Annotated in this window: 54 protein-coding genes and 1 pseudogene; 28 read left to right on the plus strand and 27 right to left on the minus strand. The window is 58.0% G+C overall.

What is annotated here, in order from left to right; genetic code table 11:
- From ACN0TA_RS11680 to ACN0TA_RS11715, 8 genes are all read left to right on the plus strand, one after another.
- On the plus strand, positions 1-290 hold a 290-nt coding region (locus ACN0TA_RS11680), incomplete at its 5' end, for a c-type cytochrome (protein WP_417583066.1).
- A 401-nt stretch (positions 291-691) separates the two neighbouring features.
- Positions 692-1,723 (plus strand): tyrosine-type recombinase/integrase, encoded by a 1,032-nt coding sequence (locus ACN0TA_RS11685; RefSeq protein ID WP_417583068.1) that lies wholly within the window; start codon positions 692-694, stop codon positions 1,721-1,723.
- An 11-nt stretch (positions 1,724-1,734) separates the two neighbouring features.
- On the plus strand, positions 1,735-2,127 hold the full coding sequence (locus ACN0TA_RS11690; protein WP_417583070.1) for a hypothetical protein: 393 nt from the start codon (positions 1,735-1,737) through the stop codon (positions 2,125-2,127).
- Between the two features lie 195 nt (positions 2,128-2,322).
- On the plus strand, positions 2,323-2,589 hold the full coding sequence (locus ACN0TA_RS11695) for a transposase (protein WP_417583072.1): 267 nt from the start codon (positions 2,323-2,325) through the stop codon (positions 2,587-2,589).
- Positions 2,590-2,661: 72 nt separating this feature from the next.
- Positions 2,662-3,423, plus strand: coding sequence for an IS3 family transposase (locus ACN0TA_RS11700; RefSeq protein ID WP_417583074.1), 762 nt, complete (start codon positions 2,662-2,664; stop codon positions 3,421-3,423).
- Between the two features lie 253 nt (positions 3,424-3,676).
- Positions 3,677-5,008 (plus strand): O-antigen polymerase, encoded by a 1,332-nt coding sequence (locus ACN0TA_RS11705; protein WP_417583076.1) that lies wholly within the window; start codon positions 3,677-3,679, stop codon positions 5,006-5,008.
- Between the two features lie 3 nt (positions 5,009-5,011).
- Entirely contained in the window at positions 5,012-6,319 is a 1,308-nt protein-coding gene (locus ACN0TA_RS11710; protein ID WP_417583078.1) for a hypothetical protein, read from the plus strand.
- 219 nt (positions 6,320-6,538) lie between these two features.
- On the plus strand, positions 6,539-7,198 hold the full coding sequence (locus ACN0TA_RS11715) for an acetyltransferase (RefSeq protein ID WP_417583080.1): 660 nt from the start codon (positions 6,539-6,541) through the stop codon (positions 7,196-7,198).
- On the opposite strand, the gene ACN0TA_RS11720 is transcribed toward ACN0TA_RS11715, so the two are convergent.
- The 14 genes from ACN0TA_RS11720 to ACN0TA_RS11785 form a co-directional block, all read right to left on the minus strand.
- On the minus strand, positions 7,199-7,801 hold the full coding sequence (locus ACN0TA_RS11720) for a sugar transferase (protein ID WP_417583082.1): 603 nt from the start codon (positions 7,799-7,801) through the stop codon (positions 7,199-7,201).
- Positions 7,798-9,015, minus strand: a complete 1,218-nt coding sequence (locus ACN0TA_RS11725) for a glycosyltransferase family 4 protein (protein ID WP_417583084.1) — start codon at positions 9,013-9,015, stop codon at positions 7,798-7,800. Before ACN0TA_RS11725 ends, ACN0TA_RS11720 begins: the two co-directional genes overlap by 4 nt.
- Positions 9,012-10,838 (minus strand): heparinase II/III family protein, encoded by a 1,827-nt coding sequence (locus ACN0TA_RS11730; RefSeq protein ID WP_417583086.1) that lies wholly within the window; start codon positions 10,836-10,838, stop codon positions 9,012-9,014. The genes ACN0TA_RS11725 and ACN0TA_RS11730 overlap by 4 nt, the downstream gene beginning before the upstream one ends.
- Complete coding sequence (locus tag ACN0TA_RS11735) at positions 10,835-12,967, minus strand: bi-domain-containing oxidoreductase (protein WP_417583088.1); 2,133 nt, start codon at positions 12,965-12,967, stop codon at positions 10,835-10,837. Before ACN0TA_RS11735 ends, ACN0TA_RS11730 begins: the two co-directional genes overlap by 4 nt.
- Positions 12,968-13,034: 67 nt before the next feature.
- A complete protein-coding gene (locus tag ACN0TA_RS11740) occupies positions 13,035-14,786 on the minus strand; it encodes an MGH1-like glycoside hydrolase domain-containing protein (RefSeq protein ID WP_417583090.1) in 1,752 nt (583 codons plus the stop codon).
- Positions 14,783-15,541 carry an AglZ/HisF2 family acetamidino modification protein gene (locus ACN0TA_RS11745; RefSeq protein ID WP_417583092.1) on the minus strand — a complete coding sequence of 253 codons (759 nt, stop codon included), beginning with the start codon at positions 15,539-15,541 and terminating at the stop codon, positions 14,783-14,785. The genes ACN0TA_RS11740 and ACN0TA_RS11745 overlap by 4 nt, the downstream gene beginning before the upstream one ends.
- Complete coding sequence (hisH, locus tag ACN0TA_RS11750) at positions 15,542-16,156, minus strand: imidazole glycerol phosphate synthase subunit HisH (RefSeq protein WP_417583094.1); 615 nt, start codon at positions 16,154-16,156, stop codon at positions 15,542-15,544.
- Positions 16,153-17,286 (minus strand): N-acetyl sugar amidotransferase, encoded by a 1,134-nt coding sequence (locus ACN0TA_RS11755; protein ID WP_417583096.1) that lies wholly within the window; start codon positions 17,284-17,286, stop codon positions 16,153-16,155. The genes hisH and ACN0TA_RS11755 overlap by 4 nt, the downstream gene beginning before the upstream one ends.
- 54 nt (positions 17,287-17,340) lie before the next feature.
- Positions 17,341-18,165: a glycosyltransferase family 2 protein gene (locus ACN0TA_RS11760; protein WP_417583098.1), complete on the minus strand. Its 825-nt coding sequence runs from the start codon at positions 18,163-18,165 to the stop codon at positions 17,341-17,343.
- A complete protein-coding gene (locus tag ACN0TA_RS11765) occupies positions 18,162-19,427 on the minus strand; it encodes an oligosaccharide flippase family protein (RefSeq protein ID WP_417583100.1) in 1,266 nt (421 codons plus the stop codon). Before ACN0TA_RS11765 ends, ACN0TA_RS11760 begins: the two co-directional genes overlap by 4 nt.
- Before the next feature lie 21 nt (positions 19,428-19,448).
- On the minus strand, positions 19,449-20,693 hold the full coding sequence (gene wecC / locus ACN0TA_RS11770; RefSeq protein WP_417583102.1) for a UDP-N-acetyl-D-mannosamine dehydrogenase: 1,245 nt from the start codon (positions 20,691-20,693) through the stop codon (positions 19,449-19,451).
- Complete coding sequence (gene wecB / locus ACN0TA_RS11775; RefSeq protein ID WP_417583104.1) at positions 20,693-21,820, minus strand: non-hydrolyzing UDP-N-acetylglucosamine 2-epimerase; 1,128 nt, start codon at positions 21,818-21,820, stop codon at positions 20,693-20,695. The genes wecC and wecB overlap by 1 nt, the downstream gene beginning before the upstream one ends.
- 85 nt (positions 21,821-21,905) lie before the next feature.
- Positions 21,906-23,081: a DegT/DnrJ/EryC1/StrS family aminotransferase gene (locus ACN0TA_RS11780; RefSeq protein ID WP_417583106.1), complete on the minus strand. Its 1,176-nt coding sequence runs from the start codon at positions 23,079-23,081 to the stop codon at positions 21,906-21,908.
- Positions 23,082-23,135: 54 nt separating this feature from the next.
- Positions 23,136-25,004, minus strand: a complete 1,869-nt coding sequence (locus ACN0TA_RS11785) for a polysaccharide biosynthesis protein (protein WP_417583108.1) — start codon at positions 25,002-25,004, stop codon at positions 23,136-23,138.
- Positions 25,005-25,227: 223 nt separating this feature from the next.
- Between ACN0TA_RS11785 and rfbC the strand changes: the two genes are divergently transcribed.
- The 4 genes from rfbC to rfbA are packed head-to-tail and all read left to right on the plus strand — an operon-like array spanning position 25,228 to position 28,658.
- Entirely contained in the window at positions 25,228-25,797 is a 570-nt protein-coding gene (rfbC, locus tag ACN0TA_RS11790) for a dTDP-4-dehydrorhamnose 3,5-epimerase (protein WP_417583110.1), read from the plus strand.
- Position 25,798: 1 nt separating this feature from the next.
- Positions 25,799-26,863, plus strand: coding sequence for a dTDP-glucose 4,6-dehydratase (gene rfbB, locus ACN0TA_RS11795; RefSeq protein WP_417583112.1), 1,065 nt, complete (start codon positions 25,799-25,801; stop codon positions 26,861-26,863).
- Positions 26,860-27,777 carry a dTDP-4-dehydrorhamnose reductase gene (gene rfbD, locus ACN0TA_RS11800; protein ID WP_417583114.1) on the plus strand — a complete coding sequence of 306 codons (918 nt, stop codon included), beginning with the start codon at positions 26,860-26,862 and terminating at the stop codon, positions 27,775-27,777. Before rfbB ends, rfbD begins: the two co-directional genes overlap by 4 nt.
- Entirely contained in the window at positions 27,774-28,658 is an 885-nt protein-coding gene (gene rfbA / locus ACN0TA_RS11805; RefSeq protein ID WP_417583116.1) for a glucose-1-phosphate thymidylyltransferase RfbA, read from the plus strand. Before rfbD ends, rfbA begins: the two co-directional genes overlap by 4 nt.
- On the opposite strand, the gene ACN0TA_RS11810 is transcribed toward rfbA, so the two are convergent.
- Positions 28,651-29,166, minus strand: a complete 516-nt coding sequence (locus ACN0TA_RS11810; protein ID WP_417583118.1) for a hypothetical protein — start codon at positions 29,164-29,166, stop codon at positions 28,651-28,653. The two genes, rfbA and ACN0TA_RS11810, sit on opposite strands and share 8 nt — an antisense overlap.
- Positions 29,167-29,363: 197 nt before the next feature.
- Between ACN0TA_RS11810 and ACN0TA_RS11815 the strand changes: the two are divergent.
- Positions 29,364-30,016: pseudogene (locus ACN0TA_RS11815) on the plus strand (IS3 family transposase); the annotation flags it as partial.
- Positions 30,017-30,128: 112 nt separating this feature from the next.
- Here the strand turns inward: ACN0TA_RS11815 and ACN0TA_RS11820 are convergent.
- A complete protein-coding gene (locus ACN0TA_RS11820) occupies positions 30,129-31,502 on the minus strand; it encodes a DPP IV N-terminal domain-containing protein (RefSeq protein WP_417583120.1) in 1,374 nt (457 codons plus the stop codon).
- Here ACN0TA_RS11820 and ACN0TA_RS11825 point away from each other — a divergent pair.
- Together ACN0TA_RS11825 and ACN0TA_RS11830 are read left to right on the plus strand one after the other, a co-directional pair.
- The gene (locus ACN0TA_RS11825) at positions 31,477-31,668 is read left to right on the plus strand and encodes a hypothetical protein (RefSeq protein ID WP_417583122.1); all 192 of its coding nucleotides are present in this window, start codon (positions 31,477-31,479) and stop codon (positions 31,666-31,668) included. The two genes, ACN0TA_RS11820 and ACN0TA_RS11825, sit on opposite strands and share 26 nt — an antisense overlap.
- Before the next feature lie 121 nt (positions 31,669-31,789).
- On the plus strand, positions 31,790-32,188 hold the full coding sequence (locus ACN0TA_RS11830) for a RidA family protein (protein ID WP_417583124.1): 399 nt from the start codon (positions 31,790-31,792) through the stop codon (positions 32,186-32,188).
- A gap of 224 nt (positions 32,189-32,412) precedes the next feature.
- Here the strand turns inward: ACN0TA_RS11830 and ACN0TA_RS11835 are convergent, their stop codons facing one another.
- The 4 genes from ACN0TA_RS11835 to ACN0TA_RS11850 are packed head-to-tail and all read right to left on the minus strand — an operon-like array spanning position 32,413 to position 35,175.
- On the minus strand, positions 32,413-33,282 hold the full coding sequence (locus ACN0TA_RS11835; RefSeq protein WP_417583126.1) for a fumarylacetoacetate hydrolase family protein: 870 nt from the start codon (positions 33,280-33,282) through the stop codon (positions 32,413-32,415).
- 37 nt (positions 33,283-33,319) lie between these two features.
- A complete protein-coding gene (locus ACN0TA_RS11840) occupies positions 33,320-33,634 on the minus strand; it encodes an NIPSNAP family protein (protein WP_417583128.1) in 315 nt (104 codons plus the stop codon).
- Positions 33,631-34,425: an SDR family NAD(P)-dependent oxidoreductase gene (locus tag ACN0TA_RS11845; protein ID WP_417583130.1), complete on the minus strand. Its 795-nt coding sequence runs from the start codon at positions 34,423-34,425 to the stop codon at positions 33,631-33,633. The genes ACN0TA_RS11840 and ACN0TA_RS11845 overlap by 4 nt, the downstream gene beginning before the upstream one ends.
- Positions 34,426-34,437: 12 nt before the next feature.
- Complete coding sequence (locus ACN0TA_RS11850; RefSeq protein ID WP_417583132.1) at positions 34,438-35,175, minus strand: SDR family NAD(P)-dependent oxidoreductase; 738 nt, start codon at positions 35,173-35,175, stop codon at positions 34,438-34,440.
- Between the two features lie 292 nt (positions 35,176-35,467).
- Between ACN0TA_RS11850 and ACN0TA_RS11855 the strand changes: the two genes are divergently transcribed.
- The 6 genes from ACN0TA_RS11855 to ACN0TA_RS11880 are packed head-to-tail and all read left to right on the plus strand — an operon-like array spanning position 35,468 to position 40,451.
- On the plus strand, positions 35,468-36,463 hold the full coding sequence (locus ACN0TA_RS11855) for a DctP family TRAP transporter solute-binding subunit (protein WP_417583134.1): 996 nt from the start codon (positions 35,468-35,470) through the stop codon (positions 36,461-36,463).
- On the plus strand, positions 36,435-37,298 hold the full coding sequence (locus ACN0TA_RS11860) for an SDR family NAD(P)-dependent oxidoreductase (RefSeq protein WP_417583136.1): 864 nt from the start codon (positions 36,435-36,437) through the stop codon (positions 37,296-37,298). The genes ACN0TA_RS11855 and ACN0TA_RS11860 overlap by 29 nt, the downstream gene beginning before the upstream one ends.
- 27 nt (positions 37,299-37,325) lie before the next feature.
- A complete protein-coding gene (locus tag ACN0TA_RS11865; protein WP_417583138.1) occupies positions 37,326-37,751 on the plus strand; it encodes a cupin domain-containing protein in 426 nt (141 codons plus the stop codon).
- Between the two features lie 43 nt (positions 37,752-37,794).
- Positions 37,795-38,319, plus strand: coding sequence for a TRAP transporter small permease (locus ACN0TA_RS11870; protein ID WP_417583140.1), 525 nt, complete (start codon positions 37,795-37,797; stop codon positions 38,317-38,319).
- Between the two features lies 1 nt (position 38,320).
- On the plus strand, positions 38,321-39,604 hold the full coding sequence (locus ACN0TA_RS11875) for a TRAP transporter large permease (protein ID WP_417583142.1): 1,284 nt from the start codon (positions 38,321-38,323) through the stop codon (positions 39,602-39,604).
- A gap of 37 nt (positions 39,605-39,641) precedes the next feature.
- On the plus strand, positions 39,642-40,451 hold the full coding sequence (locus ACN0TA_RS11880) for an IclR family transcriptional regulator (RefSeq protein WP_417583144.1): 810 nt from the start codon (positions 39,642-39,644) through the stop codon (positions 40,449-40,451).
- Between the two features lie 432 nt (positions 40,452-40,883).
- On the opposite strand, the gene ACN0TA_RS11885 is transcribed toward ACN0TA_RS11880, so the two are convergent.
- Both ACN0TA_RS11885 and ACN0TA_RS11890 read right to left on the minus strand, forming a co-directional pair.
- Positions 40,884-41,264 carry a YybH family protein gene (locus tag ACN0TA_RS11885; RefSeq protein WP_417583146.1) on the minus strand — a complete coding sequence of 127 codons (381 nt, stop codon included), beginning with the start codon at positions 41,262-41,264 and terminating at the stop codon, positions 40,884-40,886.
- Positions 41,257-41,931 carry a GntR family transcriptional regulator gene (locus ACN0TA_RS11890; protein WP_417583148.1) on the minus strand — a complete coding sequence of 225 codons (675 nt, stop codon included), beginning with the start codon at positions 41,929-41,931 and terminating at the stop codon, positions 41,257-41,259. The genes ACN0TA_RS11885 and ACN0TA_RS11890 overlap by 8 nt, the downstream gene beginning before the upstream one ends.
- A 227-nt stretch (positions 41,932-42,158) precedes the next feature.
- On the opposite strand from ACN0TA_RS11890, the gene ACN0TA_RS11895 reads away from it, so the two are divergent.
- From ACN0TA_RS11895 to ACN0TA_RS11925, 7 genes are read left to right on the plus strand one after another with little or no spacing between them, the layout of a single operon-like run.
- Positions 42,159-43,991 (plus strand): gamma-glutamyltransferase family protein, encoded by a 1,833-nt coding sequence (locus ACN0TA_RS11895; protein WP_417583150.1) that lies wholly within the window; start codon positions 42,159-42,161, stop codon positions 43,989-43,991.
- Positions 43,992-44,017: 26 nt separating this feature from the next.
- Positions 44,018-45,544 carry an ABC transporter substrate-binding protein gene (locus ACN0TA_RS11900; protein ID WP_417583152.1) on the plus strand — a complete coding sequence of 509 codons (1,527 nt, stop codon included), beginning with the start codon at positions 44,018-44,020 and terminating at the stop codon, positions 45,542-45,544.
- 14 nt (positions 45,545-45,558) lie between these two features.
- Complete coding sequence (locus ACN0TA_RS11905; protein WP_417583154.1) at positions 45,559-46,605, plus strand: ABC transporter ATP-binding protein; 1,047 nt, start codon at positions 45,559-45,561, stop codon at positions 46,603-46,605.
- Positions 46,598-47,710, plus strand: a complete 1,113-nt coding sequence (locus ACN0TA_RS11910) for an ABC transporter ATP-binding protein (protein WP_417583156.1) — start codon at positions 46,598-46,600, stop codon at positions 47,708-47,710. Before ACN0TA_RS11905 ends, ACN0TA_RS11910 begins: the two co-directional genes overlap by 8 nt.
- Positions 47,707-48,648, plus strand: coding sequence for an ABC transporter permease (locus ACN0TA_RS11915; RefSeq protein ID WP_417583158.1), 942 nt, complete (start codon positions 47,707-47,709; stop codon positions 48,646-48,648). Before ACN0TA_RS11910 ends, ACN0TA_RS11915 begins: the two co-directional genes overlap by 4 nt.
- 3 nt (positions 48,649-48,651) lie before the next feature.
- Positions 48,652-49,530, plus strand: coding sequence for an ABC transporter permease (locus tag ACN0TA_RS11920; RefSeq protein ID WP_417583160.1), 879 nt, complete (start codon positions 48,652-48,654; stop codon positions 49,528-49,530).
- A 28-nt stretch (positions 49,531-49,558) separates the two neighbouring features.
- Positions 49,559-50,380 carry a sulfite exporter TauE/SafE family protein gene (locus tag ACN0TA_RS11925; RefSeq protein WP_417583162.1) on the plus strand — a complete coding sequence of 274 codons (822 nt, stop codon included), beginning with the start codon at positions 49,559-49,561 and terminating at the stop codon, positions 50,378-50,380.
- Positions 50,381-50,420: 40 nt separating this feature from the next.
- Here the strand turns inward: ACN0TA_RS11925 and ACN0TA_RS11930 are convergent, their stop codons facing one another.
- Genes ACN0TA_RS11930 through ACN0TA_RS11950 form a run of 5 tightly spaced genes read right to left on the minus strand, consistent with a single transcriptional unit; the run spans position 50,421 to position 56,368 of the window.
- Complete coding sequence (locus tag ACN0TA_RS11930; RefSeq protein ID WP_417583164.1) at positions 50,421-51,704, minus strand: glycerate kinase type-2 family protein; 1,284 nt, start codon at positions 51,702-51,704, stop codon at positions 50,421-50,423.
- Positions 51,705-51,720: 16 nt separating this feature from the next.
- Positions 51,721-52,554: a sugar phosphate isomerase/epimerase family protein gene (locus ACN0TA_RS11935; protein WP_417583166.1), complete on the minus strand. Its 834-nt coding sequence runs from the start codon at positions 52,552-52,554 to the stop codon at positions 51,721-51,723.
- Positions 52,551-53,987 (minus strand): mandelate racemase, encoded by a 1,437-nt coding sequence (locus ACN0TA_RS11940; protein WP_417583168.1) that lies wholly within the window; start codon positions 53,985-53,987, stop codon positions 52,551-52,553. Before ACN0TA_RS11940 ends, ACN0TA_RS11935 begins: the two co-directional genes overlap by 4 nt.
- A gap of 2 nt (positions 53,988-53,989) precedes the next feature.
- On the minus strand, positions 53,990-55,162 hold the full coding sequence (locus ACN0TA_RS11945) for a dihydrodipicolinate synthase family protein (RefSeq protein ID WP_417583170.1): 1,173 nt from the start codon (positions 55,160-55,162) through the stop codon (positions 53,990-53,992).
- 54 nt (positions 55,163-55,216) lie between these two features.
- Positions 55,217-56,368: a Gfo/Idh/MocA family protein gene (locus tag ACN0TA_RS11950; RefSeq protein ID WP_417583172.1), complete on the minus strand. Its 1,152-nt coding sequence runs from the start codon at positions 56,366-56,368 to the stop codon at positions 55,217-55,219.
- Positions 56,369-56,428 lie beyond the last annotated feature (60 nt).

Raw genomic sequence — 56,428 nt, forward strand, 5'->3', positions numbered from 1 at the left:
ATGAACTTGAAGGTCAGCCGAACTGGCGAGATCGACTGCCCAATGGGCGCATGCCCGCTCCACCCCATGACGAAACCGGACATACCTGGCACCATAGCGATGACCAACTCTTCCGCATCACGCGCGACGGCGTTGCAGCGATCGTCGGTGGGAATTACGAAAGCGACATGCCAGGCTTTGGAGCTGCACTTACGGACGACGAGATCTGGGCCATCCTGGATTTCATCAAAAGCACTTGGCCGGCACGTGAGCGAGAATTTCAGGCACAGCGATCAGAACAAGATCGGTGATTTGCGCAGAATGATCCCATCAGATGCAGAATGATCCCATCAGATCATGAGACCGGCCGGCTCTTGTTGCAGCCTGTCTACCGAAAAATGTAGCGCAGGGCCTACCATGCGTTCCGGCACCTCACCTCGACGTCTTCGTGAGCGCTGCCGTGCGGTTCGCTCAGAGTCCGCTTCCGGTGTGCCGACAGAATGCATGTAACGTCCGATTTTGGGGCGCAAAGCCGCCGTTCATGTCGCTGCAGGAACCGAAATCTCCCAATGTTTACAGTGCCCATCTATATCGCTTCGGGCGCGCCATTTTAGCCCTGTTTATACAGGGACTTAGAGCTGCTACATGTCTCCCTTGAATACGTCTTTCGTGCACCGGTCACAAACTGGTCACACCGAAAGGCTTTTGCCACATGGCATCCCTACGTAAACGAAACGACAAGTGGCAGGCACAGGTCCGCCGCACTGGTCACTCCCCACGCACAAAGAGCTTCCAGAACCGTGCTGACGCACAACGCTGGGTTCGACAGACCGAGCTTGAGCTGGACAGGCTGGCACTCGCCTATGATCCATCCCGACTTGAGCGCATCACCGTTGGTGAGCTGCTAGTCCGCTACAGCACCGAAGTGACCCCACACAAGCGGGGCCATGACAGTGAAGCCAAGCGCATTGAAGTGTTTCTTCGACAGGAGTGGGCCGGACTAACGTTAGCCCGATTAAGCCCCCAGTCTTTTACACAGCACAGGGATGCAAGACTTCGCCAAGTCAAAGCGGGCACGGTGATTCGAGAGCTGGGCCTGTTGCATGCGGTGTTCGAAGTTGCCCGGCGCGAATGGGGCATACCGTTACATGAAAATCCTATCGCCAACGTGCGCAAACCCAAGGCTGCGCAGGGGCGTGAGCGGCGACTTCAAGCCAACGAGTTAGACGCACTCTTGAGCGCAAGCACGGCAGGTCGCAGGGATTGGCTAGAGGTGGGCATTGTCTTTGCTATAGAGAGCGGCATGCGACGAGGCGAAATCCTCAATGTGCGAACACGTGACATAGACTTTGAACGTGGCCTTCTGCACGTACCCGAAACAAAGACCGCCACCCCTCGCATTATACCACTTACGGATACGGCCAAGCTGTTGCTTAAACAAATGGCCGGCAAAAGCAGTGACCCAGACGGGCGACTTTTTGCAACAACTGCAAATGCGTTCAGATTGGCGTGGGAACGGTGTAGACGACGGGCAGCCAAGGAGCTGCCTAGCCTAGCCGATCTACGGTTCCACGACCTGCGACATGAAGCAGTTAGCCGGTTCTTTGAGCTCGGTCTGAATGTACCTGAAGTGGCTGCCATTAGCGGCCACAAAGACCCGCGTATGCTCTTCCGCTATACCCACCTAAAGCCGGAGGACATCGGAGCCAAAATCAGGCGAATGCAAGCAGGGGTCGCGTCATGAGGTGCCGCCGGATGACAATGCCGAACAGTACGGCCCGTCTGATCTGGAGTTCGCTTGAGCGTCTAGAGCTACGGCCACGAAGGCTTGATGGCGAAACGATCGTTTTCGCAACGCGCTATCAGGACGGTACCGAGGTTGCGTTGATGATCCGATCCATTGTGCAGACAAGTCTATTCCGCAGGTCGCCAGCGATAGCAGTCGTTGCGGCGTCTGCAAACCAAGACTGGTCCATGCGAGAGGTCTACCTAAAGACGTGCATCTCAGCCCCTAGGAATCCAGACGATCTTCTTTTTACTGCTAAGCTGGCAATCGAAATCAAATCGACTGCCTGGGCGATTGCTGCAACCGGAGACATGGGTGACTGTCTCCAATTTCCAGGCAGTCCCAACCCCCAAGTGACTTAGCTCCCATGTCCCAAGGGGGTGAAGATAGTTGCCCCTCCATATATGGAATAAAGCAAGAAACCATAAGATCTGCTCGGTTGGACCTTCTGGCCTTCATATATGGAATATCAAACCTAGCGAACCCGCTGGCGGTGACCTGAGCCCTCAAACTTCCTCCATTTTTTGGTAGAGTCCGCCCACGTTTGGAGACGGACAATGAAGCGCAGCAGGTTCACCGAGGAACAGATTATCGCGATGATCAAGGAGCAGGAGGCGGGGATGGCGACTGCGGAGGTCTGTCGCAAGCACGGCGTCAGCAGTGCCAGCTTTTACAAATACAAGGCGAAGTATGGCGGCATGGACGTCTCTGATGCTCGGAAGCTGAAGGCTCTGGAGGACGAGAATGCCAAACTCAAGAAGCTGTTGGCCGAGCAGATGCTGGATAATGCCATCTTGAAAGATGTCGCCGCAAAAAAATGGTAACGCTCGACGCGAAGCGGGATGCTGTGGCTCATGCCTGCAAAGCGCATGGTGTGAGCCAGCGGCGGGCGTGTGATGTGCTTGGGGTGGATCGGACGAGTGTCCGCTACCGAAGCATACGACCTGAATGATCAACCTCTGAGGGACGCGATGAAGGCGGTAGCGGCTGAACGGCGTCGTTTTGGCTATCGGCGCATCCACGTCATGCTGCGGCGTCAGGGTATTGCGATGAATCTGAAGAAGCTCAGGCGGCTCTATCGTGAGGAGAAGCTTCAGGTCCGCAAGCGTGGCGGACGTAAGCGGGCTTTGGGCACCAGACGCCCCATAGGCGTGCCCAATGGTGCCAATGAACGTTGGAGCCTGGACTTTGTCAGCGATGCCTTCACCGATGGTCGCCGGTTCCGCGTTCTGGCCGTGGTCGACGACTACACGCGGGAATGCCTGGTCCTTGTGGCTGACACGTCGCTTTCAGGCCTGCGGGTTGCGCGAGAACTCGATGCTTTGATCGTGAGGCGCGGGAGGCCGATGACAATCGTCTCCGACAACGGCACCGAATTGACCTCGATGGCAATCCTGAAGTGGTGCCAGGACACCCGCGTCGACTGGCATTACATCGCCCCGGGAAAGCCTATGCAAAACGGCTTCGTGGAAAGCTTCAATGGCAGCTTCAGGGACGAGTGCCTCAACGAGACGTTGTTCTCATCACTGGCAGAAGCCAGAACCTCGATCACGCTTTGGAAGGAGGACTACAACCGGCAAAGACCACATTTATCGCTTGGCAATAGCTCTCCCGAAGAATTTGCCATGAAAATGGCACTGGTAAAACAGGCCGCATGAGGCCACAAATCAGCCCCGCGACTCTCCAATAGACCGGAGGAAACACGGGGCTCAGGTCAGACTCGAAGACGAGCACAGAAAGAATCTATCACACCTGTGCACCGGTGGTTGCCAGACAAGTCCGAGGAGATCGGCGATATTCCGTCCCCTGTGGTGTTAAGGCGAATGGACAACTTTGCTATTTGTTGGACGTGTGCTGTCGTATCGCGTAAGCGCCTCATGACTTTTCGAATCCTCATAATATGGTATCAGATTGAGCGGTTTTTTTGGGCCGAAGTTTACGGCGATCCTTATCAGTATCACCATCTTGGCATTCACGTTCGGAGTAAGGCATGTGACGAGAAGTTGGACCAACCCTGCGGTCCTCTACGGGTTGTTCTGGTTCTCGATGACGTTTTTGCCGCTTGTTGCCCTTATTGATGTTCCCATTTATCCGGGAGGCGTCGCATTTATAGCATTGACGGTTATTGCCTTTTCAGTTCCCGCTTTGCTGATGGCGCGGCTTTGGCCCGCTAGTGTCGCGCTGTCTCAGGCTCGCCGCGATAGCTCCAGCTTGTCAGGTTCGCGTAGTCTGGCGGTTGCCTTCATTGTGATGCAGGCCTTAACCTTGTGCTTCGTGGTCATAAATCTTCAGTTGCAAGGGTTCACCATAGCTGAATTTGCCGCCAACCCAATTGCGGCCGCCAATCGCTACTTGATGGCGCGATATGATGGACTTGTCTCGCCGAATATTTTCAGTCAGGCTAGCGTGGTTCTGAACTACATTGCTGTAGCTGTTGGCGGCATTCTGATCGTGCGAGTGCGGGGTCTTGTAGCTCAAGCCGCCATTCTGGTGGCCGCCTTCTTGCCGTCGTTGGTCTACATGCAGGTCTACGCCGATAAGGGTACGCTGTTCTTGGCTGCTGCCTACTTTTTTGGGGCGCTGGTAGCGTCGCGAGTGGCGGCTGGGGACCTCCGCCTTATGACGCGCGGCACACTAATTTCAATCTTCACGTGCTTGGTGATCTTGGTGCCAGCGCTTGTTCTGACGATGGCTGCACGGAACGGAAGCCCCAATGGTCCAACTGATGCCATTGGGAAGATAATGTTCTACCTACGGTCCTATGCATTTGGCCACATTTATGCGTTTTCGGACTGGTTCAATCACTATCTAGTTGGTTCATCGGTTATGGAATACACGGATCCGGCAGGGAATACGTGGGGATACTGGTCTGTTATGGCCGTCGGTGAAATACTGTGGCCCGAATATGAGTTGCCCGATGGATACTTTACAGAATATTTCTTTGTTTCCGGAGTTATCCAGACCAATGTCTATACTATGTTTCGTGGCGCCATTTATGATTTTGGGGTATCTGGTATATTGATTGTGATGAGTTTGATAGGCTGGGCTGGCGCAGCGTCCTACCAGCGTATGTTAGCGACACGTCATCCGGTCATCAGCCAATCCTTCTTTATCTTTTTGATCGGTTTTCTCTATACGAGCTTTATTTTCAGCCTGCTGACTTGGACGAGCATCTATGCTGCGGCCATTGGTGTAACAGTTGTGCTCTTCGCAGATCGTGCTCTTTCAGAGGGCAACAGCTAAACAATGATGCAAAAAAATTCACTGTCGAGAACTGCGGCATCAGCCGCAATCCACACGCTTTCTGACGGAAACTGGCGTGCAAAGCTGGCACTAATTCTGATCTTTGCCGCCGCTCTGCCGGTTCAGGTGTTCGCGGTTCCTGGCTTTGAAGTGACGCCGTCCCTGATCCTCGCTCCGGTGGCTCTGATCCTTTTTCGCCTAAAGGAGCCAATTCACCTGGCGGTGGTCGCGTTCATGGCTTTCTGCCTCGCACTGGCGATGATTGGCCCTGTTGGGGGCGAGGGCAGAATTAGAAACATACTCGGGTCTGCGAGTTATTCAAGCGGCGCTCCCTATATTATAGTTGGGATGGAGCTTGCGCGGCGTGGGTATAGTATTTCAAAGGTATTTTTTCCTGTATTGATTGTTTCATTTATTACAGTTGCAATTTTTTCGGTAGACTTGTTAATTACTGGTGGGAACATAGTTGATTCATCGAACTATGAATCTATCGCATATCAAGCTGTTGAGACGACTTTTGTTCAGTCGATATTTCCGTTCTATGGGAAATATGCTGTAATCACGCTATCCACTGTGGTCGCGGTAATAGCTGGTTTTTCTCTCGCTACTTTCTCGCCGGAAGGAAGGAAGTCGACGCAGATATTCACATTGGTGATTTCTGGCGCGCTTCTGTTTTTTGCGTTTTCGATGTTGTCTCGACAGGTAATGGTAGGAGTTGTCGTATTCTTTGGAACTTTGCTTGTGTTGTCGTTCCGCCGAAAAGAAGCTTGGATTACTCTTGCCGTCTTCCTCGGACTGCTGGTGCCTTGGGCGGCCTTTGTCGGTGGCTCTTCCGGACAGAACGTTACTGGCGAAATTGGTATCAGTAAGATTGTTCGTGGCGTTGAGAATGCCGAGAACGGAAATTTCGACGACCTGTCAACTGGCAGGCTGCCCTTGTACCGAGACGCTGTTGCACGCCTAAGTCCCTCAATCTTGTTGGGAGGCTGCGGGTTTTGCAATTTGGTTGATGTAATGGACTTCCCATTTTCCAGCTTGCATAACGTACTTCTGACTGCGGTCTACAAAGGCGGGGTGTTGTATGCCGCGACTTATATCGGAGCGGCGTTTCTGGGGTTAATCCTTATTCGGTCTTGCAAAGCATCATTCTCGCGAGATGTTCTGACTAGCGTTCTTGTTTCAATTGCAGTGCAATCACTTATCAATGACGTTTTGTATTTTCAGGTGGTTCCAGCATTGATGTTTGTATTGGCAGGATATGTTGTGTCCAGGAACACTTTTTTCCAAACGAATATGTCTTGGACCAGATGACAAGCACCATGTGCAAATTTTTCTAATATCGACTGAGGTTCTTCTGTTTTCCCCAAATAGCCAAGATTTTGGTGCGGGTTGTCGTGCCCATGCAGCTGAACACTGTCGAAGCTGAGATGTGTTTTCGCTCAGCCTCTGGTGCCAAGTTCTTGCGCCGCACACAATCCATGCTGCAATTGCCTATATTCTGACATTGAGCCGCATTCAAAGGATTATCGCATGACTTCACTTCGGTCCGGGGGCGGCGTCATGCGTCGATTAGCGGTTATCGGTGCTGGTGGCCATGGTCGTGTCGTCGCAGAGGCGGCTGACATGGCGGGTTGGACCGTCCTGTTCTTTGATGACCATGCCGCAGGTCATCGTTTTGGATGGCCGGTGTGCGGGCCGGTGGCGGCTTTGCTAGCCGACCCGGAAGTGGTCGATGGTGCGATCGTAGCGATCGGCAACAACCGACTTCGCCTCGAACTGACGCACCGGCTGATGGCCGCCGGAATGCCGATGCCCGCTATTGTTCATCCGGCCACCTGCGCAAGTTTGCGCGCGAACTTGGGCGCGGGCACCTTCCTTGCTGCTGGCGCTGTAGTCAGTATTGGCGCCACCCTAGGCATTGCCACCATCATAAATACCGGAGCCAGCGTTGATCACGACTGCACGATTGCCGATGGAGTGCATTTGTCTCCGGGTGTCCGGCTCTCCGGCTTAGTCACGATCGGGGAATGCACTTGGCTCGGCACTGGCAGTAACGTGCGCAATGACATAGTCATCGGCCGCGACAGCATCATAGGTGTCGGTGCTGCCGTTGTTGCAGACATTGGCGATGGCGTCGTGGCGCAGGGCGTGCCGGCGCGTGTGGTGCGCGCAAACCCAGCCGCATCCTGATTAGGGTTTGCGGCCGCTACCTTCGAACTTGGACACGGTGGCTTCGCCCGCGGCGCTAATTCCTTCGCGCGCGACGACCTTCTGCACGGTGAGGAACAGGATCCTGAGGTCGAGCCAGAAGGAGCGGTTGTCGACATACCAGGTGTCGAGGCGAAACTTTTCTTCCCAACTGACGGCGTTGCGGCCATTCACCTGCGCCCAACCGGTAACGCCGGGGCGCACGTGGTGGCGGCGGGCCTGCTCTGGGGAATAGAGCGGCAGATATTCCATCAGCAGGGGGCGCGGCCCGACAAGGCTCATGTCGCCGACGAGGACGTTCCACAGTTCAGGCAGTTCATCCAGGCTCAGGGCGCGCAGGCGTCGGCCGAAGGGGGTGAGGCGCTCGGAATCAGGCAGAGGCTGGCCTTGTGCATCCGTGGCATCGCGCATGGTACGAAACTTGACCATCTCGAATGGCTTGCCGTCGAGGCCCGGCCGCTGCTGCCGGAAAAGTACCGGACTGCCCAGTTTGCGGCGGATCTGCCAGGCGAGCACGGCGATCACCGGTGAAAGCAGCAAGAGGGCTAAGCCGCCCACCAGGATGTCGAAGGTGCGCTTGATCATTTGAGGGTGCCTTCGAGCCAATCCACCCAGAGGCCGGCCAGCGCCTGCCGGTCGAAACGGGTACGGGCGAGTTCCAGGGCCCTCTCACCCATGGCCTTCAGAGCCGGACGGTCCGCAGCGGCCGTTTCGAGGGCGTCGGCAAAGGCCATGGGGTCGCGGGGCGCTACGGCAAAGCCGCAGCGGGCGTCGGTGATCATCTCGGCCAGCCAGCCCGGGTAATTGTTGAGGACCGGCTTGCCGGCGGCAATGTAGTCGAAGAACTTGTTGGGTGAGGTTCCATAGTAGAAGGCCGGCACATCGGCGAGAACCTGCAACCCCAGATCGCCCCGCGCCATCAACTGCGCCAGCCGCGCCTTGTCCACTGGATCGAGGAACAGCACATTGTCCAGCCCCTCGCGTTCGGCGCGGGCGACTAGGCTCGGCTTGAGCTTGCCATTGCCGATCAGGACGAAGCGGATATCGTTGCGTCCGCGTGTCTTGATTTCGGCAGCGGCATCCAGCACGGCATCGAGGCCGTTGGCCTGGCCGTGAGTGCCGGCAAACAGCGCGACGAGGTCGCCGGGCGCGATACCCTCGGGCGCCCATGGCTCAACCCCGGAGGCAAAAATATCGAGATCGCAGCCATTGGGCACCATGGTGATGCGCTCATGCGGGATGCCGCGATGGGCAATGCCTTCGACGATGCCGGGCGAGAGACCGATCAGGCGATGGGCGGAATGATAGCTCATCCATTCGAGCGCACCGAGCGCCCATAGCGCCAGGGGATTGCGGATGACGCCCATGGCTTTGGGCAATTCGGGCCACAGGTCGCGCACCTCGAAGGTAAAGGGCTTGCCACGTAGCCAGCGGGCGAAAATGCCAGGAATGCCGGCGGTGAGCGGCGTCGTCGTCGCGAAGATCAGATCATATTTTTCGGACAGCGCGATGCAGATACTGCGCAGAGCGAACCTGGCAAAGGTTCCGGTTCGCTTGAGGAGGCCGTCGCTATTGGCATAGCTGAGATCGAGCTCGATGACATCGATACCATCCACGGTGCCGCGGCGCATGCCGCGGACAAAGGGGTCGGCCAGGCCGGTCTTGCCGGCGCTGTAGGAGCCGCAAACCATGGTCACCTGATGGCCGCGCGCCGTCAGATGCCGCGCCATCTCGTAGGAACGGATGCCGGCGCTGCCGGCAGGCGTTGAAAAATGCTGGTGGAAATAGAGAACCTTCACAGCGTCCAACTCACCTCTGTCACGACTGTGCCGGCCCGGGAGAAGCGGGCTTCCAGCACCGGTAGCGGGCTATGGGCAAGGTAGTGGCGGGATTCCGTACCGGCGGCGAGGCTCAGCGTCACTGGCATGTCGCCGGCGATGTGGATCGTGCCTAATGCCGAGCTCGCGCCGTCGGCGGTCAACTCCCAGGCGCCCGGTGCCAGGCGCCAGCGTAGGCAGCCAGCAGAGAACGGGCCTGAAACGCTGTCAGTGACGGCGAGTCGGTTGGCTTTGGCCAAGTCGACGCGCCGGGCATGGCGGGCCCCGTGCGCGTCGCGATAAGCGGCCGTCATGCTCTGGGCGGGCGCATCAAACGCCACGTCTTCGGCCGAGAGCCAGTCTGCGAAGAGGAAGCGGCCGATACGGGGCATTTGATTGCGACCATCGAACTGGATCGTGTTGTGGCCTTGGGTGCCGGAATAGCGGTCGAGCACGTCGTTGGGGGCGTTGTAAGTATAGGTGCCGCCGTCGCGCAAAAGGTTCAGCCCACCGATCCAGAAATCGAGGTGCAGCGCATCGGCATGGCCGGGACGATAGCGAAAGCGCGGATAGCGCAGGATCGCCTTTGCCGTGCCGGCAACCAGCACGCCATAGCCTCCCTTGTCAAGCAATTGGCTGGCAACGGGGACGGCCAGGGCTGCCGAAGGGGGTATGCCCAGCCAATCGGCGTATTGGTTGGCTTCGCCGGAACCGGCATAGGCCTGCTGGTCGGCGAACAGGATATGGGCCAGTTGCACCGAGGGGCGGAAATCGCGGTAGGGCGTGGTGCCAAGCGGCAGCAGGCGCGCGCCGTCATTGGCACCGATATTGGCCGCATCGCCATTCTCGGCGGAGACCATCAGGCGCAGCCAGGCTGCGGCGGCCGCGGCCCGCTCGCAGAAAGCCGAAGTGAATTCGGTTAAATCGAGCCGCCGTCGCCAGACTTCGGCAAATGACAGCGTGTCGAGCAACAGCCGATGATAATTGGTGGAATACTGGCTGAACGAGCCGTCCGTCTCGACGAGCGCGAGCACGCGTTCCTCGAGCATGCGGCGGCCGGTCCTGGCGTAACCGGCACCGGCGCCATCGCCTAGACGTGTGATCCAGGTGCCGCCGATAAGGAGGGCGGCAGCTTCCGAGGTGCCGTGATTGTTATCCTGGGCCCTGGCATAGCCCGTGGTTGGCGCGATGCGCTCGAGATGCAGCCTGAGCAGCGGCGCCAGGCTCGGCCCAACAGACTTGGGCCCGCCCAGCAGCAATGCGGTCAAAGCAAGGTGAATGACCCGGATCGACGCTTCCTGGCCGCATTTCCAGTTGGGACCGGTATAGGGGCGATTGGACGCGATCCAATCGGCAAGCCAGGCTTCGAGCCGCGCGAGCGCCGTGGCATCGCCGGCGCGGGCACGCTGCGCGAAGATCGGCGCCCAATCCAGGCGTGACGCCTCCCAGACGGCCTTGATGTCACCCAGCCTGCCGTCAAAATCGGAAATGGTCCACCACGGGCGCTGCGGCTCGGCGACGCGCGCACCGTTGAAGGGATTGGTGAACCAATCTGGCGGGCTGGCGCCGAGGTCGACCTGTTGGTGCCCGAAATAAGTGGCCTTGTCGTGCCAGTCGGTCGAAGCGGGCGCGGGTGCGCCCGCCGGTGCCGAGGGGGCGAAGAACGGCCCCTGCGGCACGGGCGCGACAAGGCGCCGGATCGCGCTTCCTGGATTGCGCAGGGCCAGCCGGTATAGGACGACCGCGAGCACATTGGTCGGCCCCAGCGCCAGAACCGTCCTTATCTTGCTCAGGCGGCTCGTCACTTCTGCTGGCGCAACTGCTGGGCGGCTTCGATGGTGACTCGGGCCACCTCGAAGATTTCGTCGGCCGGGATGGGCGCGGCGCCGCCTTCGGTCACTGCCCGCAGGAAACCTGCGGCGCAACCGTTCTGGCCCTTGTCCTGCGTCCAGCCGCCGAGCTTGGAAAAGCCTGGAACGCCATAGCCCTTGAGCGAGCGGAAATTGTCCAGCGCCAGGATGCGCCCACCGGCAAAGGCCTCGATACGCTCCTTGGGGAAGCTGGCAGCGCCATTGGCGAGATAGTGCACGGTGCCAAAGGAGCCGTCGGCAAAGCCGAGCGTGATCGCCGCCTTGTCCTCAATCTGGGGGGCGCCAGATGGGCTGCCCATGCCGCGCGCCGATACCGAGATGATCGGGGAGCCCGCCAGGAAGCGCATGAGATCGATGTGGTGGCACGCTTCGCCGATGATGCGACCGCCGCCGACCTGCAGGTCCTGTGTCCAGTGGGTCGCGGGAATGGCGCCGGCATTCATGGTGAAGATGAAGGATTTCGGCTCCTGTACGCCGGCAAGCAGCTGCTTCATCTTGACCACGTGTGGGGCGAAGCGGCGGTTGAAACCCACCATGAGAAGGCAATCGGGGGCCTGGTCATAGGCGGCCCTGACTGCCTCGAGCTCGTCCAGCGTCAGGGCCAGCGGCTTTTCGACGAAGACATGCTTCCCCGCCGCCAGCGCCTGCTGCACCAGGCCGGCGTGCGAATCGTGTCGGGTGACGATCGCCACGGCGCCAGTCGCGGCATCGTCGAGTACGGCGTTGACATCGGTCGAGGCCTTGTCAAACCCGGCCGGACGGCCGTGGATGACGCTGCTGGTGCCCGAATTGGTGACGACAGTCGACAATTGGGCACCGGCCTTGCGGAAGGCCGGGATCAGCATGCGCGAGGCGTAATTGCCCGCGCCGATAAAGCCGATCTGCGTCTTGCCGGCAGCCGTCAACCGCTGGTGCGGAGAGAGTGCCAGGGTGCGTTCGAACGAGGCCTTCTGGCCCGTGCTATAGGTCAGTAGCAAGCCGAGGGCACCCTTGTCGCTGGCCAGCGTGTCATAAGCGGATGGCGCTTCCTCGAAGGCGACGCGATGGCTGATCAGCGGCTGCACGTCGAGCGAGCCTTGGCTCATCATGTCAAGTACGGCCTCGAAATTGCGCTGTGCCGTCCAACGCACGAAGCCGATGGGATAGTCGTTGCCGCCCTGTTCGTAAGACGGGTCATAGCGTCCCGGGCCGTAGGAACAGGACACGGAGAACGACAGTTCCTTTTCGTAGAAGTCGGCGCGGCTGAGCTCGAGCCCGGTCGCCCCGACGAGGACGATGCGGCCGCGCTTGCGGCTCATCTTGGCCGCCTGCGTCACCGGGTCGCTCGAGGAGGTCGAGGCGGTGATGATTACCGCATCGGCGCCATGGCCACGGCTGAAGGTGATGCCGGCGACGATCGGATCCTGACCCTGGGCCGGATTGCAGATCTCGGCGCCAAAGCTTCTGGCGAGGTCCAGTTTGGCCTGGTCGAAATCCACCGCCAGCACGCGGCAGCCTTGGGCGCGCAACAATTGCACGGTCAGCAGACCGATGAGGCCCGCACCGATGACGACGACGGTTTCACCCAGCGTCGGGGCGGCGAGCCGTGTGCCTTGCAGGCCAATCGAGGCAACCACGGTAAAGGCAGCGGCCTCGTCGGCAACATTGTCGGGGATGCGGGCGCAGAGGTTTTCCGGCACATTGACGATATCGGCATGGGGGCCATTGGAGACGACGCGATCGCCGGGTTCGAATTCGACCACGCGCGGTCCCACGGTGCGCACCACGCCAACATTGCAGTAGCCCAGCGCGATGGGCTGGGCGAGCTTGGAGCGTACGGCGTCGATAGTGTTGAGGACACCGTCGGTGCGCGCCTTGTCGAGCATCTGCTTGACGCGTTCGGGCTGCTTGCGGGCCTTTTGCAGCAGCGACGAGCGGCCGAAATCGACCAGCATGCGTTCTGTGCCGGCGGAGATCAGGGTCGTCGTGGTCTCGATCAGCACCCCACCCGAGCTGGCCACTGGTGCCGGCGCATCGGCGATATAGGTCGTTCCCGAGCCCATGTCCTGCATGATCTGACGCATGACTACCTCTTCAGCCAGAACGCGAAATTACTGCCGCACGACAGTGTGCCGGGCGGCGCCGCCCGGCTCAAGGAGCGGTTATCAGATTATAGTGCCAAGCGCCATCCTCGGGCGCGACAAAGTCGGGGAGGCTGTTGCCGCCCGAAATGGTCACGAGGCGCAGGTCGGGATCGATAGTGACCTCGATCGGCCCGTTGGGACTGGCGAGCACTGCCGAAATAGGGAGGTCGAGGCCGGCGGCAGGCTCGAGGGTCCAGCGGCTCCAGCCAGGCTCAAGGATTTTGAGACCCACCATCTTGCGGAACATCACGTTGAAGAAGGCGGTGCCCCAGGCGTGGTTCCAGTCGAGATTATCTTTGTACTCGAGGTCCCAGGTCTCGTGCGTGATGGTGGCGTCATAGCCATCGAGCATATGCATCCAGCCGCGGTCGGTGCGGTTGAGCATCAGCTCCAGGGCAATGTCGCCGGCACCGGCATCGAAGAGGCCATCGAGCAGGAACTGGGCGTCGTAAACCGATGCCGGCATGCCGCCGTCATAGGCGGCGATGCGACCGCGCAGCGCCGCGATCGTCGCCGGCACGCGATCCTGCGGCACGAGCCCGAAAGCCAGCGGTACGAAAAGGGCATGGGCTGCGGTATGGGTCGAACCCTTGCCATCGACATAGAGCCCCGTGGCGGGGTCAGTCAGTTGCGCGAGCATGGCGGCGGCGAGGCCATCCGCCCGTGCCCGGTAACGCTCGGCATCGCCTTCCTTGCCGAGAACCTCAGCCATGTCCGCCAGGCGGGCAAAGGCGGCATGAGCGAAGGCGTTGACCACGGTATTGTGTGTTACCATCTCGTAGCCATCGCGTTCGACCGGAGGCCAGTCGACGATATCCTCGAGGTAATCGGCATTTGTGGCGGTGACGAACCGGGTGGCTTTTTCCTCGTCATAAGTATTGACGAGGCCGGTATCGTCAATGAATTCGGCGAGGGCGAAGATGTCCAGCCGGTCATAGATGCTGGCGAGATATTGGGTATCGCCATCGGCCTCGTACATGTCCCAGGCGAGCAGGATGGTCTGGCTCATCCATTCGCTCGGCCAGGTCGGCTCACGGAAGAGCTCCGCCAGCGTGCGGCGTGCCAGCTGCGTGTCGCCGGTGATGGCGTACCAGCCGCGCTGGTTGATGAGGGCATCCGCCTGGTAGGCGAGGCGCTCGCGATCACCATCCACGAACAGGTCCATGAAGCTGGTGGCGACCATGGTGTGGCGGCCCAGCTCGAACAACCGGTTGAGATCGGCGCTCCGCTGGTCGGCGCCTTCGAAGCGGATGGAGCCGACCGGGGCATAGTGTTCGGAGATATAGGCGGTGGTCTGGACGGCAGCGGGATCGAGCCCCGCCGGCCAGCCCGCGATCTCGATATAGCGCACCGGCATCACCGACACGCCTTCGGGCATACCGCGGGCATCGAGTTCGCGCAGGGGAACAGGGGTCGCATCGTCGCCGAGCGTCACCGGCGTTTCGTGGAAGCGCACCGAGCCGTAGGGGACTGGGTCGAGCAGGCCATCGGCGCCGAGGCGCTCGCCCATGCGCACGTTCAAGGTCGTGCCAGCGGTCTCGGCCGTGCCGGCAATGTTCACCACCGCGAACCACGTCTTGCCCAGGTCGATCTGGAGGGTATCCCCCTCCATCCGGCTCGACGCTGCCAGCACGGCAATTGTGCTGACATCAGGTCCACTGGCAGCGGGACGGCTCAGCCAGATGGCGGCGCCGCTGGCGGCAAGGACGAGAACAACAACCGTCGCGACGGCAGCGAGCCACCAGCGCGCGCGGATCAATGGGCGGCTCCGAAGAGGTTGGCGGGTTTCTGGTAGTTGATCAGCACGGCGCGGTACTGCCCCTTAAAGACAAACATGCTGCCGGCAGCAGCACCGACAACGCCGACGGCATCGATGAGGGCCTGCATATGGTCCACAGTGCCGGCACCCCCGACGAAGGAGAGCGGACACTCGACGAGGCGGCGCACCTGCCGGGCGAGGTCGAGGTCATAGCCCGTCATCATGCCATCGCGATCGATATTGTTGATGACAATCTCGCCAGCACCCAGTTCGGCCGCCTGCTGGCATAAATCGGCCAGCGATTGCTTCTGCTTGGTCTTCCCATTGTTTGTGTGCAGGCCGTAGCCGAACAGCATCTTCCTGACATCGAGAGTCACCACGACGCTTTGCCGGCCTACCGCATCTGCCATCTCGCGGATCAGTTGCGGTCGCGCAAGGGCGGCCGAACTCACGGAGACCTTCTCGAAGCCAAGCCCGATCAGTCGTGTGGCCTGGGCGGCGCTGGTGACTCCACCACCATAACAGAGGGGCATGCGCGATTCGACGGCGATGCTCCGCAGGCGCGCGAAGTCGGGCTCGCGGCCCTGCGCGCTGGCGTCAATATCGAGGAAGGTCAGCTCGTCGACCTGCTTCTCGTTGAAGATCTTGACCGCATTCAACGGGTCGCCGACATATTTGGCGTCCTTGAACTTCTGGGTCTTGACGAGACCGCCATCGCTCATGAGCAGAACGGGAGTGATACGTGACCGCAGCATTCAGGCCTCGGCGAAGTTGCGGAACAGGTTGATCCCGTTGCCATGGCTTTTCTCGGGATGGAACTGCATGCCGAAGACATTGTCCCGATTTACGGCGCAGGCCATGTCGCGGCCATAGTTCACGGTGGCGAGTATGTGCTCGGGATGCAGGGCGTCGAAATAGTAGCTGTGGAGGAAATAAAATCCGCGTTCGATGTCGACGTCGGCAAAGATCGGCGCAGGTTTCCGGAGGGACAGCGAGTTCCAGCCCATATGGGGCAGCTTGGGCAACGCGTTGATCGCGGCCGCATCGATGCGGCGGACGCGGCCCGGAATCCAGCCCAGTCCCGGCAGTTCGCCTTCCTCACTCGATTCGGCGAGGATCTGCATGCCCACACAGATGCCCATGGCTTTCTTGCCCTTGCCCAGCACCTGCTCGTTAAGCACGTCGCGGAGGCCAAGCCTGATGAGATCGCTCATGACCTGGTCGAAGGCACCGACACCCGGCAGGATATAGCGATCGGCGGCGGCCAACTCTTCATGGTCGCCAGTCACTAAATGCGGCACCTTGAGCTGCTTGAATATGGTGGCGATGGCCGAGACGTTCCCCGAGCCATAGTCGACGATGCCGATCACCGTTTGATTGCCCTTTCGATGCCGAGTGTCTTCATCACCTGCGCTCCGGCCTCGAACATCCATTGCTGGTTGGCATAGTCCTCGTAGGTCTTGAGCGGCATCTGGTGATAGTGGCGCAGTTCATCGACGGTGATGCCAAGCTTGGTGGCGATATATTCGAACTCCTCGTCGATCGTCTCGGGGTCGTAGGCAGGCTTTTCAAGCCTCGCCATGGCGTCTGCCCGGGTCATCTGCCCGGTGAGGATAAGGCTCGAATACTGCACGCGCCGCGTGTCATAGCCAAAGCGCGTCGGTAGCCAATAGGCCTCGTAAAAGCGCGTGAAGCGTGATTCGAAGTGCTTTTGCGGATAGGGGCGCCAGCCATAGGTCTCCGACAGCACTTTGCTTGCATGCTCCTTGGTATAGGGCAGGTAGTTGAGCGGCTTGACCACGCGCACGCCGCGCAGATAGCGCAGGTAGACTTTGTGGAACAGGACGCTCGAGAACGGGTAGGTCCCGAGTGGGCGCGTGCCGAAGCGGCGATGGATATCGCGCAGCTGCGCCATGTCGGTGCCGTAATACAGCCATTCTTTAGGATTGCGCACGCATTCAGTGGCGTAATTGCCGCCGTTGAGGATGTACTTGATATTGTTCTTGTTGGCGAAGTGATAGAGCGTGGCGATGAAGGCATGGTCCTGGGGAATGTCCAGGTGCGGCACTCCAGCCTTGAAAAAGGCCAGCTGGAAGTCGCGCATCTCTTCCCAGTTGATCACTTCGGTATAAAGATCGAGCCCCAGCCCCTCGACGAGAACCTGTATATTGTTGACCGCCAGGTCGGTGTTCCAGCCGCCATCGACGTGGAACACCAGCGGGCGCAGGTTGAACTCGGAGACAGCCAGGTGCAGCAGGTACGAGCTGTCGAGCCCGCCGCTCATACCCATGATGCAGTCGAACGCATGGCCCTTGCCGGCTTCCTTGATCTTTTCGACCTGAGCGCGGAACATGGCTTTGCCATCGTCGTTGGGATGCCAGTTGGGCAAGACGTCGCCCTTGAACCCCCGGCAATGGTCGCACACGCCATGCTCATCGAACTCGATCTTGGAATCGCTGGTGTCCATGACGCAATTGGTACAGATCTGATAGGGTCTCATCCTGCCTCTCGAGCTTGCCGGCCATGCGGTCGCGGCGGCGTCCAGCTGGGTCGTTCAGCCGAACACTTTGACGTATTTCCGATATTCGAGATGGGCGTCGCGCGCAAGTTCCCATCGCCGCCTGCTCGGCAGCGTGGCGAGTGAGGCATGCCAGTGGTGGATAACCTGCACGGCCGGGTCATAGTAGACCTGCTCGCCGACATCATTAAGCTGCTTGGCCAGAAAATACTCTTCCGACATCATGAAGGTCGGCGCCCACAGACGCTCGAACTGGGCAAAAAAGCGTGGGCCGAGCAGGTAGCACGAGCCATGGCCCTGATAGATTGGCTGCGCCGTCTGCCACTGTGTCTCATCGTCCCGGTCGCTGAACCGGCGAAAGCGCATGGCCAGCTTCTGGATTAGCATGCCCAGCTCGTAATTGGCATAATAAAGGTCATAAAAGATTTCGCGCACCCTGCTGATGCCCGAAATCACATGCGGGTTCTGGTGCTCGCCATCCACCGTCACGACATCGGGCGAAATCACCGAATGGCCGACCCAGCGCGGTGCGCCGGCCGCCAGCCGATCGATGAAATCGGAAGCGAATTCGAGGTCGTTATTGCCCACGACCATCCATTCGATGTCGGGGCGGGTCTGCCGTAAACGGTCGATGCCCAGGTTGAGGCCGCTGAAATAGCCCACATTGTCGGGGCTGAAGATGACCTGGACCTGGGCGAGGCACTGTTCGAGATCGGCGAGAATCTGCCGTTCGGCCGGCGCTGAGGCATTGTCGACCACCACGATCGCCACGTCGTGCCCGCCATTGGCCACCAGCGAGCGGGCGGCGGTCACGGTGAAATGGCTGTTGTTGTAATTGGTGCATACATAGCCGAGTTTCATACTGACGGGGCCTCCTGGGGCTGGCGCTTCAGATAGCCCGCCAGCAGCAGGCCGAGCAAGATCGCTTCTCCTAGCACGAAACTGATCGCCGCGCCGATATCGGCCCAGAGCGCGATCAGCAGCGAGCCGCAGAGCAGGCTGGCGAGGCTGGTGGCGACCAGCGCCACCAGCACGTAGCGCTTGCGTCCCATGGCATTGAGCCCGGCGGTTCCGAGCATGAAATTGGCGACCCCGAACAGGGTGGCGATGCTCATGAGGAAGAACAGGCCGATGGCCGGAGCGAAAGCACTTCCACCGATCGCGGCGAGGATCTTTCCGCCAAACAGCATATAGGCTACGCCCGCTGCCACAATCATGGCCGCCAGCACGGACTGCTGGATGACCGATAGTCGGATCATGCCGGCAAGGATGGCGCGCGGCGGCTGATGCGTGCCGGCTAGCCTGATGGCCTGGGGAAAGTAGTGCTGGTTGAGCGGACGGATCGCCGCCTGCAGCGCCTTGGAAAGTTTTTCGGCCATCGAGTAGGTGGCAATTGCCCCGCTCGATGCGCCGAGCATGCCCAGAAGCAAGGTGTTGATGTCCTTGTAAATAAGGGTGCTGAGATTGCCGAGGAAGACGTGGCCCCCGGCCTTATATTGCCCGATCAGTGTGCCAGGCTGAGGCCAGGCCAGGTGCAACCCATGCTTGTTCATGGCAACCGCGAGCGACGCCAGCGCCCCGGCGAGGTAGCACCCGCCGATAATGACCGGCACCAGGATGACGGTATCTGGGCCCTGAACGATTGCCAGCACCAGCGCCATGGCGAGTCCCCGGCTGGTGACGTTGCTAATGGCTAGCGCACCATTGTCTTGAAGGCCCTGAAATAGCCAATTCGGGGAGAGCGCGAAACTCAACGGCACCAGACACCAGGCTGCCGCGATTGGCACGAGGGCTGGATTGATGGCAAGGGCTGCAAGACATAGCAGGGGCATGCCGATGCACAGCAGCACGAGGCGGGCAATCAGCACCTGGCTGAGCAGCGCCGACAGGCGGCCCCGGTCCTTGTCGCCATCGAGCTTGACGACGGCGGCGACGCCGGTGACCTCGAAGCTGTAAAGGACCAGGGTCAAAACGAACAGCGACAGCGCCTCGGCCTGCACCAGTAGGCCATAGGCATCGGCACCGATCCGCGCCAGTGTGATCGGATAGATCACCAACGGCAGCAGCGCATTGGCGCCCTGCACGGCCGCCAATGACCCGATATTGCTGATTGCCTTGCGCATCTGTGCTCCGCTGCCGGGGGCCTAACGCGCGAGCATGCCGCGCGTGTCGATCACAAGCGGATGTCTGGTCAGGGGAACCTTAAGGTCATTGAATTGGGCATGGTCGACCAGCAGCACGATCACATTGGCGCGCTTCAGCGCTTCGTCGGCGCTCACAAGGCTGGCATTGGCATGGTCATCGAACGTGCCCGGCAGGTGTTCGATAAAGGGCTCAACCAATAGCACTTCGCTCCAATTCTTGCCGCAGACAGCAAGGGCAATCTCCAGCGCCGGGCTTTCGCGCAGGTCATCGATGTTGGGCTTGAAACTGAGGCCGAGGCAGGCGACCACCGGCTCTTCGACCGAGGCAACGGCATCTCTGATTTTGTGAATGACCCAGTCGGTTTTGCCGTCATTAACCTCACGGGCAGTGCGGATGAGACGCGCTTGTTCGGGGCTCTTACTCACAATGAACCAAGGGTCGACAGCGATACAGTGGCCGCCTACGCCCGGGCCGGGCTGCAGTATGTTAACGCGTGGATGGCGGTTCGCGAGCCGGATCAGTTCCCAAACGTCGATGTCCAGGTTGTCGCAAATGATCGAAAGCTCGTTGGCAAAAGCAATGTTGACGTCGCGGAAGCTGTTCTCGGTCAGCTTGCACATTTCCGCGGTACGCGCGTTGGTCAAAACACACTCCCCTTCGACGAAGGATTTGTAAAGCTCGGCCGCCTCTTTCGAACAGCGTGCAGAAAGGCCCCCGATCACACGATCGTTCTGCACTAGTTCGCGAACAACGTGGCCGGGCAATACGCGTTCCGGGCAGTATGCGATGCGTACGTCGGAGGCATCGCCATGTGTCTGCGGGAAGGTTAGATCGGTGCGCGCTGCGGCTAGCCAGTTGGCCAGTTGTTCGGTGGTGCCCACCGGCGAGGTCGATTCAAGGATCACGAGGTCGCCCGATTTCAACACCGGGGCCAAACTTTGACTTACCTCCTCAATGTATCTCAAATCAGGTTCGTGGTCGCCCTTAAACGGTGTGGGTACGGCAATTAGAAATGCGTCCGCTGGCTCGGGTGCAGTTACCGCCTTGAGATGACCAGCCGCCACGGCGGCCTGCACCAGCATGTCGAGGTCGGGCTCTATGATATGCACCTTGCCCTGATTAATGGTATCAACGGCACCTTTGTTTACGTCTACGCCGATGACCTTGAACCGGCGCGACGCGAAGATTGCTGCCGTGGGAAGCCCAATATATCCGAGACCAACGACCGAAATCGTTTTAATCATTATCGATGTCCTGAACTTGAGAGAATATCTGCAATCCGTTCACAGGCACGGCCGTCGCCATAGGGATTGGTGGCGCGCTTCATTTTGTCATAGGCAGCTGCGTCGGTCAAAAGCTTGTGCGCCTCAGCATAGATGACGTCTTCGCTGGTGCCGACAAGACGTACCGTGCCAGCCTCTACGGCTTCCGGGCGCTCGGTGGTGTCGCGCATTACCAGAACTGGCCGTCCGAGCGATGGTGCCTCTTCCTGTATGCCACCAGAATCCGTGAGAATCAGGTGCGAACGCGTCATCAAATAGACGAATGGCAGGTAGTCCAGGGGCTCGATCAGATTGATGTTGCCGACGTTGCCCAGTATCCGCCCCACCGGCTCTCTTACATTAGGATTGAGGTGGACTGGATAGACGATGTCGAGGTCTGGGATATCGGCGGCAAGTCGAGCCAGCGCACGGCAGATGCGCTCGAAGCCGTCGCCGAAATTTTCGCGTCGATGGCCGGTGACCAAGACCATACGCCGAGTGGGCGAAAGAAAAGAAAATTGCGATTCAAATTGTTGGCGCAACTCAAAATCCAGTTTGAGCTTTTCCTTCACTTGCAGCAATGCGTCGATGACCGTGTTTCCCGTAACATGTACAAGGGCGGGGGCAACTCCCTCGCGCAGGAGGTTATCGCGCGCCGAGTTGGTTGGTGAGAAGTTCCAGCGGGTTAAGGCGCCGGTGAGCCTGCGATTGCCCTCTTCAGGCCATGGCGAATAAAGATTGCCGGTACGCAGCCCTGCTTCCACATGGCCGATGGATATACGTTCGTAGTAAGCAGCAAGAGCAGTTGCGAAAGTTGTGGAAGTGTCGCCGTGCACCAAAACTACATCGGGTTTCCATTGGGCAAACACGTCGCGCATGCCGGAGAGGATGCGTGCTGTGAGGTCGGTCAAATCTTGAGCCGCCCGCATGACGTCGAGATCCCAATCTGGTACTATCTGGAACAGGGAGAGGACTTGGTCCAGCATTTGGCGATGTTGGGCCGTAACGCATACCTTAACGTCAAGCTTTGATTTGCTCTTCAGCGCGGCGACCAGCGGCGCCATCTTGATGGCCTCCGGACGGGTGCCAAAAACCACCATAACTTTCATAGAATCCACTTCTCAACGTCAATGCGCCTTAGCGTCGCCTGATTAACCGCCCAGCCAGATCTGCACAAGCTGATGTCCGTAATGGCTATCGGCTCGCCTCCCGTAGTACTTGGCTGACCACCGCACGGGTTTTGTCGACCTCAGAATCGGTCAGTGTAGGGTGGACCAGAAGGGCAACGCTGGTCTCCCCTAGTTCTCTGGCGACAGGCAATCGCTCCTGCGGCCGCCAGCCAGTGCCTTCAAAGGCCTTCTCGAGATAGACCTCTGCGGCTGAACCGTGCAAACACGGGACGCCAGCAGTATTGATCTCAGCGACTATCCGGTCCCTCGTCCAGCCTTCGGCAAGGTTTTCAGGTCTTACGAAACCATAGAAACGATACCATGCGTGAGTGGCCCACTCGGGTACTTTTGGCACTCGGATGACTGAATGATTGGCGCAAGCTTCGGCAAAGCTGCTGGCGATCTCGCTGCGCCTCTGCGTCCATCCTGGCATGCGCTCTATCTGGATGAGGCCGATGGCTGCCTGCATCTCGAGCATGCGCCAATTAGTCCCGAAGCTCTCGTGCAGGAAACGGTAACCAGGAGGATGTTCGCGTTCATACACCGCCTCCCAGCTCTTGCCATGGTCCTTATAGGACCACATGGTCGACCAAAGTGCACGATCATCGGTCGTAACCATGCCGCCTTCACCGCCGGTGGTCATAATTTTATCTTGGCAAAAAGACCACGCGCCGACATGACCGATTGTGCCGACGCTGCGACCTTTATAAAGCGCACCGTGGGCCTGCGCACAGTCTTCGATTACCTTGAGGCCGTGTTTTCGGGCTAGGTCCATTATAGGATCCATGTCGCAAGGCATGCCGCCCAAGTGTACGCAGATAATAGCCCTGGTACGTTCAGTCATTACGGCCGCAATGGTTTCTGCGGTAATGTTCTGAGTTTCCGTATCGACATCGGCAAACACTGGAACGGCGCCGGCAGTCACGATGGTTGAGGCCGAGGCCAGAAATGTACGAGGCGTCGTTATCACCTCGTCATTGGCGCCGACGCCAAGCGCCTTGAGCGCCACATCTAAAGCCAATGTGCCGTTTGCCAGCGCGACGGCGTGCTCTGCTCCGGTCCAATCGGCGAAGGCTTCTTCAAAATTTCGAGTGATGTTACCGGTCCAGTAGTTCACGCGATTGGAACGCAGAACGTCAGAAACCGCTTGAATCTCTGCTTCAGAATAGTTTGGCCAAGGCGAAAAGCCAGTTCCCAACATTGATTACCTCGATATCGGCGTTACTTTCTGGTCGCCCCGTTGCAACCAGAAAGTTCAAGAACTCTTATCGACAATCTCGAATAGAAATCGGCGAGATTGCTGTTCATTTCTTGCTTGCAGCAGGCTGCGTATTTCGTCAACGGCTTCTGCTATGCCGTCATTATGGCCCTGCGTCGCCGCTCTCATGATCTTGGCATGAGAGGTGCGTTCAGCCGATCCTGCATCATAGAATAGCTCCTCGTAGAGCTTCTCACCCGGACGTTTTCCAGTGACGACGATCTCAATATCTCCATCTGGATTGGACGTGTCACGAACGGTCAGGCCCGCAAGTCGGATCATGTTTTCGGCCAGGTCCGAAATCAGGATTGGGCTCCCCATGTCTAGGAGAAAAACATCCCCGCCCTCGGATAAGGCGCCAGCTTGCACGATCAGCTCAGCTGCCTCCTCGATGGACATAAAATAGCGTGTCATGGCCATATCCGTCAGAGTGACAGGTCCGCCATGCTCAATCTGTTTCCTGAACAACGGAACCACCGATCCATTCGAACCCAAGACATTGCCAAAACGTACGGCGCAAAACCGTTGACGGCTGCCTTCCGCTTTGGCACGCGCCGCAGCTCGGCCGACGATCAGCTCGGCCCAGCGCTTGGTGGCCCCCATAACATTGGTCGGCCGCACGGCCTTGTCAGTGGATATTAGGACGAAATGCTCGACACCATGGTCATACGCTGCGTCGACCAGTGTGGAGGTGCCGATCACATTGTTTCTCATCCCTTCTAGAGCGTTTGCTTCGACCAGTGGCACATGTTTGTGCGCTGCCGCATGAAAAACGACGTTGATGTCATGTTCTGTTAAGGTTTCACGTACCCGCACCTCATCCGTAACCGAAGCGAGAACAGGAACGATCACCAACTCCGAATTCCGACCCAGTTCTTGTTCGATCTGATAAAGGGCAAACTCATTCGCCTCAAATAGCACGAGCCTTCTTGGAGCCCACTGCGCGATCTTCCGGCAAAGTTCCGACCCGATTGATCCTCCGGCACCGGTCACCAGAATTGAACGCCCGACGATCATCTCTCCAATCAGGGATGAGTCAGGGGGGATGGACGATCTGCCCAAAAGGTCAACAATATCGATTTCTTTGATCTGACTTACGAGATACTTTCCAGTCACTAGATCGGCTATAGGGGGCAGTGACATAATCTTGACGCCACGGGCGTTGATAGATGCAACGATTTCTCGTCGCCTTTGCGCTGGGAGCGACGGAATTGAGAGGATCACATCTAAGACGTCGTATTCATCCACCAGCGTATTCAGTTGATCAGGATTGTAGATTTTTATCCCGGCCAGCTCTCGGCGGTGCAGTGCTGGGTTGTCGTCAAGGAAGCCTACTATATGATGTGTGTTCCGAAGCGCTTGCGATAGCTGACCGCCAGCTTCTCCGGCGCCGTAAATTACTACTGATCTTCTGTCGGCCTGCAGTCGGCCCGGTTTCGTAAGGAAAATCTTTTTCGCGGTAAAGCGGCTTCCCGCAATAATAAAGGTACCCAAAGCGAAATAGATAACCGGTACCGACCGTGGTATCGCACCGCGCCCTACGAGCTCGGTTAGATACATTGCCAACACCCATAGCATCGTGGCAACGAGCACTGCCCTTAGTATAGCCCAAAGAGCCCTCTCAGGCATATACCTCACAATTGCCCTGTACAGTCCCATGCGTATGAAGACTGGAATGGCCACCAACGGCGCGGATACGATGGCAATTAACTGATCTGTGTTTACAGGTATAAGCCAGCTATCGTAACGAAGGCAAAGACTGACCCACAACGCGAACGACAAAGCAAGAAAGTCGAAAGCGACAATTACTGCTTGCTTGGTCCGCCGCGGGAAAGCCAGCACGCTAGTTCTAATTCTGGCAATCATTCTCTCTCCGAGTAATTGCAAAGCGATAAGTCATTTGTCGTCGTGGAGACTTTCTTGCGACTCGAAGGGCGCTGGGGCCACTTATCATGGCCCAAACGTTGGTGTCACCGAAAAAGCCCCGTTGGTTGCGAAAGGTTCATCACAAGCAACGAGGCGGTTTCGCGAATCGGTGGAATCGGACATTGAACTTAGAAGTGGTTATTGACTCAGTGGGCGTGACATTATGAAAGTGGCAGCTACGGACCTTGATAAGGTGGTTGGTATTACACCAGCCAAGCACGCCGACCCCCGTGGCTATTTTTCCGAGACCTTTCGCGATGATTGGTTCAAGGCCAACGTTGCCGATGTCACTTTCGTGCAGGAGAATCAGTCGCTGAGCCGGAATATCGGCGTAGTGCGCGGCTTGCATTTCCAGGCCCAGCCCTATGCCCAGGGCAAGCTGGTACGGTGCTTGGCCGGCGCAATCTTTGACGTCGCCGTGGATATCCGCAAGGGTTCGCCGAGCTTTGGTCAATGGGCGGCCGTGACGCTGACCGCTGAAGAAGGCAATCAGCTCTGGGTGCCGCCAGGGTTCCTCCATGGCTTCTGCACGCTCTTGCCCGATTGTCTCGTCAGCTACAAGGTCACAGCCTATTACAATAAGGAGGCCGACAAGGGCGTGCGCTGGGACGATCCGGCGATAGGTATCACCTGGCCCGATGTCGCCGACGCCACGCTGCTCTCACCCAAGGATACGACCCAGCCTTTGCTCAGCGAATTGCCCGACTATTTCCACTTCGGCGTGGGGGCCTGAGATGCGGGTTCTGGTTACTGGCGGCGCAGGCTTTATCGGTTCGGCTCTGGTGCGCCATCTCGTGCTCGACAAAGGCTATGAAGTTCTGACGCTCGACAAGCTGACCTATGCCGGCAATCTGGCTTCACTGCGCGCTGTTGAAGGCAGGAACAATCACAGCTTCCTAAAGGCGGACATTTGCGACGCGCGGGCCATCCACGAGGCTTTTGCGACCTTCCGTCCGGCTCGTGTGATGCATCTGGCGGCCGAGAGCCATGTCGATCGCTCGATCACCGGCGCGGCCGACTTCGTCCAGACTAATGTTATCGGCAGCTTTACCATGCTGGAGGCCGCCCGTACCTATTATGCGGGCCTCTCCGGCGAGGAGAAGCAGCGCTTCCGTTTCCTCCACGTCTCGACCGACGAGGTCTATGGTTCGCTGGGTGATGCCGGTCTCTTTACCGAAAAGTCGCCCTACGATCCGAGCTCGCCTTATTCGGCCTCGAAAGCCGCCTCCGATCATTTGGCCAAGGCCTGGGCGCGGACCTATGGAATGCCGGTGGTGGTCTCCAATTGCTCCAACAATTACGGCCCTTATCACTTCCCCGAAAAGCTGATTCCGCTGACCATCCTCAATGCTATGGACGGAAAGGCGCTGCCGGTCTATGGTCGGGGCACCAATATCCGCGACTGGCTCTATGTCGAAGATCACGCGCGGGCGCTTGATCTAATCATCGAGCGGGGCAGGGTGGGCGAGACCTATAATGTCGGCGGCCGCAACGAGGTTAAAAACATCGACGTTGTGCGCCGCATATGCAGTCTGCTCGATCAGCGCCTGCCCACTGGCACCCCCCGTGAAGAGTTGATCCAGTTCGTGACGGACCGTCCCGGCCACGATGCGCGCTATGCCATCGACGCGACCCGGCTCGAAACCGAACTGGGCTGGAAGGCGCAGGAGAATTTCGAAACCGGCATTGCCCGCACGGTCGACTGGTATATGGACAATGAGTGGTGGTGGCAGCCGATGCGCAAGAACTATGCCGGCGAGCGGCTCGGCCTGACGTCCGGCAATAAGGGCACGGGATGAAACTGCTCGTAACGGGAAAGGCCGGGCAGGTGGTCACCGCTCTGATAGAGCGCGGTGCGACTCAGGGCGTGGAGATCGTGGCCATGGGTCGGCCGGAGCTGGACCTCGCCAATCCGCAGGAGGGCCTGTTTCGCATTGCCGTGGTAAAGCCGGATGCAATTGTGTCTGCTGCAGCTTACACCTCCGTCGACAAGGCCGAGGCGGAAGCAGATCTGGCAGAGCGGATCAATGCACATGGTCCGGCAGCATTGGCCCAGCTGGCCGGCGAACTCGACATTCCCATCATCCATCTCTCCACCGACTATGTCTTCGACGGGAGCAAGCTTTCGCCCTATGTCGAGACTGATCAGACCAATCCGCTCGGTGTCTACGGCGCGACCAAACTGGCCGGCGAGAGAGCCGTTGCCTCTGCCACCGATAACCATGCCATTCTGCGTACGGCCTGGGTCTATTCGCCCTTCGGCAACAATTTCCTCAAGACCATGCTTAAGCTCGCAAGCACGCGGCCGGAACTGCGTGTGGTCGATGACCAGCACGGCAATCCGACCTCGGCGCTCGATATCGCCGATGCGGTGATCAAGGTGGCCGGCAATCTACTCGCCCGCCCCGATCACCAGAGCCTGCGCGGGACCTTCCACTTAACCGGCACGGGCGAAGTTAGCTGGGCAGATTTCGCCCTTGAGATTTTCGCCCAGTCCGCGCGCCTCGGCGGCCCTTCGGCCAATGTCAGACGCATTAGCACGGTTGACTATCCGACGCCGGCGAAGCGCCCGGCCAATTCGCAGCTCGACACGACAAAACTGCACAGCGTCCATGGCATCACCATGCCGGACTGGCAGTCCTCCACCCACAACACAATCGCCCGCCTGCTGGCAGGCGCAGAAGACCAAAAGATGGAGGAGTGTCACGCATGAAGGGCATTATTCTGGCCGGCGGCGCCGGCACGCGGTTGCATCCGATGACCTTGGCCGTGTCCAAGCAGCTGGTGCCGGTCTATGACAAGCCGATGATCTATTATCCACTGACGACGCTGATGCTGGCGGGGATCAGGGAAATCCTCATCATCACCACGCCCCACGAGGCAGATGGGTTCAAGCGCCTATTGGGTGACGGGTCGCAATGGGGCCTGTCGCTGACTTATGCCGTTCAGCCGCAGCCCAATGGTCTGGCTGAGGCCTTCATTATTGGCGCCGACTTTGTCGCTGGTGGGTCCTCGGCGCTCGTGCTGGGGGACAATATCTTCTATGGCCACGGTCTGCCCGAAATAATGCGGCGCGGCGTCGAGCGCAAGAGTGGCGGGACAGTCTTCGCCTATCACGTCGCCGATCCCGAACGCTACGGCGTGGTCGATTTTGATGACCAAATGCGTGCGCTCAGCATCGAGGAAAAGCCCGAAAAGCCGCGCTCTAACTGGGCCGTCACCGGGCTCTATTTTTACGACGAACAGGTTGTAGACATTGCCGCCAACCTGAAACCCTCACGACGTGGCGAGCTGGAAATCACCGACGTCAACCGCGCCTATCTCGACCGCGGCCAGCTTTCGGTTGAACTGATGGGGCGCGGCTATGCCTGGCTCGATACCGGCACGCCCGACAGCCTGCTCGACGCGGCGCAGTTCGTCGCGACGCTGGAAAAGCGCCAAGGCTTCAAGATCGCCTGCCCGGAAGAAATCGCCTTCCGAATGGGCTATATAGATAGTGCCCAGCTTGAAAAACTGGGGGAGACCATGAAGAAAAATGCTTACGGTAAATATCTGACGGCGATCCAATTCGATTCTAGCCAGAAGATTAGTTGAGCGATAGTGATCTTTGGGAATTACGTAGCGCTGAATAATGATGTTTCGGTGTTAGCGTTGTCTTGGTTCTAAGTTTGAATTGAAGTAATTGGGGCGTCGAAGTGCGCATTCCAAAGTTCATATCCCGGACATTGGTGAGCAGGTCTGGAACCGGGCTGAAAACCAACATCACAATCAACGAGATAATCACCGACAGACGACGTACACTGGATTCATCTTCCAATAGCGAAATATAGCCGCTCTCGACCAAGCAGCCAGAAGAGCTTGACGGTGCATGTTCAACCATATTCCTGACATTGGCGATGCTCTCGTCGGCAAGCTTGATACCATAAGTATCGCGCAACTCCTTGAGCTCAACGGGCAGCGCGCCTAAAACGATGACGACGCCCCCCATGGCAAGCGGGTGGGACAGGGGGTGCGAGTACGGTGAGCGATGCAAATGGCCGCGAAGGCCGAATATCGATCGAACGCCGACCCCAGGGCGAAAGTTCCGTTGGCTACCATTCATTGCAGCAGTAATCAAAATCGGCAAAACTGATGGAGAAGGGCAAAGCGGCATTGTCCAGCCACATGTCGCGCCCATTGGCCGAGGTGAAGTGGTTTACATTAGCTCCGGCTGGATCTTGGAACTCCACACGCACCGAAATGATCTTGCATAGTGGTAAGCCTCGCCGACGAATAGACTTAGTCTCTTCGTTGGGCGGCGGCTATCGGCGCGTCCACGTCATGCTGCGGCGTCAGGGTATTGAGATGAACCTGAAAAAGCCCTGGCGGTTCTATCGTGAGGAGAAGCTTCGGGTCCGCAAGCGTGGCGGGCGGAAGCGGGCTTTGGGCACCAGGCGCCCCATAGGTGTGCCAATGGCGCCAATGAACGTTGGAGCCTGAACTTTGTCAGCGATGCCTTCATCGAGGGTCGCCGGTTCCGCGTCCTGGCCGTGGTCGACGACTACACGCGGGAATGCCTGGTCCTTGTGGCTGACACGTCGCTTTCAGGCCTTCGGGTCGCGCGAGAACTCGATGCTTTGATCGTGAGGCGCGGCAGGCCGATGACAATCGTCTCCGACAACGGCACCGAATTGACCTCGATGGCAATCCTGAAATGGTGCCAGGACACTGGCCTCGACTGGAACTACATCGCGCCGGGAAAGCCCATGTAAAACGGCTTTATTGAAAGCTTCAATGGCAGCTTCAGAGACGAGTGTCTCAACGAGACGTTGTTCTCATCACTGGCAGAAGCCAGAACCTCGATCACGCTTTGGAAGGAGGACTACAACCTGCAAAGACCACATTTATCGCTTGGCAATATCTCGCCCGAAGAATTTGCCATGAAAATGGCACTGGCAAAACAGGCCGCATGAGGCCACAAATTAACCCCCGGATTCTCCAATAAGCCGGAGGAACAAAGGGCTCAGGGCACAGGTGAAGGATCATCAGATGATCCCGGAGGTTTTTGCTGTGAAACAGTGCCGACTAGGCGCTGTAGCGGTCGATGAAGTCCTCTCCCTTGGCCAGCCCCATGATCCAGCCTTGCTCGGGATATGCGTGCCAGACATTGGTGGCGGGCGCGCCAGCAAAACCTGCTGCATAAAAGCCGGGCTTCTTGAACAGGGACATCAGTGTCATCAGCCCGCCATAGCTAGATCCCCAAAGACCGACGCGCTTGCGGTGTGCATAGCCGAGGTCGACGAGTGTGGTGACGCAATCTGCAATGTCTTCGATGTCCTGGCTGCCGTAGCTATTGAGCATAGGCCGGTTCCAATCCCGCCCGCGCCCGAAGCTCCCTCTGATTTCCGGGCTGACAACCACGAAACCGCGCGAGGCGAGATACTGGTCGATGCCCCAACTCGGATGGGCAGCCCGTCCGCCCCATTGGTTAAGAAGTCCGTCGGAATAGATCGATCCGACCACCATTGGGTAGCTGCCATTGAGTTTGAATCCGGGGGGCAGCATGACGCGGGCCGTCAGTTCGGCGCCATCGACATGGCTGACGAACGGAACATAGCGCACATGGGCCCAATCACGCTGGGAAAATTCGGGGCGGGGCGAATGGGTGATCCGTGTCGCCTCGGCGGAATCCGGCAGGGGCTGCACGAAAAGTTCGGGCGGCGTCATGTCATCGCTGAACAGATCGGCAAGGGCCTGAAAATCGGGGGCGTAGACCGGAACGTGAATGCCAGCGGCATGCGTCAGTCGCCTAACTTCTCCGCCGGCCGGTGGCACGCAATAAACGTGGCGCTCGGCGGGGTGTGCAGCATTTGAGACGAAATAGACGGTGCCATTTGCAGGATCGACAGCAAATTCGGCTATTTCCCAAGCACCTGAGGTCAGCGGCTCCAGGGCAGCGCTCGCGGCGGCGAGCCTGTGGAGATGGTTGAAGCCGTCGCGGTCGGTCATAACGATCAGGCTCTGGCCGTCGGGCGCGAATTCGACCTGCCAGTCGGGTCGGATCTTGAGGGGGTCATGAGCCGTGTACTGCACGGTGCGTGCGCCTGAGCGCGTGTCGAACATGAAGATCGTATGGGTCTTGATCGAAAGATCGCTGCTGCTGATGAACAGGGTGCTGCCGTCCGGCGAGAGACCGTAACCCCAGACGGCGTCCTCGGCGTCGGGGCGATCGAACCATGCCGGTCCGCCACCCGATAGCGCAATGCAGCCGATCCTGCGGCGCGTCAACAAATCTCCGGGAAAGGCGCGGGTGAACCGGTCCTTGCGGGCTTCCCCCCGCGCGTCATAAGCGATTTCGATCTTGCGGGTGTTGGTGTCGTCGGCTTCCACTAAGACGATCGACTTGCCGTCTGACGACCATTTGAAGGATACGATGCCGGCAAAACCGTTTCCGGCCACGAGCGATGGCTTCACCGATCAGCACGCCGCCATGCTGGCAGCGATCAAAACTGGAGAATGGGAAGCTCTCGGTGTTGCCTGCGAAGCAGATATCCGGGCATCTCGTGATCTTCTTTTCGATATCCTGAAAACCGAAGAGCAGGAAGCGCCGCAGACAGAAAGCTGATCGTGCAATCTAGACGCCGGAGCGCCACCCGGATGTTCCCTCCGTTCGCCTTAAGGGGCAAGTGGCTGACGTGTTTTCTTTATTATCCATGAGCATGGATGCAAATTAATAAGGGTGTGCAATGACTTCTAACCGATGGGCAATCTCATCAGGCTCAAAATTAGAGAAGCTCGCAGGATATTCGCGCGCCGTTGTGGACGGTGAATGGGTTTTCGTGTCGGGTACGGCGGGACACAATCCCGACGGCACCATCTCGCCTGATCCCGAAGAGCAAACCCGGCAGTCTCTGCGGACCATCGGAGAGGCACTGAGCAAGGCTGCCGCCGACTTGTCCGACATCGTCAAACTCAATGTCTATGTGGCTGACCGTAAGGATGTAATGACTGTCTCAAAAGTATTGGGGGAGCATTTTTCCGACCCGCGCCCCACCAATACGACAATCATCTGTGGGTTTCCTGTCGAGGAAATCAAAGTAGAGATCGAGGCGACAGCATTGTGCCGCACCAAGTCAGCACGCTGAGGCAACTTTAGGTGTTGGCCGCGGCGTGACGTCGTTTGGGTTGGCTGGAATCTGTTCATATGGCCAACGGCGATAGTCGGCTATTAGCTCAGCCAAGATTGTTGTATGGGGTATTGGGGCATCAGCAATTCGGCTTGTTTGAGCCAAAAAAGTTACGCACCCTGGAAGCATATAGCTGCAATGGAGTAGTGCTGCTGGCTCTTGAGGATTTAAACTGCGCCTGTTTATCTGGCAGTTGCAACGCAGCGGTTGCTTAATTCTCCCAATCCTTTTGCAACAACCCGGATATGATCTCCTGCAGCCAGAAATCGTGGCGGTGTCATTGCCATTCCGATCCCGCTCGGCGTTCCGGTCAGGATTACATCGCCTGGGTATAGTGTCATGCCGAAAGAGAGCTCGGCAATCAGTTCGGGCAACGCAAAAGCCATTTGTCGAGTCGATGCGGACTGGCGTTGCTCGTCATTAACGAAGGTCTGGATTTCGATGTCGTCGAACGTGATTTCGTCGGCTGTAACGATATAGGGTCCGGTGGGGCTTGACCTGTCGATACTCTTTCCTTTTAGCCATTGCCCCCCATGTCGTCGTTGCAAGTCGCGTTGGGAAACATCGTTGGCCAACATGTAGCCGAAGATGTGTTCGTGCGCGCATTCTGGTGATATCGAGCGGCCCTGACGTCCGATAACTACCGCGATTTCCCCCTCGTAATCCCATTTCTTGGAAATGGTGTCGTCAATCGGGATGTCATCAAAAGGGCCCGTGATCGCGTTGGGCGCTTTGGTGAAAAATGTCGGTGCAACCGGGCGCTCGACCTCTTGCCCGTCCCGCTTGCCGACTCCCTCGTCAAAATGATCCCAGTAGTTCCAGCCCGTGCAGAGGACGTCGCGGCCAAACCGCCCTATCGGTGCGAGCAACACGGCCTCCGAGGCGCGAACACGCTCGACCGATGCTGCGGCAAGCGCCTCGATGTCTTCAAGGCTCAAGGTCACGAAATCGACCATGTCCTTGAATTGGGAATTGTCCAAAAGCACATAATCGTCGCCAATGAGAATGCCGACGCGCGCGCGCGCCTGATGCTGCAGCGTGGAAAGCTTCACTTTATATCGCCTGTCGTAATTGGATGAGCCCTCTGGGCTATCGAAGGGGAGAGAAGGGCAGTGGAGAAAGAAACCGGTTGCTCATCTTCAGGATCAGCGGCGTGCAGGATTGAATATAGGTCTGCCATTCGGGCGCGGCCGCCAATTGAGCCCGTCGTCGTGAGCGGTCCTCGAGCGAATCGTAGGCCCAAAGATGTACCAGGTTATTGAGATCGCCAGATTCGGTGGTGAAATAGCCGACAAGGTGCCCCAGAATCGATTGTTGCAATGTGCGCGGTCCATCGTCATAGAGCGCCAGATATGCGTCCAGCTGGCCGGGCTTGATACGGTATGTTCGTTCTTCGATGATCATGACTTTATCTTCTGCTTATCGAAGAGTCCCGATTCCTCGGATACGCGCCGATAGGCAGCCCCGGCGGTAAAGCCGCCATCAATCACAAAGTCCTCGCCGGTGATGAACGCGGATTCATCACTGGCCAGGAAGGCCACAAGATTTGCGATTTCGTCCACGCTGGCGGCCCGCTTAAGTGGGGTCATCTCGATCATCGGTCGCAGGTGGGGCGCGTCTACATTGAGGTCGGTAAGCACCAATCCCGGGCAGACAGCGTTCACACGAATGCCCTTGCTGGCGAATTCCATGGCAGCGGCCCGTGTCAGTCCGCGCAGCGCCCATTTCGATGATGTGTAACCGGGATCGTAGTGTGCTGAAAAACCGCTGTTGGACGATATGTTGATTACCGATCCACCTTTGACTGCGAGCAATTCGGCCAATGTCTTGATGCCTATAAAGGCGCCGGTAACGTTGACGGAAATTAGCCGGTTCCAGGCCGCGACCGTCGTGTCTTCGATGGACTGGCGATTGATGATGCCGGCATTGTTGACCAGGATCTGCAGAGAGCCGAAGCGTTCCTTGACCAGAGCCGCGATGCGATCCCAGTCGCGCCCGTCGGTGACATCTAGCTTTGCGAAGTCAACATCCAACCCGTCGGACTTGAGCGCTGCAGCTACAGTCGCCCCTTCCTGTTCGAGCACGTCGCAGATGATGACAGATGCGCCCCGTTTTGCCATAAGTCTGGCTTCTGCGAGACCCTGCCCGCGCGCTGCTCCGGTGACGAGCGCTGCTTTTCCGTTCAGATTGGTCAAGACTGTATTCTCCTAATATGTGGCCCGGCCGCCGGACAGATCGTGTACGGCGCCGGTCGAAAACGTGCAGCCGGGCGAGACCAGCCAGGCCGTCAATTCGGCAACTTCATCGGGCGTACCTGTCCGGCCCATCGGAATTTTTGCGCGGTTTGCTTGGATCGTCCCGGCGTCCATCTGGTCGAGCAAGCGGGTCTGGATCAGGGCCGGTGCAATGGCATGTGCCCGGATCTGGGTATGTGCCAACTCCCGTCCGATGGATTTGGTCATGGCAATGAGACCGGCCTTGGCCGCCGAGTAGGCAGCCATGCGCGGGTTGCCATCCTTGCCGGCGATTGAAGCAAGCACAACGATATGGGCAGGTTGGTCGGGATCAAAATGGGCCAGCGCCGCGCGCGCGCAATAAAACGCGCCGTTGAGATTGACGTCGAGCGTGCGGTGCCATGCATCGAGCTGGTAGTTCTGGGTCATCTCGGTCGGGCCAGTGATGCCTGCGGCATAGACCAGCATGTCGACGCCGCCCATTTTCTGCGTGGCGTTGGCCATCGCCGAACTGACCGCTATGGGGTCTGTAACGTCCACGATTTGTCCTGATTTCTGCCATTCTGCAGGGAGCGCCAGATCCCAAATCTCAACTATTGCCCCGCACGAGGCCAATCGGCGTGCGATAGCCTGACCGATTTCTCCGGCGCCACCGGGAACAATAGCTCTGCGGCCGCCTAGGTCGTAACCGTTGCGTTGTGGTGTCGTCATGCCTCTTCCCTAGCCGCTCCTCGCCAGCGCCCTTTGACCTAGCCTTGTCATGGGGCCTTGGTCAACTATTATCATATAGTGACTTTCTCAAGTTTCTCTCTGTTTTCGATATGAACGGCAATCGCTGAGAAAATCCGAAAAGTCCTTGATAAACAGCCTGCATGCTACTCAAACTTATGTACAGTTTGCGAGTCTTTTCGCTCGTTGGATTTGACAAGTCTTACAATATGAGACATTAGTTTGCGCGAGTGGCGAGCAAACGCCGCCACAAATCTCTTGGAGGAGAATGAACATGTTGGGAGTTTCCCTGCGGTGCGCATGCGCTACCGCCATCCTGACTGCAGCCGCGCTGCCTGCAAGCGCTCAGACGATCAAGTTCAGCTATCCGGTGTCCAGCGAGAGCACCATGGGGCAGACCGTTAGCCATTTTGGCGAGCTGGTCGAAGAAAAATCCGGCGGCAGCATTACGGTCCGCCCTTTTCCCGATGCGCAGTTGGGCAATGAAATTCAGTCCATTTCGTCGGCTCAGGGTGGCATTGTCGAAATGGCTGTGACGACCACAGCCGGTCTTGCTTCGCTGGTTCCCGATTTTGATCTGTTCCAGTTGCCTTTCACGTTCTCGAGCTATGAGCAGCTCGATACTGTAACGCGCGGTCCTGTGGGTGTCGCCGTTCTCGACAAGATGGAGGCATCTGGCCTTAAGGGGCTGTGCTATTGGGATTATGGCTTCCGCAACATCACCAATAATCAGCGCCCCGTCGAGACGCTGGCCGATGTGTCGGGCTTGCGGATCCGTACAATCCAGAACAAGGTTTACATCGACTCCCTTGGAGCCTTGGGCATCAATCCCACGCCGTTGCCGTTCCCCGAGACGTTTACGGCGCTGGAAACCGGCGCCATCGATGGCAATGAAATCGCCAATGACGTGACCCGTGCTTCCTCATTCTATGAGGTGCAGGATCATCTAACCGAAACACGCCATTTCACGACGATTTCGGTTGTCTACGCCAGCAAGACATTCTGGGACGGATTGAGTGCCGACCAGCAGACGGCGGTGCAGGACGCCTGCGCGGAGTCTTCGGTCTACAATCGCGACATTATCAACGCGTCGAGTGAAGAAACACTTCAGTTCCTGGAAGAGCAGGGCATGCAGATCAGCGAGATTTCCAACGAGAATCTGCAGGAATTCCGTGATGCTGTCGCGCCGGTCGTGGAGCAGGTGTCGTCCGGTCTCGATCAGCAACTCGTCGAAGAGTTCAATGCAGCGGTCGCTGCTGCCGCGCAATAGCGCAAATAAGGCCTTTCTGGGAAGCCAGGAAGGCCGACTTGATTCCTCGCCGTGTATCGGGGGCGTCAATCAGCAACAGATCGAGGACGACATGCTTTTAAGCGGCAAGACTGCTGTGCTCAGTGGCGCTGGAAATGTTGAAGGTATCGGGTTTGCGACGGCCAAAGCGTTTGTCGAGGCTGGTGCCCGTGTGCTGCTCGTGGACATTAACGAGGCGGAGTTGGCCGGTGCCGCTGAACGACTGGGTGACGCTGCGGTCTATGTCTGCGCCGATGTCCGTTCCGAGGATAGCGTGCGCACGGTCTTTGACCGCGTTCGCTCCGAGTTCGGGCGCCTTGATATCCTGCTTAATAATGCCGGCATCACGCAGCCTCGCAAGACTGTCGACATCACCCGTGATGATTATGATGCCATCATGGATGTAAACCTGCGTGGAACGCTGATCATGACCCAGCAGGCGCTTCCGTTGATGGCGGCGGGCGCATCGATCATCTGCATAGCATCGATCGCTGCGCAGCGCGGCGGCGGGCTCATGGGCGGGCCGCATTACGCAGCGTCCAAGGGCGGCGTTGCCAGTCTGGTCAAAGCAATCGCGCGCGATGTCTCTCCCGCCGGCATCCGCATTAATTCGGTCAATCCCGGCGTGATCATGTCGAAGATGACCAGAGATTTCTACACCGACGAAATCACCGCGAAGGTTTTACCCACCATCCCGATGGGACGGTTCGGCGAGCCTTCCGATGTTGCATCTGCCTGCGTCTTTCTTGCCTCGGACCTATCGTCCTACATCACTGGCTCGGCAATCGACGTGAATGGCGGAATGCATATGAACTGACCAAAATCCAACCCAGGACTAACTGAGATGACCGAAGACGTCGTTCCTGTCGTCACGCGCGCCAATGCGCTAGACACCAACACCGGGCAATCTGGAGACGCGGTGCGCAGATCCGGTGTGAGCCCACAGCACACCCCGGCCACAAAACTTTGGTTTGGCCGCGTCTCCAACGAACCCGGCTTCCGGTCTCCTCCCCATCATCATGGGGAAGCCGAAACAGGTGGGTACGTCCTTGAGGGCCATGGGCGCATCTACTTTGGCCGGGACTACAAGAGTTATGTCGACATGGCGCCGGGCGATTTTGTATTTGTGCCTCCCCACATGCCCCATGTCGAAGTTAACATGAGCATCTCCGATCCCTTGGTTTGGCTGACCTGCCGCACGCCCGACAACATCGTTGTGAATTTGCCGGACGTCGAAGACAGTGACCTGGAAGGGTATCGGCGCGCTTAGCCGAAGTTGAAGCGAGCACACGCCATTGCCTGAGGAGGGGTGGATGTCCAAAATTGTAGAGTTCTACTTTACGTGTCTAAAGTGGTTTGTCGTCCTGTGTCTTGCCGGGATGGTGGTGCTCGTGTTCGGCAACGTTATACTCCGGTATTTCTTTAATTCCGGGATTACCCAGTCTGAAGAGTTTTCACGTTGGCTTTTTGTTTGGACCGTGTTCGTGGGTTCCATTCTCGTGCTGCGTGAGAATGGGCATCTTGGGGTCGACTTCGTCGTAAACAGCCTGCCGCGTCCGTTGCGCGTAGTCGCATTGGCGGTCTCCCACATCCTGATGCTGTATGCGACCTGGCTGATCATTGCAGGAAGCTGGGTTCAGGTCCGCGTCAATCTCAATACGTTTGCCCCAGCGACAGGGCTTTCCCAGTCTCTCTTTTTTGGTGTCGGCCTGGTTTTTGGTGTCTCTGCGGCGGCCATTCTAAGTTACCGGCTGATGTTGATCCTGACCGGTCGGATGCACCGCTTGACGACGGTCGACGAAGAGCGGATCGCGCTCGAGCGCGCTGGGGTTAAATAACATGACTGTTCTGATATTTGTCGGAGCGCTGCTGGGCAGCATGGCGCTGGGCATGCCGATCGCCTATGCCCTGATCATGACTGGTATTGCTTTCATGGTGCATCTGAACATGTTCGATGCGCAAATCATCGCGCAGAACATGCTCAATGGTGCCGACAGCTTTCCCCTGATGGCAGTACCCTTCTTCATGCTTGCAGGCGAAGTGATGAATGCGGGCGGTTTGTCCAAACGTATCGTCAATCTGGCTGTGGCTGCGGTGGGCCATATACGCGGTGGTCTCGGCTATGTGGCTATCGTTGCAGCCCTTATCCTTGCGAGCCTTTCCGGGTCGGCCGCCGCCGATGCTGCCGCCCTTTCGGCAATTTTGATCCCGATGATGATAAAGGCTGGCCATGACGGCGGGCGATCGGCTGGCTTGATCGCTGCTGCCGGAACGTCCGCGCTGATCATTCCGCCCTCCATTGGCTTCATCCTGATTGGTGTGGTTGGGCAGATATCGATCACCGACATCTTCGTCGCGGGAATTTTTCCTGGCCTTGTAATGGGCCTCGCGTTGACAGCGGCATGGTTTCTTGTGTCGAGGACCGAAGAGAGTACATCGACCCAAAAGGTGCCACTCTCGACAGTGCTCAGGGAGGCTTGGGCGGGCATATGGGCATTGCTCCTCCCCGTCATCATTCTCGTGGGCCTTCGTTTCGGCGTTTTTACGCCAACCGAAGCAGGTGTGATTGCCGCAGTATACGCACTGTTTGTGTCGATGGTCATCTATCGCGAACTCAAGGTGTCGCAGCTTTTCGATGTGTTGCTCGGTGCGGCAAAAACCACGGCAATGGTGATGTTTCTCGTTGCTGCCGCTCTGGTCTCGAGTTGGATGATTACGGTTGCGGGCCTTACCGGCCAGGTCACTGCGATGATTGCACCGTTTGCCGAGAACCCTGTACTGTTGATGGCCGCTATCGTACTGCTTGTTCTGGTGATCGGCTGCGCCATGGACATGGTGCCCATCATCTTGATCCTTGTGCCGGTCTTGCTGCCCAGTGTACGTGCCGCAGGCATCGATCCGGTCTATTTCGCCGTGGTCTTCATGATGGCCGCTGCCGTTGGGCTGCTGACGCCGCCGGTCGGTTCGGTGCTCAATGTGGTGGCCGGGGTGTCGAGGATTTCACTGCCACGGGTCATATTTGGTGTATGGCCATTTCTACTGGCCCAGTTTGCCGTCCTTGTCGTGTTGATCTTGTTTCCCCAAGTGGTGACAGGGCCCGCTGCATTGCTGCTTGGAAAATAGAAGGGGTAGGCCGCGCTATCAGGAGGGATATGTAACGATGAACAGTCTGGACAAGATGCTGGCCATCTTGGACGAATTCAACGAGCAAACATTGTCCATCGATGTGGCACGCGCAGCGGAATGCTGTGGTTCCTCTCGCGCCAGCACGTACCGCTATCTTCAGGCCCTCACACGTTCGGGATTACTTACACCCGCCAGTGGTGGGACATATACAATCGGATCGAGGGTCATAGAACTTGAAATGCTCAAGCGTGAAAACGACCCTCTTTTGCGTGCCGGCCTACCGTTCATTCGCTTTTCGTCGGAAGAACTTGACCTCAACATCATGCTTTGCAGCTATTATGGCGACAAAGTGCTTTGTGCAGACCTTGCATGGCCCGATCATAGTATTCCTGAGATCTACAAGCCCGGGCGCCCTATGCCGATTTTCAGAGGCGCAATGGCCAAGGTTATTCTCGCCAGCCTGTCGGTTTCCCAGCTCAAGAGTATCTACGCCCACAACAAGGAACTGATTGGCGAGAATGGCCTGGGGCAGAACCTGACCGCCTTTCTCTCCAGCATGGCCGAGATCAAGAACGCTGGGTATTGCATCACGCATGCCGAGGTTTTCGAGGGGCTTGTGGGCATCGCTGCACCTGTAAGCGACTCCGAGGACCGTGTTTTGGGCAGTGTGGTTTTTGTTGTTGCCGCCGAGCGCTTTGAATCCGGTGAACATCTGTTCTTTATCAATCAGATCAAACACATTGCGTCAGAAATCGAGCGCCGCATTCAAAAACGCTTGGCAAGAGACGACGCAACGCCGGTTATCGCGGCCCGGCCCGGACGTAGCCCAATATATAAGGCTTAGCGGGCCGGAAAGTGAGGCCATAGGTGCATCACAGGTCTTTTGATTGGCTCTGGATTGTGATTGTGCCCCTGATATTGGGGGGGCAGCACTATCTATCTCTCAATTGATGAAACACGGTATCGTGCCAGCATGGTTCTGCCCGTCCCATCCGCTGCCTGTTGAAAATGGGGCTGCAACGCGACTGTCTCGCTGCGTTATCGCATGCGCCCGGGACAGATCTCAAACGCGCGCCATCGGATGGCTTCAAGAGCAGGTGGGCTTCACCCAACGTTTTCGGCAGCGGGAGGTCGTTGATCTCGCGGCTTCTCCTTTGGTGACGTGACTACCATTTAACCACTTCTAAGGAGAGCGCGCTGATCGGATGGCCAGGCCGCAAAGCGCGAGCATTAGGAAAATTGGGGATCCGGCGCACCTGGGTCACTTGCTGTCTGGTCAGCGCGCAGAAACGTGATTGAGCGTAATAACCCAGCCGATTTCCGGCCGCTTGTGCAGGATGCGCGTATTGATTCCTGTCTGGCTCCGGACGCTTCGGCTCAATGAGTACGTGCCGACCAGCTGGGCAATGCAGGGTGCCAAAATCGTTATCGCCATATCTGAAAAGGTCAGCCTGCCCTGTTGCCCCGGGGCGCCGCCATAGTCGCGCTCATAGTGCTCGAGCGTGGCCTGCCAGTCATCTTGTATGTGTCCGCGAGAAACAAAAATGACGTCGGGATTGGCAAATCCCTCCATATAACCAGCGAAATCTCCAGAATTCCAAGCGTCCTGCATGCGCCGCATGAGTGCTAAAATTGCGTCAATCTCAATGCTATCCATCGGTAGGCTGCCCATTGCGGCGCATTAGAAACTCTTGTGCGGCGGAGACCAGATGGCGACGCAGCGCGGTGCCGGCCCGCTGCGCATCCTGGTCGAGCAATGCGTCAACGATATCCTGGTGCTCTTGGCAGGAGCGTTTTAGACGCCCTTGGTCCTGCAACTGATATCTGCGAAACGGCCGAAGTTTCAGGCGCATACTGTCAGCCAGCGCCACAAGGTCAATATTGTGGCTACCCGCCATGATCAGCGAATGGAACTCGGAATTGACAGCTTCATAAGCGGCGAAATCTCCCCGCTCGGCGAGAACGTTCATGTTGCGATGCATCGCTTCAAGCTTCGCCCGCTCGCTCATTGTCATGCGCTGAGATGCAAGCCGCCCGCATGTCGCCTCCATTTCGGCCATCGCCTCAAACATCTGGTCAATTCGTTCCGGGGACAATGAGGCGACCAGGACGCCCTTGTACGGAACGCGTTCAGCAAGCGCACGACCGCACAATGCGTGGAGAGCTTCGCGGACAGGGGTGCGGGACAAGCCAAAGCGCTGTGCGAGTGAGTTCTCGTCCAGCCTGGTGCCGGGTTCGATCCTGCCGGAGATGATTTCGGCCTCAAGCTGTTCGACCACTGTATCGCTCTGAACGCGGCGGCCTTCCGTCAAATCATCGAGCATGGTCCTGCTCCCTCCCATCTATCGCTTTTCGCCCAAAATAAGCAAAAATCAGCTTGTGTCGGCATTGCGTATACAATGTGGTTGCATTCTGCAATTAGAGTATACAGAATGTCGAACTAAGGAGCAAAGTGCATAAGGCTCACCCCACCCACGCGCGTCGGCGCAAGCTTTGTGTGCAATTTGGCTCTTTTACTCTTTTTTGTCGACTGAACTAGCAGGTGCAACAGATGAGCCAGTTTACAACCCGTCCGGAGTTGCGTGGAACACTCGGCGCTGTATCGGCAACACACTGGCTGGCCTCCACTGCAGGGATGTCGTTGCTTGAAAACGGGCACACAGCATTCGATGCTGCGGTTGCTGCCGGCTTTGTCTTGCAGATCGTGGAGCCTCACCTCAACGGTCCAGGTGGCGAAGTGCCGATCATTGTAACACCTGCCGGACAGAGGCCGATCGTCATATCGGGACAAGGCCCATCGCCAGCAAAGGCGACGCTGGCCCACTTTGCCGCGCTTGGCTTGGATCTTGTGCCCGGGACTGGCCTGCTGCCCGCATGCGTGCCTGGAGCATTCGGCGCATGGCTGACCTTGTTGCGCGATTACGGCACGGCGGAACTCGAAGATGTTCTCATGCCTGCCATTCACTACGCAGAGCAGGGCCATCCCATCGTTGAGCGCATATCAAACACAATTGCTACAATGCGGGAGCTGTTCGATACTCACTGGAATTCGTCCGCCGCACTGTACCTTCCCGATGGTTGTGTTCCTGGCGCGGGAAAACTGTTCCGCAATCCCGAAGTCGCCAAGCTCTATCGCGATATTCTTGAGCAAGCACGCGGCGCCAAGACCCGCGAAGCGCGCATAGAGGCCGCACTTGCCTACTGGTACGAAGGGCCGGTCGCTGAGCGGATCGGCCAGTATTGCGAGACGGAGTCGGTTTGGGACGTGTCTGGGCGCCACCACTCGGGGTTGTTGCGTGCTGACGATATGTCGGGTTGGCGGCCAAAACTCGAAGTGCCGCTTTCTGTCGACTATGGCGAATATGAAGTGTTCAAATGCGGGCCATGGTCCCAAGGACCGGTATTGCTCCAAGCACTGAACCTGTTGTCGGGTACGGCGATTGCGGAAGTCGATCCACTTGGTCCCGAATTTGTCCATCTGGTCACTGAGGCGACAAAGCTGGCAATGGCAGATCGTGATGCCTGGTATGGCGACGACGGCGACGTGCCGATGGAAGCGCTCCTTTCTGATCAATACACAACCCAACGTCGGTCGCTGATCAAGGATACCGCTTCGCAAGTCATCGAGCCCGGCGCGCCGGGGGGGCGAAATGCCAATTTCCCGCCACAACGCGCATTCGGTACCATCAAGCAGCCCGGCATGGGCGGAGGCGAGCCGACGGTTGCAAAAGACGTTCCCCCGCCCACTGACAGAGCTGGCGAACCTGCACTGGATAATGCCGGCGCTCAGCGCGGCGACACTGTTCAGGTCAGCGCTGTCGATCGATGGGGAAACATGGTTTCGGCTACCCCTTCGGGAGGCTGGTTCCAATCAAGTCCGGTTATTTCAGGACTCGGGTTTTCACTGACCACGCGCGGCCAGATGTTCTGGCTGACGGATGGCTTGGCCTCCTCGATGCGACCGGGTGTTCGCCCGCGTACGACGTTGACGCCGACAACTGTGTTCAAGGACGGTGCGCCATATCTGGCTCTGGGCACGCCGGGCGGGGACCAGCAAGACCAGTGGCAACTTCAGTTTCTGCTGCGCCACTTCCATGCCGGATACAAAATCCAGCGCGCTATCGATGCGCCGGCCTTTCACACTGATCATTTGCCCAGCTCGTTCTGGCCGCGAGAGGTAGGCCTTGCCTCTCTAACGCTCGAAGAGCGGTTCAGCCAGGAAACTATCGAGAATTTACGGGCTCGCGGTCACGTCGTGAAGACGGCCGACCCTTGGGCGGAAGGGCGCCTGAGTGTTGTCGGTCGAGAAATGGATGGAGACAGCCAGATCGTTTTGGCCGGATCCAATCCCAGAGGGATGCAGGGCTACGCTGTAGCTCGCTAATTACCACCAAAGAGAGGAAATTTTGTATGAAAAGACCCCTATATCTCGCACTCATGGCGTCGATTGCCATGACTGGCGTCACGGCGACGCCTGCGACAGCACAAGACGCCGGCACTGTTCTCAATATCGGATTGCAGGACGACCCGGATACGCTTGATCCAGCAACCAATTGGAGCTTTGTTGGCCGCCACGTGCTGCAACAGATGTGCGACAAGATCGTGGACATCAATGGAAGCAATGAAATCGTGCCGATGCTGGCTACCGACTGGAGCTGGAACGAGGAAAGCACGCAGCTCACGCTCAACATTCGTGAGGACGCGACCTTCCACGATGGTACGCCCGTCAATGCCGAGGCAATCAAGTACAATCTCGAACGTGCGCTTACATTGGAAATTTCGCGCCGGGCTTCTGAGATCAGCGCGATTGACACGATTGAAGTGCTCGATGAATTCACTGTGCAGATCAATCTCTCCGAACCTTCGGTTCCGCTCTTGGCTGCACTCACCGACCGGGCCGGTATGATCATCAGCCCGGCGGCGGGGGAAGAGCTGGGTGAAGACTTCACCAACGCCCCGGTGTGTTCGGGTCCGTACCAGTTCGTCGAGCGCGTTGCGCAGGATTTCATCGAGCTTGAAAAGTTCGAGGACTACTACGCAGCAGACAACTACTCGTTTGACCGCCTGGTTTTCCGTGGAATGCCGGACAGCAATACGCGCTTGCTGAACCTGCGCTCCGGTCAGTTTGACCTTATCGAGCGGCTTGCTGCGACCGATGTGTCAGCCGTAAACGATGATCCTGGGCTTGATACCGCTCCCGTGGTTGGACTGGGCTATTATGGCGTCACCGTTAACATCGGTGGTGACGGTGCCGATATGGATTTCAGCGAGAAGCAGGCCGTACGTGAAGCGTTCAGCCTGGCAATCGATCGAGAAGCCATCAACAACGTCGTGTTCGAAGGCCAGTTTGCTGTCGGCAATCAGCCTTTCCCACCCACCAGCCCATACTACAATCAGGACCTGCCGGTGCAGGGCCGCGACGTTGAAGCTGCAAAAGCGCTGATGGCAGAAGCTGGCGTCGACCAGATTGATCTCGAGCTTCTCGTACCTACTGACGCTGAGCGTCAACAGGTTGCAACACTTATTCAATCGATGGTTGCAGAAATCGGGATCAATGTGGAAATCCGTCCCACCGAGCTGATGACGCTTCTCGATACAGCCCGCGAAGGTAATTTCGAAGCGCATCTTGTTGGCTGGTCGGGTCGGGTTGATCCCGATCTTAATATCACGCCAATGCTGAGCTGTGGCGCCGCTGGCAACGACGCTCACTATTGCAGCGAAGCCCTCGATTCCATTCTCACCGAAGCGCGTGCTGTTGGAGATTTGGACACACGCAAGGCGCAGTATGCCGACGCTGTTGAACTGCTCTTGACCGATCTGCCGATTGTCTATCTCTACCATTCGCAGTGGATTTTCGCCCACGACTTGGCGCTCGAGGGCTTCGATCCTTTCCCTGACGGGATTATCCGTCTGGGCGGCGTGTCGATGGCCGAATAGTCAAGGTCATGGCGATGGACAAGCAAAATCCACCGCTGCCCCTAGAAACGCCAGCCCGGAATTCCCGGGCTGGCGCGTCCTCGGATGTGGTTCTGACCGTTGAAAATCTACGCGTTCTCTTTAAGGGCGATCGTATTGTCACGACTGCTGTGGATGGGGTCAGTTTCACCTTGGGCGCGTCCCGAAGCCTTGGTGTGGTCGGGGAGTCCGGAAGCGGCAAGAGTGTGAGTTCGATCGCGCTCATGGGGCTTTTGCCGACTGACAGTGCTGAGATTTCGGGTGAAGTGCTGTACGAGGGGCGCAACCTCCTCTCGATCAGCGAACCGGAAATGCGTAATCTTCGAGGCAATCGGATCTCCATGATCTTTCAGGAGCCGATGACGTCGCTGAACCCGTCCTACACGATCGGCGATCAGATCGCTGAAACGATACTTCGCCATCGCGATATCAGCAAAACTGATGCCTGGGATCGCGCTGTAGAAATGCTGCGCATGGTGCGGATGCCGTCGCCCGAAACGCGGGCGCACCAGTTTCCTCACAATCTTTCCGGCGGCATGCGGCAACGTGTCATGATTGCAATTGCGCTTGCGTGCGAGCCGCAGGTGCTGATCGCAGATGAGCCGACAACCGCGCTTGATGTGACGATACAGGCTCAGATACTCGCGCTACTGGACGATCTCAAAACCACTACGGGAACGGCCATAGTTCTCATTACGCATGATCTAGGCGTGGTAGCCGAAGCCTGTGACGACGTGATCGTAATGTACGCAGGGCAGGTGGTTGAAAGCGGCTCGGTCGAACAGATTTTCCGATTCCCACAGCACCCTTACACAGTTGGATTGCTAGGCTCGCTTCCCCGACTTGATGAGGACAGAGACGAACTTGTCGCCATCAGCGGTAGCGTACCGGACATGACCAACCCGCCGATGGGGTGCCGTTTCCAGGCTCGCTGCCCGTTCAGCGTTGAAAAATGTGCACAAATGCCGCCATTGCGCGAAATTGAAAACGGCCACTCGAGCCGCTGCTGGCGTGCGCCACTTGAGGAACTCGCCGATGAATAGTCAGCCTGTCGCCCAAGGGCCCGGAGGTCAGGTCCTTGTCGCTTCCGACCTTGAAAAACACTTTACAGTAAAGCGCTCGGTGTTCGGTCGGCCTCTGGCCAGTGTAGGTGCTGTCGACGGCGTTTCTCTCACCCTCAATGCAGGAGAAACATTGGCAATCGTGGGCGAGTCCGGATGTGGCAAATCCACCATCGGTCGCATGCTTATGCGCCTTATCGAACCCAGCGCGGGAACGGTAACTTTGGAAGGCGTTGATATCACCGCCCTCAAGCCGCGCGACCTGCTGTCACTGCGCAGCAAGATCCAACTCGTTTTTCAAGACCCATATGCCTCGCTCAACCCGCGGATGACAGTAGGGCAAGCCATTTCAGAGCCCCTGATGTTGCATAAAATTGTGCCCGCAGCACAACGCGTAGCGCGGGTCGGTGAACTGCTCGAAATGGTTGGCTTGCGCCCTGAACATGCAAGCCGGTTTCCCCATGAGTTTTCAGGCGGCCAGCGCCAGCGGGTCGTCATAGCACGCGCCCTGGCGTCAGAACCCAAGATACTCGTCTGTGACGAAGCTGTTTCTGCGCTCGATGTTTCGATTCAGGCCCAGGTGCTCAATTTGCTCAAATCGCTGCAGAAGCGACTTGGCCTGGCCTATGTGTTCATTTCTCACGACCTCAGTGTCATCAAGCACATAGCGGATCGGGTCGCTGTGATGTATCTGGGCAAGCTGGTGGAGGTCGGGGAGACGAAAAAGATATTCGCTTCACCCCGACACCCCTATACGCGGGCGTTGCTTTCGGCCATTCCCGTGGCAACTCCCGACAGGAAGCAGCATGGACGAGCCCATGCGTTGTCGGGCGACTTGCCCAGCCCGATCGACCCACCTTCGGGTTGCCGCCTTCATACGCGATGTCCCCATGCCCGGCCCCAATGCAGTTCGGCTGCCATGACACTGGAGAGCGAGCCTGATGGCCATGCCAATGCGTGCGCATTTTGGCGGGAGCTTCCAGCGGCCGATGATCTGATGCCGCAGAAAACGGCTTCGGATCCGCGGTTGGAAAAGCTCTTCGCTGCATTTTCCAGGTCGACTGCCGAAAAGGAGCAGACGCCATGATCAAATTGCTCGGACGGCGATTGCTTCAGCTCGTTCCCACGATCTTTCTTCTCTCGCTTATCATTTTCTCGCTGCAACATCTCCTGCCCGGTGATCCAGCGCTTGCCTTGGCCGGCGAGAATCCCGACCCTGAAACCGTCGCTGCGATCCGCGCGCGTTATGGTCTCGATCAGCCCATATTTATGCAGTATTTTTATTGGGTTGGCGGGGTTATGACCGGGGATCTGGGTATGTCGATGCGCCACAATCTTCCTGTGACGACATTGATCCTGCAAAAACTGCCCGTCACCCTTCAACTGGCAATAATGGGCATTGTGCTGGCCCTCGTTCTGGGCGTGCTTGGGGGTATCGTTTCTGCGGTGCGCCGCAACACCAAGACAGATTATGTGGCTAACGTGGTCTCGCTGGCCGGCATTTCGATCCCCAATTTCTGGTTGGGCATCATGCTAATCCTGTTCTTCTCCATCCATCTACGCTGGCTGCCTGCTTCAGGTTATGTGAGCCCGTTCGAAAACTGGCAGATGAGCTTTGCGACAACGGTAATGCCTGCCTTTGTTCTGGGCACCGCGATCGCGGGCGTCATCATGCGCCATACGCGGTCGGCCATGATCCATGCCCTCGAAAGCGACTATGTGCGGACAGCGAGGGCCAAGGGACTGGCGCCTTCCGTCGTTGTAATCAAGCATGCAATGCGCAATGCGCTGACCCCCATTATCACCCTCGGTGCACTCGAATTCGGGTCGCTGCTTTCCGGGGCCGTACTGACAGAACAGATATTTGCCATTCCCGGTTTTGGAAAACTGATCGTAGACGCAGTCTTTACCCGCGATTACGCGGTGGTGCAGGGCGTCGTTCTCGTCACCGCCCTGTTCTATGTCCTGCTCAACCTGCTCGCTGACATTGGCTATATCCTTGCCAATCCAAGGCTTAGGAGCTGATTTATGGCCCATGCAGCAAACATTTCCGCCATCCCATTCGCCAGACTGCTGGAAAGTCGCGTTTGGCGGCGATTTTCAAAGAGCAAGAGCGCCGTTTTTGGGCTGGCAGTGGTCACGATCGTTGTGCTAGTCGCCATTTTTGCACCGCTGATCGCGCCCTATGATCCTGCTGCCCAAAGCTGGACGGCGGTACGGCAGGCGCCTTCAGCGCTGTATTGGCTGGGTACCGATGAAAGTGGTCGGGATATCTTCTCGCGACTGATCTTTGGCGCTCGTGCCTCGCTGATGGCTGGGGTAATTTCGGTGAGCATAGCCATTGTATTGGGCGTTCCGCTCGGTCTGGCGGCAGGTTTCGTCGGTGGTTTCCTGGACGGACTGATCAGCCGCTTCACCGATGCCATGCTTGCATGTCCATTCCTGATTTTGGCCATCGCCTTTGCTGCATTTTTGGGGCCAAGCCTTACCAACGCCATGCTGGCCATCGGCATTACCGCGACCCCGCTCTTCATAAGGCTGACGCGGGGTCAGGTCCTCTCGCTTCGCTCCGAGGAATATGTCGAGGCAGCGCGTTCGGTTGGCAATCCTGGTTGGCGCGTTGCCTTGCGGCATGTGCTGCCAAACATTTTGCCGCAGCTACTGGTCCAGACCACTATCACCATCGCCACTGCCATCATTGCCGAAGCCAGCATGTCGTTTCTCGGCCTTGGTCAGCAGCCGCCTGCGCCATCTTGGGGATCGATGCTCAACAGCGCTCAACGATTTCTGTCCAACGCGCCATGGATGGCCCTTTGGCCTGGGATGATTATTTTCATCACCGTCCTGTCGTTCAATTTGCTGGGCGACGGACTGCGCGACGCGCTAGACCCGCGAACAAAGTCCTAGAACGCTTGCCTGAAAAATAGAGATCCTTATGAATTTTGAACTGGATGTGCCAACCCTTGTGGCGTTGGTTGCAGGACTGCTCGCGACTGGTGCTGTTGGCGGTGTTCTCGCCGGGCTTCTGGGCGTGGGGGGCGGCATCGTGGTGGTGCCGGTCTTGTTCTGGGTCCTGACGATCCTGGACTTCCCATCGGACATATCGAGCCACCTTGCGGTGGCGACCTCACTGGCCACCATAATACCGACCTCGATATCGTCGATGCGCGCTCACGCTAAACGGGGCACAGTGGACGGAGAGCTTCTCAGACTCTGGGGGCCGGCGGTTGTAGTGGGCGCCTTGATCGGAGGTCTGTTGTCAAAGGTTATTCCGGGCGATGGCTTGCGGATGGTTTTTGGCACGGTTGCGATACTTGTCGCCATAAACATGGCCATCCCAAAAACTCTGGTACTCGCACCGGCGCTGCCAAAGTCAAACCTGCTCAACAGGGGTATTGCCACGATTATCGGGCTCGTCTCTTCGCTCATGGGCATTGGAGGCGGCACATTGTCCGTGCCAACCTTGAATGCATTTTCCTTTGCGGTTCACAAGGCCGTTGGAACTGCCGCGGCCATGGGGCTGCTAATTGCAGTGCCAGGGGTGTTGGGATTTATCTGGAGTGGCTGGGACGTCACTGGTCGACCGCCGCTTAGCTTGGGCTATGTCAATTTGGCAGCAGTGGCGATAATCGCACCCGTCAGTTATCTGATGGCACCAATTGGCGCGCGGCTTGCGCATGCGTTGAACCCGCGACTGCTCAAGATTGCATTTGCAATCTTCCTTTTCATCACCGCTGTACGGATGTTGATGACCTAGGTTCAGCGTCGCAGAGGGCTGCTTTCAACCTGGGCAAGCGTCAATCAATCGTGCCGACTGCACCGATCAGAATCGCACGGAAATCGTTGACGTTCGTTCCAGTCGGGCCGGTGACAAACAGATCGCCTGATGCGTCGAAAGCATGCCAGGCATCGTGAGCGGCGAGGCATGATTTGGGGTTTATGCCCTTTTGGAGCATTCTGGAAACGGACGTGCCATCGGCGAATGCGCCAGCATTGTCCTGGGAACCGTCGATGCCGTCAGTGTCGGCAGCGAGGGCAGTTATGGCGCGCGCGCCCGCGATGTCGAGTGCGAACGAGAGCAGAAATTCTGTGTTGCGGCCGCCACGTCCAGGCGATCGATCCCCCAGAGTTACCGTCGTTTCACCACCAGAAATCAAGACAGTGGGAAGCGAAAAAGGGGCCACACCTTTGGCAAACTGCAGCGCGATTGCAGCGTGCATCTTGCCGATATCTTTGGCTTCTCCCTCGATGGCTTCAGACAGCAGGATGGGGGTAATGCCCAATTCGCGAGCGCAGTGGGCTGCTGCTTCAAGCGAGAGGCTGGCGGAAGCGATTACGTGGACCTCGTTGCGCTCGAATGTTGCGTCGTCCTGAGCCGGGGCGGGTGTGCGTTCAGCGGCAATATGGTCTCTTATGGCGGCTGGAAGGGCAATCCTGAACTGTTCGATTGCGTCGAGGACATCCTGAGACGGAGCCGCCTGGCCCGGGACTGTCGGGCCGGACGCTACGATTGAAGGATCGTCGCCGACCACATCGGAGACGATAAAGCTGACGACTTTGGCAGGTGCAGCCGCCTGTGCGAGGCGACCACCTTTTATTCTCGATATCTGCGTGCGGCACGCGTTCATAACCGAGATAGGGGCGCCAGATGCAAGCAGCGCCCTGTTCAGTTCGATCTCGTCTTCAAGGGTCAGATCTCCAGCAGGGCTGGGCAACAGCGCCGATCCCCCGCCTGAAATAAGCGCTATGACAAGATCATCTTTGCCGAGGTCTTTGACCGCGTCGAGCAACGTAGAAGCGGCTGCCATGCCGGCAGCGTCGGGGACAGGGTGCGCCGCGTGCAGCACCTTGATATCGCGTGTGTTCGCAACCGCCCCGTGCCGGTCCACAACAACGCCTTCGACCGGCCAGTCGATCAGGGTTTCGAGTGCCTGTGCCATTTGCGCGGCAGCTTTGCCCGCGCCCACCACCAGCGTTCGCCCCTTGGGCTTGGGAGGCAGGCGCTGCCGCATCTGCTCGAACGGATCGGCAGCTTTGACTGCGGCTTCAAAAAGCCGGGTGAGAAATGCGCGCTCGTCCACGTCGTCCTATCCCGAACTATCGGTTGCAGACAGTGTCGAACCGTTCGATGCATGTGGCAAGCGTTTCGTCGCCGGGCCGTTTCCACCAATTGTCCTGCGAAAAGATTTCGACCTCCTGTGCGCCATGAAAGCCGGCATCTTCGATCCAACGCCGGATTTGAGGCAGGTCGATCACGCCATCGCCCATCATGCCACGATCGAGCAACAGGTCGTTGGTCGGCACGAGCCAGTCGCAAATGTGATGCGCCATTATTGCACCCATCCGGCCGGCGCGCTCAATCTGCGCCTTAAGCTCAGGATCCCACCACACGTGGTAGACATCGATTGCCACGCCTACACCCTCCCCAAGCTGATCACAGATATCGAGGGCTTGTCCCAGTGTGTTCACGCAGGCGCGATCCGCCGCATACATAGGGTGCAGGGGCTCAATGGCGAGCGGGACATTGTTTTCTTTCGCGTAGGGCAGAATGGCGGCGATGCCGTCGACAACCTGTTTTCTTGCGTCGGCAATGTCCTTTGACGACCCTGGCAGGCCACCAACGACAAGGACCAAACAATCGGCACCCATGGCGGCCGCTTCATCTATGGCGCGTTTGTTGTCGTCGAGATTGGCAGCAAAGCCCTCGGTGGTTTCAGCGGGAAACATTCCTCCCCGGCAATGGCCAGTGAGTTTGAGTCCGTTGGCTTCGACGATCCGCACAGCCTCCTTAAGGCCAATTGCGTGGACCTGGTCGCGCCATGGCGATATAGCGGTGATCCCGTGCCTAAGGCAGCCATCGACAGCTTCGGCAAACCCCCAGGCGCCACGCGTGGTGGCCAGATTTATCGATAAGCGACTGTCATGGCTCATTTGAGTTCTCCCTGTTCTTTTAGCGGGACCATTGCCTCAAAGTCCGGTGCAACTTTTGAGGCGAGTCCATTTGATAACCGGATCGATTGCAGGCTGACTTGGCCCGCTTCGATTTTTAGCCGTGCACGACCGAGCCGCTGCTCGTAAAGATCACCATGGGCGGACAGGAAAGCCCGCTGCTCGGTCTCGGGCGCATTGGCCATCCCGTCGACAAAGTGATGGCCGTTGCGCTCGATATGCTCGGCACCAATCAGTCCCGCCAGTACAAGGTCCTGCTGGACGCTGATTCCCGACTGGGTCGTGAGGTCTTCGGCCGACATGAAAAAGGGTGGGCCATCGGTCTCTGCGTTCCAGCGCGATATCCGTGCCCGATTGAGCAACGCCCGGTAAAAACCCTTGCACGATTTTGAAGATATGCCGCGATACCCAAGCGGTTTAGCGCGGATGAAAGCATCGATGTCTGCGTCGGACTCATCGATCTCAAGGGCTGTGCGTTCGGCAATCTTGTCCAGATCCGCCGAAAGCGCCGCCGAGCGAGCAATTGGTTGTTCGAGAAACAACAGCCGCTCACCCAAATTTTGCAATTTCGGACGCGCTGCAAAAGCATCAAGGAACGACAGGAGATGGTCCTGGTCTTCGAACTGCTCGTTGCCGTCTATGCTTGCGCGGTAATTGGGCTGCATTGTTTCTATAACGTCCACGATGCGCTCAAGGCGATCGAGGTCAGCATCGATGTGGCCGGAAACTTTGAGCTTGAAGTACGCATGGCCGTAAGTCGCAATGACCTCTTGGAGCGTCTCCGGCAAACCATCATTGAGCCTGTTGCCATTGAGATCCGTGTTGCACAGTGCATCGCCCAGGCCGACAGTGTGACGGACATTGATGGAGCGGGGAACGTGCAACGATGCGAGAAACCGATCGAAGTCGAAATCGGCCAGGTCGCGGGCAGTGGCACCCGAAAACCCCAATAGATTGGACGCAACCAGACGCTCCGCTGGCAGCTCTTCGAGCCGTCCAATCGCGTCGATAATGGCGCGATCGACAAGCGCAAGGCCGAAAGATGCGATCAGCCCGCCCAGTCCGGCCCGAGCGCAAGCGACATGATGGTCGGCTTCGATTGCTGCGTGCAGCCCGAATGCGCTGCCTTTTCCCGCGCCTCTGAATGCATCCATTGCCATTCTCAGGGACGTCCGAAGCTGATCTGCGTTTTGCCCGGGCGTCAGCTCAGGGTTTTTGTCGAACCATTTGGGCATGAGCATTTCCGCAGCACAGCCAGTCGCTTCGCGGCCGGTACTGTCGGCAATTCGAACACTGACGAAGGCCTGGTCGGCGCGCTCGACACGCGCCACCCCAAAGCGGAAAGGAAAGCGAAAGGGCACAGGACGCTCGAACGCGTCCAGTTCGATAACGCCGATGCTGAGCGGGGCCACCATTGTCAGTTCTGCGCGATCCCGCGCACCGACATGACATCGCGCATGCGCATTGCGGCAAGTTCGGGATCCATGAGGATGCGGGCGGTGTCGGCGAGGCGGAACAGTTCGGCCAGGTGCTGTGTGGATCGCGTGGATTCCTGACCGCCGATCATCGTAAAATGGTCCTGCAGACCGTTGAGATAGGCAAGGAAGACAACGCCTGTTTTGTAAAAGCGCGTGGGGGCTTTGAAGATGTGGCGCGATAGCGGCACTGTGGGCTCAAGGATATCGAAAAAGGCCTTGTCTTGCCCATTGCCCAGCGCTTCGAGTGCCGCTGACGCTGCGGGCGCAATGGCATCGAATATGCCCAATAGAGCGTGCGAATAGCCGTGCGCGTCGCCGGCGATCAATTCGGCATAGTTGAAGTCGTCGCCAGTGTACATTTTTACGCCGACTGGCAGGCGACGGCGCATGGCGATTTCTTTTTCCTGGGACAGAAGCGAAATCTTGATGCCATCGACTTTGGCAGCATTTGCAGCAATCACATCGAGGGCGATGTCCATCGCCTGCATGTGATCTGACTTGCCCCAATAGCCTTCGAGTGCGGGGTCGAACATTTCTCCCAGCCAATGCAAAATGACGGGCTCGCGCACCTGACCGAGGATGCGGTTATAGACCCGTTTGTAGTCGTCGGGACCCGAGGCGATTGCCGCTAGCGCGCGCGATGCCATTAGAATAATGCGCCCGTTATGGGCCTCGACAGCCTCCATTTGCTCTTCATAGGCGGCGATGATGGTGTCGATAGTGACATCGGGGCCGGGCGCCAGATGATCGGTGCCTACACCACATGCGATGAGCGCATCCTTGCGTCCTGATGCCTCCTTGAGCGAGCGCCCGATCAGCTCGTTTGCCTCGGGCCAGCCGAGCCCCATGCCGCGTTGTGCCGTATCCATAGCTTCGGCGACCCCGAAGCCGAGGTCCCAAAGGTGATGACGAAAAGCCAATGTCTTGTCCCAGTCGATTGCTGGGGTCAGCCATGGATCGTTGTCGGCAAACGGGTTTGCGACGACATGGGCGGCGGCGTAAGCAACGCGGTTGAAACCGGAAGTCTTAAGCGTATTGATCTCGATCGGTGTGTTTTCGATCGCATAGGTAGAGATTGAGCCGTCGGCTTTGGGTAAGCGAATTGACTTCATCGGTCGAACCAATCGTCATTGTTGTCAAAGGCTGAGATCGCGCGTTCCGGGCGCTTAAAGGCCCAGATCTGGCACATCGAGCCAGCGGCGCTCTTCCCAGGATTTCAATCCCAACTCGGCGAGCTGGACGCCCTTTGCGCCCGATTGGAGCCCGTATTCCCACGGTCCGTCTTCAACGACATGCTTGAGGAACATCTCCCACTGGACCTTGAACCCATTGTCAGCTGGCCAATTGTCCGGAACTTCTTCCCAATCGTCGACAAAATTCATGGTCTGAGGCTGGTCGGGGTTCCAGACGGGTTTCGGCGTGTTGACGCGATGTTGGGTCCAGCATTTATGCAGCCCTGCGACCGCCGAGCCGTGCGTGCCATCTACCTGAAAGGTTACCAGGTCGTCGCGGCGCACACGAACAGCCCAGCTCGAATTGATCTGGGCGATGATGCCGCCTTCGAGCTCGAAGGTTGCATATGCCGCGTCATCGGCATCAGCGGCGTAGGTTTTGCCGTTTTCATCAACGCGCTTTCCGATGTGGGTCGCACCCATGCACGATACCGATTTTACCGGCGCGAAAATATTGTCCATGACATAGCGCCAATGGGGCAGCATATCGAGGATAATGCCGCCGCCGTCACCCTTGCGATAGTTCCATGACGGGCGCTGCGCCTGCTGCCAATCGCCTTCAAAAACCCAGTAGCCAAACTCGCCGCGGACCGACAGGATCTCGCCAAAAAAGCCTGAATCCCTGAGCATCTTGAGCTTCATCAAACCCGGAAGAAACAGCTTGTCCTGAACGACGCCGTGCTTGAGGCCCGAAGCCATTGCCGTTTTTGCAATGTCGATGGCAACCGAAAGGTCATCGGAAGTGGGCTTTTCGCAATAGACATGCTTGCCGGCAGCCAGCGCCTTTTCGAGCAGTCCGGCGCGGATCTTGGTGGCCCCGGCGTCAAAGAAGATTTCATCGTCAGGATTGGCAAGGGCGGCATCCAGATCGTCCGAATAGCGCGAAACGCCGTGTTTTTCGGCGATAGCCTGGACCTTGTCACGGTTGCGGCCAACCAAAATCGGATCGACCATCAAGGTGTCGCCATTTGAGAGCTTGAGGCCGCCCTGATCGCGAATGGCCAGGATCGACCGGACAAGATGCTGATTGTATCCCATGCGGCCGGTGATGCCGTGCATGATAATTCCGATGCGGCGCTGAGCCATTGCGAACCTCCACCCAAATGTGTTGTTGTAGTTGTAACTATCCGGTTACTTACTAAACAC

Source organism: Pelagibacterium sp., from assembly GCF_048264985.1.
In the GTDB taxonomy this organism is placed as follows: Bacteria; Pseudomonadota; Alphaproteobacteria; order Rhizobiales; family Devosiaceae; genus Pelagibacterium.

What these genes read in the sequence shown, in the direction of transcription:
- ACN0TA_RS11735 (WP_417583088.1), bottom strand. Translation starts at nt 12,967, where the DNA reads ATGCGTCAGATCATGCAGGACATGGGCTCGGGAACGACCTATATCGCC.
- ACN0TA_RS11870 (WP_417583140.1), top strand. Translation starts at nt 37,795, where the DNA reads ATGTCCAAAATTGTAGAGTTCTACTTTACGTGTCTAAAGTGGTTTGTC.
- ACN0TA_RS11710 (WP_417583078.1), top strand. Translation starts at nt 5,012, where the DNA reads ATGATGCAAAAAAATTCACTGTCGAGAACTGCGGCATCAGCCGCAATC.
- ACN0TA_RS11780 (WP_417583106.1), bottom strand. Translation starts at nt 23,081, where the DNA reads ATGTTGGGAACTGGCTTTTCGCCTTGGCCAAACTATTCTGAAGCAGAG.
- wecC (WP_417583102.1), bottom strand. Translation starts at nt 20,693, where the DNA reads ATGATTAAAACGATTTCGGTCGTTGGTCTCGGATATATTGGGCTTCCC.
- ACN0TA_RS11765 (WP_417583100.1), bottom strand. Translation starts at nt 19,427, where the DNA reads ATGCGCAAGGCAATCAGCAATATCGGGTCATTGGCGGCCGTGCAGGGC.
- ACN0TA_RS11860 (WP_417583136.1), top strand. Translation starts at nt 36,435, where the DNA reads ATGCAGCGGTCGCTGCTGCCGCGCAATAGCGCAAATAAGGCCTTTCTG.
- ACN0TA_RS11825 (WP_417583122.1), top strand. Translation starts at nt 31,477, where the DNA reads ATGCCGGCAAAACCGTTTCCGGCCACGAGCGATGGCTTCACCGATCAG.
- ACN0TA_RS11900 (WP_417583152.1), top strand. Translation starts at nt 44,018, where the DNA reads ATGAAAAGACCCCTATATCTCGCACTCATGGCGTCGATTGCCATGACT.
- ACN0TA_RS11685 (WP_417583068.1), top strand. Translation starts at nt 692, where the DNA reads ATGGCATCCCTACGTAAACGAAACGACAAGTGGCAGGCACAGGTCCGC.
- ACN0TA_RS11910 (WP_417583156.1), top strand. Translation starts at nt 46,598, where the DNA reads ATGAATAGTCAGCCTGTCGCCCAAGGGCCCGGAGGTCAGGTCCTTGTC.
- ACN0TA_RS11810 (WP_417583118.1), bottom strand. Translation starts at nt 29,166, where the DNA reads ATGAATGGTAGCCAACGGAACTTTCGCCCTGGGGTCGGCGTTCGATCG.
- rfbD (WP_417583114.1), top strand. Translation starts at nt 26,860, where the DNA reads ATGAAACTGCTCGTAACGGGAAAGGCCGGGCAGGTGGTCACCGCTCTG.
- ACN0TA_RS11895 (WP_417583150.1), top strand. Translation starts at nt 42,159, where the DNA reads ATGAGCCAGTTTACAACCCGTCCGGAGTTGCGTGGAACACTCGGCGCT.
- ACN0TA_RS11865 (WP_417583138.1), top strand. Translation starts at nt 37,326, where the DNA reads ATGACCGAAGACGTCGTTCCTGTCGTCACGCGCGCCAATGCGCTAGAC.
- ACN0TA_RS11885 (WP_417583146.1), bottom strand. Translation starts at nt 41,264, where the DNA reads ATGGATAGCATTGAGATTGACGCAATTTTAGCACTCATGCGGCGCATG.
- ACN0TA_RS11745 (WP_417583092.1), bottom strand. Translation starts at nt 15,541, where the DNA reads ATGCTGCGGTCACGTATCACTCCCGTTCTGCTCATGAGCGATGGCGGT.
- ACN0TA_RS11690 (WP_417583070.1), top strand. Translation starts at nt 1,735, where the DNA reads ATGACAATGCCGAACAGTACGGCCCGTCTGATCTGGAGTTCGCTTGAG.
- ACN0TA_RS11855 (WP_417583134.1), top strand. Translation starts at nt 35,468, where the DNA reads ATGTTGGGAGTTTCCCTGCGGTGCGCATGCGCTACCGCCATCCTGACT.
- ACN0TA_RS11880 (WP_417583144.1), top strand. Translation starts at nt 39,642, where the DNA reads ATGAACAGTCTGGACAAGATGCTGGCCATCTTGGACGAATTCAACGAG.
- wecB (WP_417583104.1), bottom strand. Translation starts at nt 21,820, where the DNA reads ATGAAAGTTATGGTGGTTTTTGGCACCCGTCCGGAGGCCATCAAGATG.
- ACN0TA_RS11905 (WP_417583154.1), top strand. Translation starts at nt 45,559, where the DNA reads ATGGACAAGCAAAATCCACCGCTGCCCCTAGAAACGCCAGCCCGGAAT.
- ACN0TA_RS11945 (WP_417583170.1), bottom strand. Translation starts at nt 55,162, where the DNA reads ATGAAGTCAATTCGCTTACCCAAAGCCGACGGCTCAATCTCTACCTAT.
- ACN0TA_RS11720 (WP_417583082.1), bottom strand. Translation starts at nt 7,801, where the DNA reads ATGATCAAGCGCACCTTCGACATCCTGGTGGGCGGCTTAGCCCTCTTG.
- ACN0TA_RS11715 (WP_417583080.1), top strand. Translation starts at nt 6,539, where the DNA reads ATGACTTCACTTCGGTCCGGGGGCGGCGTCATGCGTCGATTAGCGGTT.
- rfbA (WP_417583116.1), top strand. Translation starts at nt 27,774, where the DNA reads ATGAAGGGCATTATTCTGGCCGGCGGCGCCGGCACGCGGTTGCATCCG.
- ACN0TA_RS11695 (WP_417583072.1), top strand. Translation starts at nt 2,323, where the DNA reads ATGAAGCGCAGCAGGTTCACCGAGGAACAGATTATCGCGATGATCAAG.
- ACN0TA_RS11830 (WP_417583124.1), top strand. Translation starts at nt 31,790, where the DNA reads ATGACTTCTAACCGATGGGCAATCTCATCAGGCTCAAAATTAGAGAAG.
- ACN0TA_RS11950 (WP_417583172.1), bottom strand. Translation starts at nt 56,368, where the DNA reads ATGGCTCAGCGCCGCATCGGAATTATCATGCACGGCATCACCGGCCGC.
- ACN0TA_RS11935 (WP_417583166.1), bottom strand. Translation starts at nt 52,554, where the DNA reads ATGAGCCATGACAGTCGCTTATCGATAAATCTGGCCACCACGCGTGGC.
- ACN0TA_RS11700 (WP_417583074.1), top strand. Translation starts at nt 2,662, where the DNA reads ATGTGCTTGGGGTGGATCGGACGAGTGTCCGCTACCGAAGCATACGAC.
- ACN0TA_RS11940 (WP_417583168.1), bottom strand. Translation starts at nt 53,987, where the DNA reads ATGGTGGCCCCGCTCAGCATCGGCGTTATCGAACTGGACGCGTTCGAG.
- rfbC (WP_417583110.1), top strand. Translation starts at nt 25,228, where the DNA reads ATGAAAGTGGCAGCTACGGACCTTGATAAGGTGGTTGGTATTACACCA.
- ACN0TA_RS11920 (WP_417583160.1), top strand. Translation starts at nt 48,652, where the DNA reads ATGGCCCATGCAGCAAACATTTCCGCCATCCCATTCGCCAGACTGCTG.
- ACN0TA_RS11760 (WP_417583098.1), bottom strand. Translation starts at nt 18,165, where the DNA reads ATGAAACTCGGCTATGTATGCACCAATTACAACAACAGCCATTTCACC.
- ACN0TA_RS11840 (WP_417583128.1), bottom strand. Translation starts at nt 33,634, where the DNA reads ATGATCATCGAAGAACGAACATACCGTATCAAGCCCGGCCAGCTGGAC.
- ACN0TA_RS11890 (WP_417583148.1), bottom strand. Translation starts at nt 41,931, where the DNA reads ATGCTCGATGATTTGACGGAAGGCCGCCGCGTTCAGAGCGATACAGTG.
- ACN0TA_RS11915 (WP_417583158.1), top strand. Translation starts at nt 47,707, where the DNA reads ATGATCAAATTGCTCGGACGGCGATTGCTTCAGCTCGTTCCCACGATC.
- ACN0TA_RS11850 (WP_417583132.1), bottom strand. Translation starts at nt 35,175, where the DNA reads ATGACGACACCACAACGCAACGGTTACGACCTAGGCGGCCGCAGAGCT.
- rfbB (WP_417583112.1), top strand. Translation starts at nt 25,799, where the DNA reads ATGCGGGTTCTGGTTACTGGCGGCGCAGGCTTTATCGGTTCGGCTCTG.
- ACN0TA_RS11875 (WP_417583142.1), top strand. Translation starts at nt 38,321, where the DNA reads ATGACTGTTCTGATATTTGTCGGAGCGCTGCTGGGCAGCATGGCGCTG.
- ACN0TA_RS11925 (WP_417583162.1), top strand. Translation starts at nt 49,559, where the DNA reads ATGAATTTTGAACTGGATGTGCCAACCCTTGTGGCGTTGGTTGCAGGA.
- ACN0TA_RS11785 (WP_417583108.1), bottom strand. Translation starts at nt 25,004, where the DNA reads ATGATTGCCAGAATTAGAACTAGCGTGCTGGCTTTCCCGCGGCGGACC.
- ACN0TA_RS11755 (WP_417583096.1), bottom strand. Translation starts at nt 17,286, where the DNA reads ATGAGACCCTATCAGATCTGTACCAATTGCGTCATGGACACCAGCGAT.